General features: G+C 42.6%; 33 protein-coding genes and 4 pseudogenes (2 of these 37 only partly in view). 23 read left to right on the forward strand and 14 right to left on the reverse strand.

Going from position 1 to position 57,671, the window contains the following annotated elements:
* A protein-coding gene (locus DX009_RS12410; protein WP_021826135.1) for a hypothetical protein crosses the window boundary here: on the reverse strand, positions 1-250 show its start. Its footprint begins 932 nt before the window's first position; only the first 250 of its 1,182 coding nucleotides appear in the window; its start codon is at positions 248-250; its stop codon lies off the left edge, out of view.
* 18 nt (positions 251-268) lie between these two features.
* Positions 269-2,644, reverse strand: coding sequence for a TonB-dependent receptor (locus DX009_RS12415; RefSeq protein ID WP_115084316.1), 2,376 nt, complete (start codon positions 2,642-2,644; stop codon positions 269-271).
* A 199-nt stretch (positions 2,645-2,843) separates the two neighbouring features.
* On the opposite strand from DX009_RS12415, the gene DX009_RS12420 reads away from it, so the two are divergent.
* From DX009_RS12420 to DX009_RS13795, 3 genes and pseudogenes are all read left to right on the forward strand, one after another.
* Positions 2,844-4,589: an ABC transporter ATP-binding protein gene (locus tag DX009_RS12420; protein ID WP_115084317.1), complete on the forward strand. Its 1,746-nt coding sequence runs from the start codon at positions 2,844-2,846 to the stop codon at positions 4,587-4,589.
* A 2-nt stretch (positions 4,590-4,591) separates the two neighbouring features.
* The gene (locus DX009_RS12425) at positions 4,592-6,289 is read left to right on the forward strand and encodes an ABC transporter ATP-binding protein (protein ID WP_115084399.1); all 1,698 of its coding nucleotides are present in this window, start codon (positions 4,592-4,594) and stop codon (positions 6,287-6,289) included.
* Between the two features lie 173 nt (positions 6,290-6,462).
* Positions 6,463-6,768 (forward strand): annotated as a pseudogene (locus tag DX009_RS13795) (hypothetical protein); the annotation flags it as partial.
* Between the two features lie 50 nt (positions 6,769-6,818).
* Here the strand turns inward: DX009_RS13795 and DX009_RS13845 are convergent.
* Positions 6,819-6,953, reverse strand: a pseudogene (locus tag DX009_RS13845) (DUF4372 domain-containing protein); the annotation flags it as partial.
* 274 nt (positions 6,954-7,227) lie between these two features.
* On the opposite strand from DX009_RS13845, the gene DX009_RS12440 reads away from it, so the two are divergent.
* From DX009_RS12440 to DX009_RS12480, 9 genes are all read left to right on the forward strand, one after another.
* A complete protein-coding gene (locus DX009_RS12440; RefSeq protein ID WP_115084318.1) occupies positions 7,228-8,631 on the forward strand; it encodes a DUF4099 domain-containing protein in 1,404 nt (467 codons plus the stop codon).
* Positions 8,632-8,651: 20 nt separating this feature from the next.
* Positions 8,652-10,739 (forward strand): type IA DNA topoisomerase, encoded by a 2,088-nt coding sequence (locus DX009_RS12445; protein ID WP_115084319.1) that lies wholly within the window; start codon positions 8,652-8,654, stop codon positions 10,737-10,739.
* Between the two features lie 93 nt (positions 10,740-10,832).
* On the forward strand, positions 10,833-15,413 hold the full coding sequence (locus tag DX009_RS12450; RefSeq protein WP_115084320.1) for a DUF2958 domain-containing protein: 4,581 nt from the start codon (positions 10,833-10,835) through the stop codon (positions 15,411-15,413).
* 222 nt (positions 15,414-15,635) lie between these two features.
* A complete protein-coding gene (locus DX009_RS12455) occupies positions 15,636-16,889 on the forward strand; it encodes a site-specific integrase (protein WP_115084400.1) in 1,254 nt (417 codons plus the stop codon).
* Between the two features lie 13 nt (positions 16,890-16,902).
* Positions 16,903-18,165, forward strand: coding sequence for a site-specific integrase (locus tag DX009_RS12460; protein WP_115084321.1), 1,263 nt, complete (start codon positions 16,903-16,905; stop codon positions 18,163-18,165).
* Positions 18,166-18,228: 63 nt separating this feature from the next.
* Positions 18,229-18,696, forward strand: coding sequence for a DUF1896 domain-containing protein (locus DX009_RS12465; protein WP_115084322.1), 468 nt, complete (start codon positions 18,229-18,231; stop codon positions 18,694-18,696).
* Between the two features lie 695 nt (positions 18,697-19,391).
* Positions 19,392-19,661, forward strand: a complete 270-nt coding sequence (locus DX009_RS12470; RefSeq protein ID WP_115084323.1) for a helix-turn-helix domain-containing protein — start codon at positions 19,392-19,394, stop codon at positions 19,659-19,661.
* Between the two features lie 20 nt (positions 19,662-19,681).
* Positions 19,682-19,993, forward strand: coding sequence for a helix-turn-helix domain-containing protein (locus DX009_RS12475; RefSeq protein ID WP_115084324.1), 312 nt, complete (start codon positions 19,682-19,684; stop codon positions 19,991-19,993).
* Positions 19,994-20,338: 345 nt separating this feature from the next.
* Positions 20,339-20,758: a plasmid mobilization protein gene (locus DX009_RS12480; RefSeq protein WP_115084325.1), complete on the forward strand. Its 420-nt coding sequence runs from the start codon at positions 20,339-20,341 to the stop codon at positions 20,756-20,758.
* 1,023 nt (positions 20,759-21,781) lie between these two features.
* Here DX009_RS12480 and DX009_RS12490 read toward each other — a convergent pair.
* Both DX009_RS12490 and DX009_RS12495 read right to left on the reverse strand, forming a co-directional pair.
* Complete coding sequence (locus DX009_RS12490) at positions 21,782-31,690, reverse strand: toxin TcdB middle/N-terminal domain-containing protein (RefSeq protein ID WP_245944666.1); 9,909 nt, start codon at positions 31,688-31,690, stop codon at positions 21,782-21,784.
* Positions 31,691-31,698: 8 nt separating this feature from the next.
* A complete protein-coding gene (locus DX009_RS12495; protein WP_115084327.1) occupies positions 31,699-34,686 on the reverse strand; it encodes a T9SS type A sorting domain-containing protein in 2,988 nt (995 codons plus the stop codon).
* 523 nt (positions 34,687-35,209) lie between these two features.
* Here DX009_RS12495 and DX009_RS13210 point away from each other — a divergent pair.
* Positions 35,210-35,407, forward strand: a complete 198-nt coding sequence (locus tag DX009_RS13210; RefSeq protein WP_147278696.1) for a hypothetical protein — start codon at positions 35,210-35,212, stop codon at positions 35,405-35,407.
* A pseudogene (locus tag DX009_RS12500) lies at positions 35,311-35,796 on the forward strand (transposase); the annotation flags it as partial. The gene DX009_RS13210 and the pseudogene DX009_RS12500, both read left to right, overlap by 97 nt.
* A gap of 7 nt (positions 35,797-35,803) precedes the next feature.
* Here the strand turns inward: DX009_RS12500 and DX009_RS12505 are convergent.
* From DX009_RS12505 to DX009_RS12515, 3 genes are read right to left on the reverse strand one after another with little or no spacing between them, the layout of a single operon-like run.
* Positions 35,804-36,232 (reverse strand): hypothetical protein, encoded by a 429-nt coding sequence (locus tag DX009_RS12505; RefSeq protein WP_115084328.1) that lies wholly within the window; start codon positions 36,230-36,232, stop codon positions 35,804-35,806.
* Between the two features lie 2 nt (positions 36,233-36,234).
* Positions 36,235-42,297: an RHS repeat-associated core domain-containing protein gene (locus tag DX009_RS12510; RefSeq protein WP_115084329.1), complete on the reverse strand. Its 6,063-nt coding sequence runs from the start codon at positions 42,295-42,297 to the stop codon at positions 36,235-36,237.
* Between the two features lie 2 nt (positions 42,298-42,299).
* Complete coding sequence (locus DX009_RS12515) at positions 42,300-42,920, reverse strand: T9SS type A sorting domain-containing protein (protein WP_115084330.1); 621 nt, start codon at positions 42,918-42,920, stop codon at positions 42,300-42,302.
* Positions 42,921-43,561: 641 nt separating this feature from the next.
* Between DX009_RS12515 and DX009_RS13850 the strand changes: the two are divergent.
* From DX009_RS13850 to DX009_RS12555, 8 genes and pseudogenes are all read left to right on the forward strand, one after another.
* Positions 43,562-43,819, forward strand: a pseudogene (locus DX009_RS13850) (helicase); the annotation flags it as partial.
* 253 nt (positions 43,820-44,072) lie between these two features.
* Positions 44,073-44,282, forward strand: coding sequence for a helix-turn-helix transcriptional regulator (locus DX009_RS12525; protein WP_036877587.1), 210 nt, complete (start codon positions 44,073-44,075; stop codon positions 44,280-44,282).
* Positions 44,283-44,296: 14 nt separating this feature from the next.
* Positions 44,297-45,508: a DNA cytosine methyltransferase gene (locus DX009_RS12530; RefSeq protein WP_115084331.1), complete on the forward strand. Its 1,212-nt coding sequence runs from the start codon at positions 44,297-44,299 to the stop codon at positions 45,506-45,508.
* On the forward strand, positions 45,492-47,585 hold the full coding sequence (locus DX009_RS12535; protein WP_245944667.1) for an McrB family protein: 2,094 nt from the start codon (positions 45,492-45,494) through the stop codon (positions 47,583-47,585). Before DX009_RS12530 ends, DX009_RS12535 begins: the two co-directional genes overlap by 17 nt.
* A 13-nt stretch (positions 47,586-47,598) precedes the next feature.
* Complete coding sequence (locus tag DX009_RS12540; RefSeq protein WP_115084332.1) at positions 47,599-49,827, forward strand: LlaJI family restriction endonuclease; 2,229 nt, start codon at positions 47,599-47,601, stop codon at positions 49,825-49,827.
* Positions 49,828-49,899: 72 nt separating this feature from the next.
* Positions 49,900-52,065, forward strand: coding sequence for a PDDEXK family nuclease (locus tag DX009_RS12545; RefSeq protein WP_115084333.1), 2,166 nt, complete (start codon positions 49,900-49,902; stop codon positions 52,063-52,065).
* A 46-nt stretch (positions 52,066-52,111) separates the two neighbouring features.
* Entirely contained in the window at positions 52,112-53,107 is a 996-nt protein-coding gene (locus DX009_RS12550; RefSeq protein ID WP_115084334.1) for a virulence RhuM family protein, read from the forward strand.
* Positions 53,108-53,237: 130 nt separating this feature from the next.
* Positions 53,238-53,657, forward strand: a complete 420-nt coding sequence (locus DX009_RS12555) for a hypothetical protein (RefSeq protein WP_115084335.1) — start codon at positions 53,238-53,240, stop codon at positions 53,655-53,657.
* A gap of 119 nt (positions 53,658-53,776) precedes the next feature.
* On the opposite strand, the gene DX009_RS12560 is transcribed toward DX009_RS12555, so the two are convergent.
* The 4 genes from DX009_RS12560 to DX009_RS12580 all read right to left on the reverse strand — a co-directional run bounded on the left by DX009_RS12560 (position 53,777) and on the right by DX009_RS12580 (position 55,494).
* Positions 53,777-54,202, reverse strand: a complete 426-nt coding sequence (locus DX009_RS12560; RefSeq protein WP_115084336.1) for a plasmid mobilization protein — start codon at positions 54,200-54,202, stop codon at positions 53,777-53,779.
* Positions 54,203-54,412: 210 nt separating this feature from the next.
* Positions 54,413-54,919 carry a DUF3408 domain-containing protein gene (locus tag DX009_RS12570; protein ID WP_115084337.1) on the reverse strand — a complete coding sequence of 169 codons (507 nt, stop codon included), beginning with the start codon at positions 54,917-54,919 and terminating at the stop codon, positions 54,413-54,415.
* Positions 54,907-55,221 (reverse strand): helix-turn-helix domain-containing protein, encoded by a 315-nt coding sequence (locus DX009_RS12575; RefSeq protein WP_115084338.1) that lies wholly within the window; start codon positions 55,219-55,221, stop codon positions 54,907-54,909. Before DX009_RS12575 ends, DX009_RS12570 begins: the two co-directional genes overlap by 13 nt.
* 3 nt (positions 55,222-55,224) lie before the next feature.
* Positions 55,225-55,494: a helix-turn-helix domain-containing protein gene (locus DX009_RS12580; protein ID WP_083835280.1), complete on the reverse strand. Its 270-nt coding sequence runs from the start codon at positions 55,492-55,494 to the stop codon at positions 55,225-55,227.
* Here DX009_RS12580 and DX009_RS13665 point away from each other — a divergent pair.
* Positions 55,384-55,719, forward strand: a complete 336-nt coding sequence (locus DX009_RS13665; RefSeq protein ID WP_245944668.1) for a protoheme IX farnesyltransferase — start codon at positions 55,384-55,386, stop codon at positions 55,717-55,719. The two genes, DX009_RS12580 and DX009_RS13665, sit on opposite strands and share 111 nt — an antisense overlap.
* A 660-nt stretch (positions 55,720-56,379) precedes the next feature.
* On the opposite strand, the gene DX009_RS12590 is transcribed toward DX009_RS13665, so the two are convergent.
* A complete protein-coding gene (locus DX009_RS12590) occupies positions 56,380-56,865 on the reverse strand; it encodes a DUF1896 domain-containing protein (protein WP_115084340.1) in 486 nt (161 codons plus the stop codon).
* Between the two features lie 58 nt (positions 56,866-56,923).
* Positions 56,924-57,671: the 3' portion of a site-specific integrase gene (locus DX009_RS12595; protein WP_115084341.1), read on the reverse strand. Its footprint extends 515 nt past the window's final position; 748 of the gene's 1,263 nt are visible here — the last part of the coding sequence; the start codon falls outside the window, past its right edge — the gene reads right to left on this strand; its stop codon occupies positions 56,924-56,926.

Raw genomic sequence — 57,671 nt, forward strand, 5'->3', positions numbered from 1 at the left:
TATTACCCTTAGCAAAGAGGTAGCAACCGAACCCGAATTCAAATGCTTTCTTATTGTCGGTCGCTTGAGGAGTCAAATCACTGAATGTCCCTACATAAGCACTTTTGTCCACATAATGCACAAAGGTGAAATGTTGCTGCACCTCTTGAGGAGTAGGCGTAGGTTCATCATTTTTGTTACAAGATGTCAGCCCTATGAAGCCGACCAGCATAGCAGAAAAAGCTATACGATTGAAAATTGTTGTATTCATCTTTTTATATTTATTAAATTAGAAAATTCCTTTTGAGAAGACATATCTGAATTTGAGGTGAAGTGTCCGTCCTGCCAATGGTTGGCGGAATTGGTCCCAAACTTCTTTGTTCATTATATTATGGCATTCCAAGGCTACGGAATATTTGCTTTTGTAGGTCAACAATAGCCCTATGTCATTGACGAAACTGCGGGGAATACGTCGTTTCTGTAATTCGGTAAGTTCCCAGAAGTAGAAGAACTCCTCAGTAAATTTGCCGTCCCAGAAAGCCTTGACATACCAATTCTTGAATAATCGGTTGCTGTGATACTCCGCCCCGAAGTTGGCGAACAAATAGGGAATGTTCGGTAGTCGCAATCCTTTTGTCGGATTGGGGGCTTGGGTACCGGGTAAATAGTTCAAGACATCACGCACATCCTGATAAGTTAGATTTCCGTAGGCATAGACCGTTGGCGATATGTCCAATTTTATTTCGGTTTCTATACCTTTAATATGTACCTTTTCTGCGTTTACATATCCGGCTGCCATGTGTTGTTTCATCAGTTTTATCATATCGCTTACCTGCATATAAAAGCTGTTCACTTCAAATTGCAATCGCGATAAGCCGAAGACATCATTTTTGTCTATTAAGAACCCCAGATTGAAGTTGTGGCTTTTCTCTGGTCTCAATCCGGCTGCAGGAAAGGTGATGATACCATCACCGAATAGTTCTTGTGAATTGGGAAGGCGTATTGCCCGCTGGTAAGATGCTTTCAAGTGAAAACCTCTGAAGGGCTCGTATTTTATAGCCTCTATCCAGCCTATTTGTGAGGTCGTATTGTTCTTTTTCTTCGGAGCCTCAATCATCTCGTATGAAGTCAAATCTTCTATCTCGGAATGGAGGTGGAAATACTTTGCGGAGAGCATATTCGTCAGTTTCTTATCAAAGAGTTTTGACTCCCAAGTCAACCCCGAAATGAAACTGGTCTTTTTACTGGGAAATCCTCCGATAACAAAACCTGCATGCTGACTTGCAATGTTGTCGCTCGGTTGTCTTCTGGCGTAGTTAATAAGTGTGTTCAGATTCAAACTGTGATTGGCGGACAACTTGTAATCAAAATTGATACGTTCATTGATTTCCAATCCTTTGTCATTCGAGTTGTGAGGAACATCCCCTGTTTCTCCCTGTCCATTCGGACTCGGATATATGTTTCCTTCGAAATCGTGATTAACTCGTGCCGTATCCACAAAATTGTTTGTTGTATGTGAAAGGGAGAAATGGGACTCAAAGTTAAGGCGGTCGTTCAGCATTCCGCTTTTTATCAATTTGTTTTCCAACATAAACATTCCTGATTTGTTTTCGGCATGTTGTATGTTTTTTAAGATACCTTGGATTTCATTGAAACGATTGTAATACCCGAACTCGGTACTAATCTCATCGAGCCAAAGTTTCGTGAAAGCAATTTTTCCCTTCAACATATACGAACGAAAACGGTCGTGGTCACGTCTTACTAACAGATTTTCTCTCTCGGGAACTCTGAAAGAGTAGTCATTCTTTGCAGATGTATAATAACCTCCCGCACCGAGTAGAATGCCACTCTTTGGAAAATTCTTGCGAGAGAAGACACTTCCTTTGTGTGTTTGGTAAGATCCGAATTCATACGAGGCATCTAAATAATCCGTACTAAACTCTTTAGTAACGATATTGACGGCTCCCCCCAATCCATCACATCCGAAACGGGCGGGTATGATACTCTTATAGACTTCTATTCTTTCTATAATGTCTATCGGAATTTCATCAAGAGAAAAAGCCCCGTCAGAAGTACTCATTGGTATTCCGTCCCATAAGATTTGAATGCGGTTTCCTTCCAATCCATGAACAATAATTCTCGAACTGCTTCCCAAACCGCCAGTCTGCCCAACTTTCAAACCTATGGTTTTATTCAAAACGGTTTCTAACGAAATAGATCTGCCTTGAAGTTCTTTTGCATTTATTACAGAAACTGCTTCAGGTGACTCTCTGAGTATTTGTGCTCTTGTTTTTCCTACTACGACTACATCTGCCAGCTCTGTTGATTCCGGGAGTAGTCTTATGGTATAACGCATCCCATTTGCAGTAATCGTATCGGTAATGGTCTGATAACCGACATAACTTACCATAAGCATAAGTTTTTGATTACTTGATGCATTTAATTTTGCAATACCTTTCCTGTTTGTAGTCGTACCATTCGTGTACGTTGGAGCATTCAAACCTTTCCATTGTACGGCGGCAAATTCTATACTGTTCCCATTTTCTGAATCAATAACTTTTATTTCTGTTGGTTGCAGTTGTGCAAACATAGGAAAAGACCACAACGAAAGAAAGCCGACAATAAGCATTCTTTTGTATAAATGGACTATTGAGCTGATTGACATATCATATTTGTTTGTGAGATTCTGTGCAAAGGTACTTACCTTCCGAGCAAATAAATAACCCTATTATACACGCTTATACCCCTGTTGTGTTTATATGCGAGCAAATTGTTGTTTTGGGGCAGTGTAATGCTTATCGGGGTTATTTTATCCCTGTTTGTTGCCGTACTTTTGCAACAGAAAAAATCAAAACGACACATATATGGATAAACAAAAAGTCAGACCCCTTGATGAGGAACGGGAGAGCCGTAGCCTGCTCTCCAATGTTGTGGTTATATTGCACCTTATTTTAGGCACACTCCCTATACTGCTTGTAGTGTGGGCGGTTGACAAGTTGATGAATAGTACACTCTCTCCCATAATAGTTTGGGGTATTGGAGGAATAATGATACTGTTGGCAATGCTTAGAGGCGTATTCTATGGAACCTCGATTTGGCGTGCACACCAGTCGGCTTACAATGCCCTTACACGATTGAGGTTGCGTATCATAAGTCATCTGCAACGCTTGCCGCTCGGTTTCTTTCAAGAACGGAAAGTTGGCGACTTGGTGAATATTATTAACCACGATGTGGAACAAATTGAAATTTATTTAGCACATGGATTACCCGAAATCCTTTCGGCTACGCTTTTTCCAGCCTTACTCTGGGTAATCATTATGGTGTTAGACTGGCGTTTGGGGCTGTCGCTCATTTCTCTTTTACCTGTGGCATTTCTTCTGCAAATGGCTGTCAAAACACTTTGGGGAAAGAGCTTTCAACACTTTATGGAAAGTACGCAAAAAATGTCGGAAGACCTTTTGGAATATGTGGCTACCATATCGGTAATCAAAGCCTTCAGTAACGAGGAAAACAGAACGGAACGGGTACTTGGTGGTATGCGCGACTACATCTGTTGGGTAAAGCGGAGCATGTTTAGCGTTACCGTTCCCATGACATTGATAACGATGTTCTTGGAAGGTGGTATCGTGGTAATGACCCTTATTGGACTATGGATGATGAGTTTGGGCGAATTAACTGTAGCCCGTTTTATTCTTGCCCTGATATTGGGTGGATTGTTCTCGTCCTCTTTTGCTAAGTTGGCAACATTCCAACATTTCCGAATCATCTATGCTCAGTCGTTGGCAAAAGTACAGTCCATTACAGAGGTACAGACAAAGGAAACTGCTGACAAGAAAACGGATACGACACAAACGGATGTTTGTTTCGAGCATGTTACATTTTCCTATCCAAACAAGGAAGACAATGCGCTGAAAGATGTATGTCTTCAATTTCCGAAAGGAAGTCATACAGCTATCGTCGGCGAATCCGGATCGGGAAAAACCACGTTGGCAAGTCTGATGATGGAGTTCTGGCAACCTCAAACAGGTACTATCCGACTAGGAGGAGAGAATATTATGGAATTCTCCGAACGTAATATCGCTGATTATTTTTCGATGGTACAGCAGGAGGTTTTTCTCTTTAACACAACTATTCGGGACAATATCCGTATTGGAAGACCTACCGCCACACAAAAGGAAGTGGAAATGGCAGCAGAGCGTGCTCGTATTCATGATTTTATCATGGGCTTGCCGAATGGTTATGATACGCTGGCAGGCGAAGCCGGCATAAAATTCTCTGGCGGAGAAAAACAGCGTATTTCCATTGCTCGAATGTTGCTCAAAGACTCTCCAATAGTTATTCTTGATGAAGCCACTGCTGCATTGGACGGAGAGAATGAGAAACTAATCCAAGAAGCTCTTGATGAATTGCAGCGCAACAAGACTGTCATTACCATTGCTCACCGTCTCAATACTATTCAGGATATGGAGCGTATTGTTGTAATGGACAAAGGGCAGGTCGTGTCGAAGGGAACACACCGTGAACTGATGAAAGACTGTTCTCTATACCGCAATATGACGGAAATGCAAGAACAAGTAAGTAAATGGCAATTAAAAGAAGAGGAGCAATAAGAATGGTACGCAATATACTGAATGAATTGACCGCTCGCGGAGTGCGGCATCTAATTATCTCCGCACTGTTTTTCGTGGTTTATGCCCTTTGTGGCACGGCGATAATGCTCACAGTCTTGTTTCTCATCGACCGTCATATACATGGAGAAAGCATCTCTTTCATTTCGGCAGCATGGGTACTCGGTAGTCTGCTGGTCTTGAAAACCATATCCAATGCCATTGCCGATATGAGTAAGCATTTTGCCGGATTTGATCTTGTGGAACGTATCCGCGAGAAAATCATACTGAAACTGAAAATGTTCTCACTCGGCTTCTATACTAATGAGCGTCTGGGAGAGATAAGTACAATCATTCACAAAGACGTTGATAATATGGAAATGGTAGTAGGACATCTATGGACACGGATGTCCGCCGACTTCATTGTAGCTCTAATACTCGGTATTGGACTATTTTGTGTGGACTGGCGCATGGGATTGACAATGGTAGCCATTCTTCCTATTGCCCTGTTTTCTCTGTATCGGGGCATTCGCTCGGGAATGAAAGCACAGGAAGAGTCTCAGGACAATCTGGCGGATATGGTCAGCCTCTTTGTAGAATACGTCAAGGGCATTCCGGTTTTGAAAGTGTTTGGAGGAAAAGGAATGTTCCGTGACAGACTTGACCACTCTGTCAGTGAATTTGGAGAAAGCAGTAAGAATACTTCTCGTTTGGCAGCTGTGAGTGTGGGCAGATACACTTTCCTGATAGAATTGGCTTTCGCTCTGATGGCTACAATCGGTCTTTGGTGGACACAGCAGGGGGAACTTTCTCTTTTCGCTTATTTAATGTTTATCATCGTCTCAAAAGAATTCTACAAACCTTTTGTCAATATGGAGAGTCATTGGCTGAATTACATCAAGGTAAAAGATAGTTACGGACGCATTTCCCATTTATTGAATGCTCCTGTTATCACCAATCCTGAACAGCCGAAAACAGCAACCCATTTCAATCTTTCCTTTGACAAAGTGGATTTCCATTATGAGAAGGAAGGTTTTGAGATGAAAAATCTCACGTTCCATGTTCCCGAAGGAACGGTTACGGCACTTGTCGGATCGTCAGGTTCTGGTAAAACAACCATTACCAGCCTGTTACTCCGTTTCTGGGAACCGCAGACCGGCAGTATCCGTATCGGTGGTATAGACATTCGAGAAATGGACTATGATTATCTGCTCGGTAAAATCAGTGTAGTGATGCAAAATGTTATTCTCTTTTCAGATACCATTGCCAATAATATCAAAGTGGGCAATCAACATGCTACGCAGGAAGAAATCGAAGAAGCAGCACGTAGAGCGATGATACACGACTTTATCATCAGCCTGCCGGAAGGTTATGAAACAAAAATCGGAGAAAACGGTTTGGGACTCTCCGGAGGGCAGAAACAAAGGCTTTCAATCGCCCGTGCTTTCTTGAAAGACGCTCCCATCATTCTTTTGGACGAGATAACGAGCAATGTTGACCCTGTCAATGAATATAAGATACAACAGGCAATGTCTGCCCTTATCCGAAATCGCACAGTCTTGGTCATTGCCCATCATTTGCAAACCATCCGTAATGCTAATCAGATTATTGTGATGGACAAAGGACGACTTGTAGAGAATGGGACGCATGCAGAACTTGCAGCAAAAAACGGAATGTACTGCAAATTGCTGTCTATGCAATAACCTAATCAATGAAAAATATGGAGGTATGGAGTTTGATCCATACCTCTCTTTTTGCCACTTTCATCCATATTAACGCCACAAGTACGCAGTTATTTCCAACTGCTAACATGCACAGTTTCTTTGATTTACCTTTGCCCATACACCGCTATTGGTGTCATTAAATACATTGTAAGATGGACGAAAAAATCAAAGATCAAGAAGCCCTTTTGATGAAAGACTCCAAGTACGAGAATCTCAAAGCCCTCTCAGGGACAGATGAGAAAGGCGGACTGAAGACAGTATCGCCCACCGCCGAACATGAACAGAGTTTCCTGAAGATCGACAAGCACAGCAATGCTTTGGAGAACCTTCTCTCCAACTTCATACGGTAGTTCAAGCCCCCCACACAATTCCACTTCTTCAAAGTCCTCTTCGAGGGTGTTGTTGCCAGTGCACGAGTGCTCACCGAGATGCTCAAAGCACCGGATGCTCCCTCCAATACAATTGGAACTATTCTAAGCAAACCCTTATCCCGAACTAGCGTAAATATGAGGGTAAGCAACTGATTCCAGCAACTAAAGAACTTCACATACTTATCAGCTCCGTATTTACGTACAAGATAATTGAAGCAGTTTCTGTCAAGAAATGAGACTAACTGAGCGAAAACGTATTTGTCTTTATACATATGCAGAATCTGATGATCCCCTGCAAAGGTACAAATTCAAATCCGTTGATTCAGAAAAATTTTGCAACTAGCTAAATTCAACTATTTCAAAGAACAATTACTGAGTTTAAGTGGACAGCAGTGATAATGCTTAAATTCTTATAAGATGACACCTTGTTTTTATATTTTCTGTCTTTATCTTAGTATGTCCTGATTTTTCCTTCATGACTCGTTTGGAAGATTTTTCACTATAATTTTGTTGTTCGAAACTCTATACATATAATAGTAACAAATTATGGAATCAAACAGCAATGACAACTATGTGCTGGTCTTGGAAGACCGCACGGAAGTAAAGAACGAAAAGGAAGCAGGAAAACTCTCCGTAGTTTCAGGTATCGACGACAAGGGTAACCTCAAGACCACTGAAGCAACAGCTGCCAATCAGGCAGCGTTCTTGAAGTTCAACAACAAGGACGGACTTCTGAAGAACTTCATGACCAACTTCCTCAAACAGTTCAATAACCCGACTCATTTCGGGTTGTACAAGGTATTGGCAGACAATGTGGAGCAGGGCGTGGACAATCTGCGTACCATGCTGCAAAACCGCGAGAAGCTCGAAAGCAAGCAGCAGCTGGCTGAGATGGACATTCCCTTTGAGGACTATCTGCCTCGGCAGAAAAATGCCACCGCTATCGACCCTGAAATGGTGGATTGGAAGCAACTCGATAATCTCGGACTTACCCGTGAGCGATTGGAGCAGAGTGGAGAATTGGAAAAGATGCTCAATTGGCAAAAGACCAACCTCGTAACGATTGCTGTTCCTATCGGCGACACCATCATCTACACTGAAGCACGTCTTGCGCTCCGTACGGACGATAACGGCAATGTCGGTTTGGCAATTCATCCTTTGAGAAAAGAACCACAGCTTGACTTTCCCTATATGGGTTACAAGTTCTCTCCTGAAGAAAAGGAGCAACTCCTCACTACGGGCAATCTGGGTAAGACCATCGAAGTGACTCCCAAGAACGGAGAACCTTTCTCTGCATACATTTCCATTGACCCACAAACCAATGAAATCATTGCTTTGCGTGCCGACCGAGTGAACATCCCCAAGGAAATCAAGGGCTTGACACTTTCTGATGCCCAGTATAAAGACCTAGTGGAGGGCAAAGCCGTGAAAGTGGAAGGCATGACCGCCAAGAGCGGCAAGTCCTTCGATGCAACCTTGCAAGTCAATGCAGAGAAGAAAGGCATTGAATTTATCTTTGACAACAACCGTGGATTTAAGGAACGGCAGCAGCAGACACAGCAGCAAGGCGTTCCGCATAAGCTCTGTGGCTTGGAGCTGTCAGATAAACAGCGTGAAGCACTCGACAGTGGCCACACGCTCTATTTGAAGAACATGGTGGACAAGGCTGGTAACAAATTCAATGCTTATGTTCGAATGGACAAGGAACAGAACCGCCCACGGTTTTACAGATGGAACCCCGATAAGAAGCAGGAAACCGGTAAGGAAAAGGTGGTTGCCGTAGCAGAGGAACACAAGACGCAGGTAGCCGTGAACAACCACGGCAAGACCAACGAAGCCACCAAGAACGTGAAAGAACCGCTGAAAACGGGACAGACACAGCCTACTGCTGAGCAGAAGCAAAAGCAGGACGAGAACAAGCAGAAAAAGTCCCGTGGACGTAGAATGTAACCTTAAAACCATTTATCACTATGACAACTTGTATTATTGCCGAGAAACCCTCGGTAGCCAGAGATATTGCCCGTATCGTTGGGGCAAAGAGTAAGCAGGACGGATATATGGAGGGCAACAGTTACCTCGTTACATGGGCAATGGGACACCTCATCGCCCTTGCCATGCCTGAAGCCTACGGTTTTTCTGCCTACAAAGCCGAAGACTTACCCATCCGTCCCAATCCTTTTCAGTTAGTGGTACGACAGGTACGTAAGGATAAGGAGTATGTATCAGACCCAGCTGCACTCAAACAGCTCAAGGTGATACGTTCCTGCTTTGATAAGGCAGATCGTATCATTGTCGCCACCGATGCAGGGCGTGAAGGTGAGCTCATCTTTCGCTACATCTATTCCTATCTCAATTGTCACAAGCTTTACGACCGCTTGTGGATTTCCTCCCTCACGGACAAAGCTATCCGTGAGGGACTTGCCAATCTCAAGCCAGGAAGCCATTACGACAATCTCTATTATTCCGCCAAGGCAAGAAGCGAAGCCGACTGGCTCGTGGGTATCAATGCAAGCCGTGCATTGTCTATCGCCCGCAGGGGAGGCTATTCTTTGGGACGGGTACAGACCCCAACACTTGCTATGGTCTGCCGTCGGTACATAGAGAACCGTGATTTTTCTTCCGTACCCTATTGGAAATTATCCGTTCTTACAGAAAAAGAGGGCTTATCGCTGAAAACCGTTGGCTGTAATGACTATGAGAGTGAAGCATTGGCACAGACTGCCCTCGCTACGCTCCGCAGTCAGAGCCAGCTTAAAGTTGAATCGGTCGCAAGAAAGGTAACGCATACATCGCCACCACTCTTGTACGACCTCACTGCCTTGCAGAAGGAAGCTAACAGACGCCAAGGCTTTTCTGCAGACAAGACCCTCTCGATAGCCCAAAGTCTCTATGAGAAGAAAATCACAACCTACCCCCGAACAGGCAGCCGATACATCAGCGAGGATGTCTTCGAGGAAGTACCCGTCCTGCTGCGCAATATAGGCAAGACACTATCAAATCCACTTAACCGCCACTCGGTGGACAATGCCAAAGTTACCGACCACCACGCCATTATCCCGACAGGTGAAACACCATCAGGATTGTCGACAGATGAAACAACTATCTATCAAATGGTAGTTAATCGCTTCATAGAAGCCTTTTCTCCCGATTCAGAGGAAGAGCGTATGCTAGTGCGATTCACTGACGGTACCAACATCTTTACTTGGAAAGCGTGTAGGCAGATTTCCTTGGGATGGAAAGCCGTGCAGAAAGAGCTGGTTACTGATGCAGAGAAAAAGGAAACGGAAAACGACGATGAACTAGTTTTACCTTCATTGCCTGATTTGACGGAGGGAGAGGTTTTGTCACTTGTTTCTGCCGAGATCACCGAGCATAAGACCAAACCTAAACCTCTCTATACAGAGGCGACACTGCTTTCTGCGATGGAAAACGCAGGCAAGGAAGTGAAGGAAGACGATAAGCGCAAGGTAATGGCAGAGTGTGGTATTGGAACACCAGCCACCCGTGCCAACATCATCGAAACGTTGATTCTCCGTGATTATATCCGAAGGGACAAGAAATCCATCATACCTACCGAGAAAGGCTTAGCTGTCTATGAGATTGTCAAGGATAAGAAGATTGCCAATGCGGAAATGACAGGCAGTTGGGAACTTGCACTTGCCGCTATTGAAGCAGGAAAGATGCCATCTGATAAGTTTGCACAGGGCATTAATTCATACGTGGGGACTATTTGCGAGGAACTCCTCTCACTTTCTTCAGAGCAGAAGTCCTATCCTGTCTACCGCTGCCCAAAATGCGGACAGCAGAGTGTCGGCATCTATGCCAAGGTAGCCAAGTGCAGACATGAAACCTGTGGATTCCACGTGTTTCGTGAAGTCTGTGGCATACATCTCTCTGAAGATAATATCCGTGAATTGATAAGCTCCAGACGTACGCCTATCCTTAAAGGACTGACCAGCAAGGCTGGAAAGAAATTCAACGCCCGACTTGTTCTGGGTGAAGACTACACTACTTCCTTTGAATTTGAGAATAAAAAAGGAAAACAAAGAGGGAGATAATCCTGGCAGAAACAACGAGGAACAGATATAGGTCGGGAGATACAAGTATTGCCTCCCGACCTTTTTACCTCTACCTTATTAAAAGAAAACACTATGGCATACAATAAGAAAGAAGTCCTGCAAGCCAACACGGAGGCTATCCGTGTGGTCTTGCGCCTGGAAAAAGAACGCCGTGAAGCCACCGAAGCTGAGAAAGGCATATTGCGCGGCTATCAGGGCTTCGGTGGCTTGAAATGTGTACTCAACCGCACGGACAACCCCGATGACATACGCTATTGGAGCAAGTCAGAGCAGAATCTCTTTGAACCTACCCAGCAGCTCAAGCAGATGATTTATCGTGAAGCCGTAGATGCCAACACCGCCAAGCGGTATTGGGAGAGCATCAAGGCAAGCGTGCTAACCTCCTTCTATACTGATACCCGTATCGTTACCGCCATTGCCGATGCTCTCACTTCTGTAAATGTACCCATACGCCGATGTTTGGATCCTTCGGCTGGCATGGGTGCCTTTGCCGAAACCTTTGCAAGGCAGGCTGGAATTGTGGACGCAATAGAGAAGGACTTACTCACGGCACGAATCAGTCAAGCCCTGCACCCCTATGGCAAAGGTAACATATTCGTTAGAAACGAGCCTTTTGAAGCTATTGGAGAGCTGGAAGACAAGGACAAGTATGACCTTGTAACAAGTAACATTCCTTTTGGCGATTTCATGGTCTATGACCGAGAGTACAGTAGAGGTAAGGATACACTAAAGCGCGAGTCCACACGTGCCATTCACAATTACTTCTTCGTGAAAGGTCTGGACTGCATCAAGGAAGGTGGTTTATTGGCATTTATCACTTCACAGGGTGTTTTGGACAGTCCCCGCAATGAAGCCATACGCCGTTACCTCATGCAGAACAGCCGCCTTATCTCCGCTCTCCGACTAACATCAGGTCTATTTTCAGACAATGCAGGTACGGACGTAGGCAGTGATCTCATCGTCCTGCAGAAGCAGACTAGTAAAGAAATCAGCAAGGGAATTGAACAGCAGTTCGTAGAAACTGTTTCCGTTCCCAAGGAAGAAGGCTCTACTGTCGTCTTCAAGCATAACTCTCTTTTTGTAGGAGATTGGAAAGACATATCTCATCGCACCATTGCCACAGAGCGCATAATGGGTACAGACCCTTATGGAAGACCTGCATGGGAGTATCGGTTCACGGGAGGGGTTGAGGAAATGGCAGAAAGTCTCCGAACACGGCTCTCCCTTGAAATGGGACAACGTATCGACCGTAAACTATATGAGACTGGTATACCGATGACAGAGGTAGAGCGAGAGGCAGAAACAGAGAAACAGCTTCGCAAGTTGGGTATTACCATAAGTCGGGAAGAAGAAACAGAGAAGACAAAGACTGAAGACAAGGGCATAAACGATGCCTATAACCTAATGCCCGACAGTATCAGGAAACAGTTACCAAAACTTTACAGCACGGAAAAGGAACTCATAGGCGATAAGGTTGCCTACGCACGCTATTTCTTCCCTATGGGAGCATACACAGCCTACCTTCTGGAATATGACCCTAAGAGCCGCATTGGTTTCGGTGCTGTCACGATGGGTTACGGCTGGGAGCTTGGCAATATGTCCCTCGATGAGATGGAAGGCGTAAAAGTAAGAGGACTGGGCATTGAACGTGACCTGTACTTCTCTCCTAAGAAATTGCACGAGATAGCCGAGTTGGAAGAAATCGTCAGGGGACAATATACCATAGAAGAAGTGATAGCAGAGGAAATCAAGGAAGAAGTGATAACAAAGACAGAAACAGAGAATAAGGTTAAGGAGACTGTGGCCATTCCTTCTGAGAACGATACGCAGGTAATGGAAGATACCGTTCCTAGCGGAGAGACAATTCCATTACAGTCGTCATCATCAGAGTCCGCTCCACAACAATTAGTATCAGAACAGCCTTCCACAACTGTTGAACCTGCTCCTGAAGGCGTACCCGCCTTGACACTTCACCATCAATACGATCAGGAACCACAAGAAATCCGTACGGATATTGAAGCTCCGAGAGAAATGAACGGGCAGACAATATTCTTTGACGACGATCATCATCCAGTGGTGGACAATAACATGGAAGACATCGGACAACCGGAGCAGCTGTCATTGTTTGCCCCAGAGGAATACAGCCTTTGGGCAAGAGAAGTTACCCGTGTGAACAATGAAATCAAGGATAATTCAGGAACTTCACAGGTACGCCGTCCTATAACTCAAACTGCTCCCCAGAAATCATCGGACAGCAAGGTACAAAAGGCAGCAATCATTCCTCAACGCCGTACCCGTAGTAGTAGGAAAAAGGCTTCTTCCTCTTCACGTGAGCCGTCACTTTTCGACTTCATGAACGAAGCCGAGGAGCGCAAGCCAAAACCTATAGCGGAAGTCAGAAAGGAGTTTGACGCTTCACCGCGCCCTTTTCTCTCTTCGCCGGACTCTCACCTAAGAGACGGCTCCATCGTCGTGCAGAAGGGACAGATAGGCTTTCTTTCTGACTTAAAGCGACATCCAACCTTTAACCCGATGGACTTGCCGTATGCGCAGCTTTCACGTCTCAAAGCCTATATTGAGATACGGGAGTGCTATCATCGTCTCTATGACTACGAGGCGGAGAACCGGACAGAGGACAGGGAAGACCGCAGCAGGCTCAACCACCTGTATGATGACTATGTTGCACGCTGGGGCTACTTTAACCAGAAAGCGAACACCGACATCATCAAGATGGATGCCACGGGCGTGGAAATGCTGTTCTTGGAACGCTCCGAAAACGGCAGGTACGTCAAGGCGGACATCTTTGACCATCCTACAGCATTTTCCACCACGGAACTGACCGTTGCCACAGACCCGATGGAGGCACTGGGTGCATCGCTCAACAAGTACGGCACGGTGGAACTTGACTACATGAGTTCGCTTTTACCTAATATGGAGGAAAGCGATATTATTTCTTCCTTGGAAGGTCGTATATACTTCAACCCCAAAGAGAATGCTTACGAGGTAGCGGACAAGTTCATTTCGGGCAATATAATAGAAAAGGCGGAGCGTATCGAGTCGTGGCTATTGGACCATCCCGACCACGAAGAGGCAAAACAGAGCCTTGCTGCCCTGCGTGCAGCCACGCCAACACCCATTCCATTTGCAGACCTTGACTTCAACCTCGGTGAACGCTGGATACCCTCAAAGGTCTATGGCAGGTTCGCATCGGAGTTTTTCGGGACGGATATTGGCGTATCCTACCATTCCAATATGGACGAATACAGCATTATCTGTGACCGAAAGAATGCCCATATCTGGCACAAGTATGCCGTACAGGGAGAGTTCCGCCGTTATGACGGTATCAATCTCTTAAAGCATGCCCTACACAATACCATTCCCGACATCAACAAGAGCAAGGAGGTGACGGACAAGGTTACGGGAGAGACCAAGACCATCAAAGTAAGGGACGGACATGCCATCCAGATGGCAAATGCCAAGATTGAGGAAATCAGACAGGGCTTTGTCGATTGGCTCGGACGGACACCTGACACGTTCAAGCAGCAGTTATCCGACCGTTACAACCGCCTTTTCAACTGTTTTGTGCGACCCAACTTTGACGGTACGCACCAGACGTTTCCCGACCTTGACCTCAAACGATTAGGTATTTATGACCTTTACAAAAGCCAGAAGGATGCCGTGTGGATGCTCAAAACCAACGGTGGCGGCATCTGCGACCATGAGGTGGGAGCGGGAAAGACACTCATCATGTGTACGGCTGCCTACGAGATGAAGCGCTTGGGACTGGCAAACAAGCCGATGATTATTGGTCTGAAGGCAAACGTATTCGACATTGCTGATACCTTTAGGAAAGCTTATCCCAATGCTAAGGTACTCTATCCAGGTAAGAACGATTTTAATAAACAGAACCGCCAGCGTATTTTCAACGACATCAAGAACAATGATTGGGACTGCATCATCCTCACGCACGAGCAGTTCGGAATGATACCGCAGGCCTTGGAGATACAGGAAGCGATTATGCAAAAGGAACTAGACTCCGTGGAAGAGAATCTCGAAGTGTTGCGGCAACAAGGAAGAGACATCTCCCGTGGTATGCTCAAAGGACTGGAGAAGCGCAAGCAGACGCTGGAAGCGAAGCTGCAGAACATACAGGACAGCATTGCCGAACGCAAGGACGATGCTGTAGACTTCAAGATGATGGGTATTGACCATTTGTTCGTGGATGAGAGCCACCAATTCAAGAACCTGATGTTCAACACACGTCACGACAGGGTTTCGGGCTTGGGCAATCCGGACGGCTCACAGCGTGCCTTAAACATGCTCTTTGCCATTCGCACCATACAGGAGCGGTCCGGTAAGGACTTGGGAGCCACTTTCCTTTCGGGAACAACTATCAGTAACAGTCTTACAGAGCTATATCTACTCTTTAAGTATCTCCGCCCGCAGGCTTTGGAAAAGCAAGGTATCAACAGTTTTGATGCTTGGGCAGCCGTCTTTGCCAAGAAGTCGACCGACTACGAGTTCTCCATTACGAATGACATCATACAGAAGGAACGCTTCAGAACATTTATCAAGGTGCCGGAGCTGGCGGCGTTCTATGCGGAAGTATGGGAGTTGGAAGCAAGAAAAGGAGAAAAATGCGTATCTGATTGAAATACAAGATATATTGCCTGCTTACTCATTGAGTTGCATCAAAGGAAATAGGCTAAGAAAGGAGTGAAAAAGCAAGAGTTCAGTTACCAAATCGTTCGAGAAACGATGAAAGGAAAAGAACAGCTAAAAGTGGTAACTAAAACGGTGATTTCTCTTTCATTATCAATGTTTTGCATCACTCAAAGTTCCTCTAAGAAATGTAATTTTGCAAGCAAAAAAACAATGGAAAAAGAAAAAATCAAGCTGCTTTTCTATCTCAAGAGAGGTACGCAGGACAAAAATGGGAAAAGTCCCATCATGGGACGCATCAGTATCGGTCGCTCAATGGTTCAGTTCAGTTGCAAATGCGCCTGTACATCCAATCTATGGGACAGTCGCAAACAAAGACTGGTAGGCAAGAGTGCAGAAGCCGTATCAGTAAACAACGAACTTGACCGACTGCAAGTAAGCGTCCATCAAGTTTACGAATCGCTTTTGGGCAAGTTGAACAACACTGTTACGGCAGAGCAGATAAGAGAACTTGTTTTCGGGTTGAATAGTGGATCGCAGGGACTGCTTCATCATACAGACGAGTATATCGACCGCTTCCGTGAGCGGGTGGGTATAGACCGCAGTGAAAGAAGACTGAAATGTCTGCTGCTCTTCCGTAAGCATCTGGCAAAATTTCTCAGACATCGCTACCATGTGGACGATATTCCCGTGCAAAAAGCCGATACTGCCCTTATCAAAGACTTGGAGGAGTATTTTGCCAAAGAAAAGGGTTTTAAACTCAACACTTCGGCTGGTTATCTTACTATACTGGCATCCCTACTCAAGGACCTGCACAAACGGCACATCATAGACATCTATCCTTTCATCGCTCACTCTATCCGCTGGGACGTGGGTACACCCCGATACATCACAAGGGAGGAAGTAAACAGAATAGCAGCATTAAGCGATAACGAACTGCAAGGCTACGAGCAGGTATCGAGGGATATGTTTCTCTTTTCGTGCTATACCGGTCTTTCCTATACGGATGTGTACCACCTCACGGCAGAGCATATCATCCACGAGTCCGATATGGATTGGATACGCAAGCCGAGAGTGAAGACGGGCAACCTATGCCACATTCCGTTATTGCCCGAAGCGTCCGCCATCATCGAGCGGTACAGGGGCATCCATACGAGGGCGTTCCGTAACGAACCGCCCAAAGGGTATCTGCTGCCCATACCGGGCTGCGATACGGTGAACATACACCTCAAAAAGATAGCACGCCTTTGCGGTATTCAGAAAACGCTGACTTTTCACATGGCAAGGCATACCTTCGCATCGCAGATGACGCTTTCAGAAGGCGTGTCCATCGAAAGCGTATCGAAAATGCTCGGACACAGCCAAATAAAGACCACACAGGTGTATGCAGAGACTTCTCCAGAGCGTGTCTTTCGGGATGTGGAGAAGATTCTCCCTCTCATCGCACAATATCGTTTAATCAACTAAAAGTCCAAGAACAATGAAAAGTACATTTTCTATTCTATTCTATATAGACAGAAGCAAGACAAGCGAAAGGAATGAATGCATTATCCGCTGCCGTATCACCTGCAATGGTGCGTCTGCTTCATTCTCAACAGGATTGCACACCTCTCCTGTTGATTGGCAATCAAAGATAGGACGTATAAAAGTGGCGGCTAACAGAGCGAATGCTGTCAATCATCAACTGGACTCAATAGATAAACGACTTCACGCACTCTATGAACTCACGTTAAGAGAAGAGAACTACATCACGGCAGAATATCTTAAGGAGCAGTTCCTACATCAAGGAAAATCTACTCCATCACTCATAGAGCTTTACCAAGCTGTCTGCGAAAGTAAGGAGGAATTGCAGGGCAAGACTATAGGAAAGGCTACCGTCAGGGCTTTTAGGGACAGTAGGAAGAGCTTTGTTCAATTTCTGAAAACAAGGGGGAATGAGGACTGTCTTCCTAAAGAAGCCGACAAGGACCTAATAGAAAGCTACCGTCTGTTCATGCTTAGGGACTTAGGAAACAAGGAAAGCACCGTCTCCAACCGTCTGCGCCACCTGCATCAGGTCATTAGAAAGGCACAGCAGGAGCGGTATATCTATGCAGACCCTTTTGAACTGATAGATATAGAAACGCCCACCTACGAGCGCAATGCCCTCACTTCTGACGATTTACACAAACTTCTCTCATATCGTCCTCACCGCTCGGTGGACAACCATTGCAGGCTCATCTTCCTATTGGGCTGTTTTACGGGGTTAGCTTTTTCTGATTTAAAGAAACTCCGAATGGACGATGTTTACACACTTGACGATGGGCGCAGGTACATATCGCTCTGTCGCACAAAAACTCAGAACAGAAGCATTGTTCCTTTATTACCCATTGCCGAAGAGATACTCACCATTGTCAGCAACGGACAAAAGGAGGGTTTGCTCTTTCGTGAGTTCCCCACGAATAGCCATTTCAACCGCAAGATAAGGGACATCATCATCAAGGCAGGACTCCCATCTCATACCGAAGCCACCTCGCACACGGCACGACATACCTTTGCCACGACCATCTGTTTGGAGAACGGCTTGCCGATAGAAACCGTCAGTAAGATGCTCGGACACCGCTTCATTTCCACCACTGAACTCTATGCAAAGGTCAGCAAGAGCAAGATTGCACGGGAAATGCAGCCACTCATGGGTAGCAACACCACAAGGGAACTGCGAAAGGCCCTGCGTGTTTGTCCGCCAAGAAAGCCAAGAATATGATAAAATGATTTTCTTAGACCGTTAAACAACCATCATTAAGTATCAACACTGAATAAGGACAAAATGAAAAAGAACAACAAACAGGAACTTTCCTACTTTCGGTTGAAATTAAGAAGTTATATGAGTGAGCATCACCCCGAGAGATTGCAAGATACGGAGTTTATCACCGCACGGGCAGATATGGCTCTCACCGTCTACTGCGATGCTGTAGTGCAGGGTTTCACGCACCCCGAAGCGGAGAGCATGGCAAGCGAGGTCTTGTATCAAGGCTTGCACTTTTCCAAGTACGACACGCTTGTATCTGTGTTGGAAAACGAGTTTGAGAGGGAATTGCCTGTACCACTCCCAGAGAAGCTCGCACCCATATTGTTGTCGAACAAGGCTGTTCAAGCCACATTCGACAAGTTCGGTTTGACGGACACATTTGCTTCTGACGAGCAATACGACCGTCTTTACACCGAACTCACAGGCACGATAGTGCTGCTTACCAAGAGCAATCATTTACCAATAATCGGTCAGACGGAGGGGTAAGCCCAAAGGCGTTGTAAGCAAAGGCACACGCAAAGTCCCTGATGCCGTTTCTTATCGTGCAAAGGTACAACGGCAGCCCTGCCCTGACAAGGTCAAGTCCTGCGGATGGAGAGAAGAATCTCCACCGCAGGATTTTTCTGTTTCAAGGCGGTATTGCCATTTTCTGTATCCGTGCGGTCGTATTCATCTCTCCCAACCTTGCAGGGCAGGGCTGCCGTAGAGAGCATAGGCACGACAAGAATACGGCATACTCAGGCTCTTTGGACGCAAGGCGTAACAACCAACAACAGATAGGACTGACGATAATACGGACAATCTGTTGTTTGTACAATTTGTTGTCATGACTATCTGTTGTCAAAACTATCTGTTGTCAAAACTATATATCGTCAAAATAATCTATCGATAAAACTATCTATCGATAGTTCTACATATCGATTTGTCGAACTATCGAACTGTTGAAAGAATAATTGCTATGTGATAAAAGGAACGAGCCGGCACCTCATCTCATTACCGCAATAACACAGATGGTTCTCCTTTGGTCTTTTCTCTTGTTTTCTCTCTATTTCCCTGCTTTTCCTCATTTCTTGCAGCGGTGCTTCCGAGGGTTTACTTTTGCACTCGATAAGTACGGCAATGGACTGCATAACAGTTTGTTTGCCGAGTAACAATAAAGTAATCAAAACAAAAAGAAAGCAATGAAACTCATTATCATCGACCGCAAAGCGTGGGAGCGGCACTGCTCCGAATTTGCAGACTTTATCCACAGTATCGAACAACTCATCGGCAATCCGCCCGAAAAGGACGAATGGCTTGACAACGAAGCCGTGTGCAAGCGTTTGGGCATCAGCAAACGTACCCTGCAATCCTATCGCGACACGGGTAAAATACCCTTCTCCATCATTGGACATAAATGCTATTATAAGGAGAGCGACATCGCAGAGTTACTGAATGCAAACAATGAATGAAATCAAACACAGAATGAACTATGGAAGAGAAAGAAATCATTACACAGCAAGACCCTCAAATGCAGATGTTTGCACAGTTGATGGAGGGTACTTTGAAGAAACTGGAGCGTTATTGCTCCACAGCCCGTCCGATGTTGGGTGGAGAGGTTTACCTGACAGGCGAGGAAGTGTGCAAACTTTTACGGTTGAGTCCTCGCACACTTCAGGACTATCGGGACAATGGCACGATTGCCTATTTCAAAATCGGTGGCAAGATACTCTACAGGCAGAGCGACATACAAGCCATGCTTGAAAGACATTATAATCCAATACCGCAAACAGGTAAGTTATGAGTTAAGTTAAGAACTCAGTCGCGACTTAAGTCAAATGGTCAGTTATGACTTTGGTCAAGAAATTAGTTTCGACCTAAGTCAAAATTAACTTTAGTCAAAAATATGTCAGCTCATAAAGTCAGTAAGTCAAGAAATTAGTCTAAACTTATCTCTTGATTTACTTCTTGAACTTTGAACTCTCGTCTATCAAAAGCACCCCAGAAAGGTTACTTTATGGAACATAACAAACTATCTCTTTCTCTATACTGGCAAGGTGTGTCTTTGTACCACAAACTATCGTTTGTACCACAAAGACCCTTGCCCCAAAGGGGGATTAAATCACTCCAAAGTCGTAATTAGAAAGCAATGAAAAAGCAGAAACAAAAGAAGCCAGACGGCAGATGTGCCACCTGCCCAAGATGGGACAGATGGCACATCAGGATACCTAATTCTGAAGACCAGCAGAAACTTATCAGACTCTATCGCAAGTCGGGAGCAAAGACAAAAAGCGATTTTGTCCGAGCAAGGCTTTTGGGTGAAGCCTTTAAGGTCATCACGGAAGACCCTTCAAAGAAGCCTTACTTGGAGAAACTCTCAGAAATCGTCGTCATGACTCATAAGATAGGCGTACTATACAACGAAGCCGTGAAAGTCCTCAATGCTTATCATTCTGTCGCCACTGCTCAACGAATGCTCGGCAGACTCGAAACCTATTCCCAACTTCTTATTAGACTGCAACAACAAGCAGTACAACTGACAAAATTTCTTGAGAGTAGACATGAATAAATACTGATAAATCTAATACCCAGCATTCGTTCCGTACTGCGGAAGCCCAATCCCTCTTTGGGTAGTTGAGTGATTTTAGAATCAGTGTTAGGAAGATATGCTTTGTATGTGTAGTCAGTAATAAAATGCTTCTGGCAAAGTTTGCATCGGTAGCGTTGTTTACCTGTACTTTACCTCTTTTGAGAATATTGTTTGAGTGGCGATGCGGCATTGAAACTTAACTCCCAATCTGGAGCATAAAGTTTCGAAGCGTTCTCGTAAGGTCATTTTCTCTTTGTTTGGGGTTACAAAAAAAGCAAAAGGCAGAGAATTTATCCCTGCCTTTATACCTAATAGTTGATAATCTTTTGAAAATTAGGCAATTGATTTGGAGGATTTAACAACTCCCTTTGATAGTATGGTAGTTGCAACTTATCAACGTTTATTGTCATGGTTTAATATCTGTAAATATGAAACTTATAGAATGATTATCTCTCCATATAAACAACCCTAAAAGACAAAGTGTTGGAATGAAATTCCTTTAGAGAATTAACATAGGTCATTGGAAAAGCAATAAATGTTGAAGTGACAATAAATGGTCGGGGAGTATCATAAGAGAATGAGTAGGAAACCTGATTTATAGAATCTGTTAGGATCTGTTCGTGTTGCCAAGGTCCTATAGTTGTACTTCTATAATGAAATTTATTTGTGAAATCTATTAAATCAGGGTAACATCCATATTCATCTACAGGTAGTTTCCTCAATGTATCTTGCACAAAGTTCGGTAGTTCTCGAAGAGATAACACTGCCATCTTTCTATTATTAATATTATTACAACCTGTACACAGCAAAATAATGATTATTGTAGCCGAAAAAAAAATTCTATTCATTTGTGCTGACTTTTATTTCAAAATGGTTATTCTAGGGGGGAATTAATCGGGAATAAGCCTTTTATAAATTGACCTTTCAAAAGACCAGTTGGTTTATATACTAAAGAAGATGAAGTTCTCACCCAATGCAAGAACCTCATCTACCTACGTATAATTACTTATTTTCCCAATCTTTTACTCTATTATGGGAATTATGGAAATCGCCAAATACAGGGTACATAACATTTCTTGCACCTTCCCAGTGATCAATAAATCCTTGTGGATTATTTACTCTTATATTTTTTGCGTTTTTGAACATTCTTCCTGCCTGCCCATATTCACCTGTTCCTTTTGTAGTAGATGGGTTATCAGGTAAAACTCTGAAACTGTTTCCACCTTTAATTTGTACAGGATCTGAAGGATCGTAAACATTAATATGAGTAACTCTTTGTTGAGCCTCTTTAGATAGTTGATAATCATTACGTACCGGAGTATTTATCGTTAATAAATTTATTTTTACATCTTTGAATTCTGGCATAGTTACCATCAAATTGATAGCTTCTATACCAACATTTCCCCCGTGACTATGTCCAACAATAGTTAAAGGTTCGCTCCTCGGTAGACTCCTCCGTAACTCAAGAGCTTTTTTAACAAGATTTTTAGCTGCGGTTGTTCTCATACTGGTATAATTTCCACCAGACCAATTAAAACTATAATTAAAAGATTTATTGCCAAACGTTTTTCTGGTATATCTATTAATGCCAGATTGATTTTGCCATGTTTTATTACTAGACCAAGTTCCATGGACAGCTATAACTTGTTTGCCATTTGGATCTTTCAATTTTACAGGACTCTGGTAGCAATAAATATATGGATTCAAATTCAAATAATTTAAAACTCCACCATTATGCTCCCCGTCAAGATAATTTTCGCTATTTCTTGGATCATAATTAGAGATGGGGTCTATGCTCATCCACAGACTCAACCTCGGTTCATAGTATCTCGCACCATAGTAGTACATACCCGTCTCCTCATCAAATTCTTTGGCGTTAAAGAGATAAGGCGTGTTCCAAGTGTTGTTACGTTCTTCTATGAACACCTCTCCAAATGGTACATATTCGATATGCTGTGATACTTCGCCGTCCAAGTTGGTGATGTAATTACTGCTGCCTAAGTGGTCAGGGTGGTAGTAGAACTGCATCTTTTCGTAGTCGTCGTTAGGCTTGAAGTTGCCATTTGCAGCCCTTGTACGTACCATAGCCTGTGCCGCCTCTGGCGTGCCATCGTTGCAACAGAACCCCTGACCGTTTACGTAGTCGTCATTGTCCTTACCGTTATAAGGTTGGTCAAACGCCTTGTAGTTGTCTTTAATGGATTGCAGTTGCTTTGCATACTTGTCCTTGTAATTGATAGTCAAGCCATCAGCCTCATTGCCTGCATAAGGTATTCGTCTTGGGTCTGCACCATAACTTGCAAGGTCGCCAAGCTTGCTGACAATACGCTGCGAGCCGATGTAGATGTGCTTCGTATATTTGCCACCTTGCCCTGCCACGAGGTATGGGCTGACATAGAGTGAGAACCTTGCCGTACCTGTGTTGCCACCCGAGAACTCGGAGTTTACGTATATGGCTTCATTCTCGCCACTGGTCTTCACCGTGCGCTCACCATCGGCATCGTACCAATAGTTGCTTACAAAACCATTCTCATCGGCTGCCAACAAGCGGTTCTCCTCGTCCCAACGGTACTTCTGCTCACTTGCCTTTTCATCTTCCTTGCCGTCACGCTTTACACGAGAGGTGTTGATATAGACAAGGTTTCCGTTGAGGTCGTAAGTGTACTTGTGTCCGTTGTTGATGTTCGTGCTCTCCGTAGGAGTTTCTTCCGTTCGGTAGTTGATATCACGAACATTGTCGAGTTGGAACTTCTTACCATCTGCCTTTTGATAAGTATAGGCGAGTTCATAGCCTGCGTTGAGCGTGCCGTCAAACTGTACACCTGTCTGCGAGAGATGTTGCTTCTTACTCGTGATACGATGCATGTTGTCGTAGCCCATAGATAACGTATAAGAAGCGGCTTTATTGTCCGTTCCCTTATAAGTTCCCGTTGCGCTTGCCAAACGATACAATGGGTCGTAGGTGTAACTATGGCTCATCTGTCCGCCTGCCTTGCCACTCTGTGGGAGTGGAGCATTGTTCTTAATACCAAGCACGTTGCTCACAGCGTCGTAGCTGTAGGCATTGTCCATAATAGTACCTGCCTTAGCATTGACCACGAGGTTCTGCAACCGTCTGCGTGCAGGGTCGTAACTGTAGAACGTCTCCGCTCCATTGCAATACTTCAGATAGGTGCGCTGCTCAAACTTGTCATAACCTATCTTGTTCACATAGTCATAACCGTAGGACTTGTAGCCACGCACGTGGTCTACCTGTCCACCGAGGTTATAGCCGTAGGTTACTTTCTCCTCATCGGGATAAATCATTTCCAATAGGCGGTCATGGCTGTCATACTTCCACTGTGTTACGTAGGTTGCCACTGCCTGGTTAGGCACAATCAGCGTGCGCACGGTCTTCAAGACCTCACCCATCTTACCGTAGTAATACTCGATAGCACCACTACCGTCCTCACGAAGCATCAATCTGCCGATACGGTTGTGAGAAGAGTTGATACCACCGTAATGGTACTTCACGTTGTTCTCCGGATGGTCGGGATAGTTGATGGCTGTCAGACGTCCGTAGTCGTACTCGTAATTGATGGTCTTGTCCTCCTTCTTAAGGTTGGCGGTCTGCTTGGTTAGTACATTGCCTAAAGCATCGTAGGTAAAGGTGGTGATACCGCTTGCAGGGTGGTTTACCTCTGTGCGACGGTCGCCCATATCATAGACGGATGTCGTTACGTTGCCCTCCGTGTCTGTTACCTTGACCAATCGGTCGATACCATCATACTCGAAAGAAGTGGTAATGATACCGTCAGGTCCGCTGAGTTGCTCGGTCTTCACGGTCTTGCCACTACCGTCGGTATAGGTTGCTTGACGATTACCCAACGCATCAGTGACAGTCGTTACGAGTGCATTGCTACCTGCGTCCGTAGAGTATTCCGTCTTGGTCTCAGCATTGTCCGGAAGCGTTACTTTCATGGCACGGTCAAGCACGTCATAAACCGTTACGGTTGGCGACACGTTGTCAAATGCCTTGTTGAAAGTTGTCTTGCTGCCCACTGCTTCGGTTACAGGGTAGTAAGCCTTAGCCACACGACCGAAAGCGTCATAGACATTGCGTCCGCTGACAATCATCACGGTCTCGTCTTTCGGAGCACTACCCTTGGCAGCTGTGGTTACCACACCGTCTTTCTTCACCTGAACGGGACGCCCGAAGCCGTCCACGAAGGTTACGGTCTCCATATCATCGCTTGGGTGCTGTATGTCGTAATGCTTCGTCACTGCGTAAGCAGGCACTGTAATGCCGTTGGTGCCGAAAGTAGCCTTAGGTTGATAGTCAAAGGCAATGATGTAAGGCACACCTGTTGCCAACTCATTAGGCCCGCGCACAGCTTTCACACGTCCGAGGTTGTCTATATCCGTTTCATAATAGAAGTGGTTGAGATCCATACGGCGGAGTGCCATGCCATAGCGGTAGTCGAAGTTGGCAGCCTCGCTACGGTAGCCAAATGCATCGTCTATGCGCTCCACATACATATTCATCACCGGCTCATAGCGGTAGGTATACCACATGCGCTGTCCTTTGCTGTTAGCAGGAAGCGTGGTCTTGATGATGTTGCCGTAAGCATCATAAGTATAGTCTGAGACAGCTTCGCCGCTTCCGAGTTGTTGTTTAATCTGCGTGATATGGTCGGCATAGTTCAAATCGTAAGTCGCAGAAACTTGATGATAAATCTTACCATCACCGCCCGTTACGGTTACGTTGGTAGGTAGTCCGAAGATATGTTTGTTATCATTGTGAGCATATTGTATTGCGGTTTGGTAGTCGAACTTACCCGAACCGTCAGCACCCAACTTACCCTTATCACTGAACTTGTAGGACTTCAGTTCTCCGTGATAGCCAGTGAGGTAATACTCGTTCCAAGCCTCTGAGGTAGTGATGCCGGTTGCCTGTCCCTCATACTGTTTATTGGCGGTATAGCGGAGCGGTACGAAAGCGGAAGCGCGGTCGCTACAGAGCTTGGTCTGCTTGGTAAAAGTGTACTTGTCACCGTTGGCAGTGAGGTAGTAGCCGTCATATTCATTGCGTGTCTCGGTGTATTTGTTGCCTTTGGCATCCTCTACAGACGCTCCAAGCTCATTGCCCTGTGCGTAGTAGGTAGACACGTCATAGAGTTGCACAGCCTGACGATAGACTGCGGATTCACCCTGTTCGGTGTCGATATTCTTGGTTACGACCTTTCCAAAACCGAGGAACTCACGTTCGTGGCGATCCTTCTGTCCATCTGAATAGGCAAACATCGTCTTCATCATCGGTCCATCATCACGGATACCATCGTCAATGGTTACGGACGACATTACCCATTTACCACCGGGAAGTCCGTAAGTAGGCATGCTGTGTTCGTAGTCCAGTGTAAAGGTTCCGCCAAGGGAGTTGGTCACGCTCTTGAGCATGTTCGTTCTGCCGATGGCGGAGCGGGTTACTTTCAGTTCACTTTCCTTATCGGATTCTACGATGTCGAGGTAGCCGTCGCCGTCTACATCTTGCAAAGCATAGTTGTTACGATTTATACTGTGACTGACAGAAACAACTGGATTTATGGAAATTTTGACAGGGATTAACTTTGGAGTAAAATTGACAGTAAATGCAACCTCAGCACCCTCTGAGGTTGAGGCAGATTCGCTAAGAGAAGAAAGCCCTTTCCACTGAATGGCATCCATAAAGCCATTACCGATATTAAGCGCCACCATAATAGTCTTGCCATTGCGCCATACCTTATCTGGTAATCCGTCAGAATTTACATCAGAGAGATTATACTCTTCTCCATTCTTAGAGGTTACAACATTGTATCCCCCGGCGAAGCTTGATGACCCCTTATTGAAGCTACCACCTATATTGGCGTTATAAGTAATTCCCTTACCTCCTTGTATTCGATCAATTCCCCAATCAATTGGTTCTGTGAAGTTGTACCCTAAATTAAGTCGAACTTTATTTCCCTTAATAATTTTATCAGGTAGACCGTCTCCATTCACATCCATGAATGTTTCTGTGCTCCAATCCTTGTTAGAGGGAGGAATACTGACAGATCCAGACATACGAGCTTTTGCCTTGTTGCTGGAGCCTTGGTTGCTGGAATGATCCTTTCCTTTTGCAATATGAGCAATCGTAGAACTTATCGAAATAATAGGGTCACTTCCCAATGCCCATCCTTCAGACTTATTTTCACTGCCAATGGTTCCGATTCCACTATACTTTTCGCCACTGATACCTCCTTGCGAATTTGTATATTGTATGATTCCTTTTTGAAAAATATCCGGGAAACCATCCCCATTGAAATCCATCATAGTGGAGCGAGTTACACTCTTACCACTTGCATCATTGTATGTAAAAGCAATGCCTGCCTGATTGACATCACTTGTTGCAACCATTTCCTGTGTTATAGCTACAGCACCGGTTCCTTGTAGACACGTACCGGAAACTCCTGTTATATCATCAATATGTTCGAATGGGTTAGTTAATATTACATTTTGTTCAGTTAGTCTTGAAGCCCCAGCTTCTTCAGCTGTAAGGTACAATTCTGCTCGTTGTCCTATCCATCTATCAAATGAACTTTGGTCTGTTCCTATTGGTACAAATGCCATTGTCAAAGGATCCATCTTGGCATCCTTGCTATCGGGGAGCTTCAGCAGTGATTCATCAATAGGTTTGCTATACCTACCTTCGGAAGCATTATAAACAAAACCACCCCAACCACGATACATTGTGCCGAAGCCTTTGTTCTCTGTCTGGGCATAGAAGCCTGCCTGTGCTGTTCCTATGCCACTGACAGTAGCTGCAGAAGTTACTATCTGACCTGAGATGTTACCTGAATAGAAGTAATCTATCCATATCTTGCCTGCACTGATACCGGTGATTATCAGAGGATCCCCTAAAAGACTGCCACCACTGAAAGTGTAAGTCTTTTTACCCAGCAGTTTGTCTACAGTCTTGACTGTCATCGTCACCATTCCGTTTACCGTTGGTGGTAGCATCGTGATACTCGGAGTAACTGTCAGGGTTGAAACATTGGAAGCAAGTACTACAGGCTTACCTTCACTAACCATGTCAGCAAAGAGAACATAATGGGTTGCCCCTGCCGTACGCTGCCTGCTACCATCCTTGCCTATGGTCTCTATTTGTGGGGTCCACTTTATTTTCGACCAATCCACATTAGAAGAAGAACTGATTTCAAAGTTTAGATTTGTCAAGCCATCCGGATTAGGAATCGTCTGTTTAATTTCTCCGTCAAACGCTTCATTCCATGCTAAGGTACGGGTATAGATTTCTCTTTTTTTATAATTCGGATTATTATTACCCAAGCTGTCTTTTAACTCATTAGATGCGACAATTCTGAGCGTAACGTCATCTGTTGTGACGGGTTTGGCGAACTTGCCTGACAGGTTCAAAGAAGCGCTCTCTGCCACATTGGTCAGTGTATTGGCATCATAAACGGCACCCTCCTGAGGTTGATAAACAGTGGTAGATAATCCGCCGGGGAGTGTTTCTGCCGCACCTGTATAGGTAATGACAGGCGCCCATTTCACGTTGTCAAAGGCACCGTTGCTTGTTTCCTCCGTACCAGACTGGACACGGAAATAAATGCGGTCGCCTTTCTTGACAGTGATATTCTGTGCCGTAGCATTATAAGCCGTTGCATCTCCCTTGGCAATTTTCTTACTCCAGAGTTCTGTACTGCCTTTCTGAATGGCTACGCGCACACCGTCAGCATGAGCATACTCATCGGTATCGTATTCGCCTGTTGGAGTAATCAAACTAACTGTACCCGAGATGCTGATGATTCCATCTTTAGGTGCCTGCCATACACGTACCATATCTTCCATCGGAGAGGATTTAATCAGTTCTGCTTGCTCGGCAGGATCAATCTCCCCAATAGTTTTATCTATTTTCTTGGCATCATAGATGATAGGGCTTGGTGTATCGGCGCTGCTAAGCGTAAAATGAGGAATGGCATGACCTTGCGCATCAAATTCTATATGATTAAAATAAACCTTACCACTAGAAACTATATCTACAAGCCCATCACCATTAACATCGCTGAAATATACAGAGGTTTTAGTAGTTGTGCGGGAGGTACTTGTAGCAACAGTAGCCATAATATACTGCCACCCAGCCTTGATGGCAGGTCCTCCAGAGAAAGTATTACTGGATGAAGCAGAAAATTTAGAGATACCAATAACTTTGATAGGTTCTCCATAGGTTATTTTCTTTTCGTCTGTGCATATTTGCGGACGATAGTACACAGAACCTCCATCCTGATATATCTTGTCGGGTAATCCATCTCCGTTAAGGTCTGCAAAAGTCAATAATCCCTTAGAATTATCATGAGAGTAATTAAAAGAACCACCAATAGTGCCACTTGTTGAAGAACTTTGATCATCAACTCCTGCTCCAGCATAGAAAGAGCCACCATAAGAAAGGCTTGTTGTTCCTCCTAAGGCAGTAGGTTTGTCGCTGAATATGCCACCAACTTCTTTGAGAGGACTTATAAATCCTGCGTCAAGGCCGTCATCGTGCGTATTCCATATTTCCTGTTTTTCCTTAAAAGGCACATACCCCTTAGCAGCCTGCACATCATCGTAATAGTCAAAATTCTGATAAGACACTTCTGCACCTTTGTCGTCGAGTTGCTTTACACCCGTAAGCACATCTTTGTTGAACGCACCCTCGCTATAGGTAAAGGCATAACTGCGGAGCGTACTTCCTTGGAAGTGCACCGTTAGCTTCTCTAACAAACGATTCGATGAGGTTAGGAAGCCATATCTTGCATTGTTGTTTTTGAGTCGTTTCTGTTTACTGCCTTCTAAGACAACCACTGTGTGGGGTGATTGTCCGCTATTACCAGCACGTACTTCCTTAAGATAAATGGCTTTTGCCACAAGTCCACCACGAACAGGTTCGTCGGCTGTCTCATAGACGTATTCGATATAATCACCGTGTGTTTCTTCCACACGTTTGAGCTTCCATTCGGTAATCACCTCACGGCTTTGACCACTTGCATCGGTGATGGTACCTTTGAGAATGGCACCTTCTCCACCATAAATATATTTGATTCCTTGTTTGTCAGTTACTTCCCAAGTATAGTCGGCAGGAGAATTACCCTTTCGGATAATACGGCTGAAGTCTCCTCCCTGCCGAGTGTAGAACTGTCTGTCCGCTTTTCGGTTCATCTTCTCACCACGGTGAGCCACACCCATCTTGCCGTCGTCACCCATCGTGGAAAGCATAGAACCCGACATCAAATAAGTTTCGGTTTCTTTACTTGTATCGTATCTTGGAACACCCCAGCGAGTATCCAACGTAATAGAAGGAACAGAGAGATTCCAACCCTCTCCAAGCCATCCACTACCGCCTTCACTACTGTACTGTATGCCCAAAGAAGGAGCCATACCATTGCGTGCGGGAGGCATTTCAAAGCCATACTGAAGATTGGCAGAACCTCGGTTGTTAGCTGTAGGAGGTGTAATGAGATTGATTTTTGATGTCGGATCGGCTGCCTTGATGTCGTTCATCATTGTTGGTGTGAATCCGTCGGTCTGTGGTGATTCGGGGGCTTTGATGACACCGTTAATCATATCTGTAAAGTGAGTGGTCTTTGATACCACACAGGCAGAAGCCTTGTCCACTTTCACCCTTTCGAGAGCCACCCAATGTTTTGTCTCTTTATCGAAATAGTAGGTGTTGATATCGTCTTCTGTAAAACCGCTTGGTATCCTTGTGCGGTCATACTTGATTTTGACTGTTGCACCCTTCCCAGCAAAGTGTTCGCCGTGAGGCAAGAAGCGATACCCCTCGTCACGTGCCGTCACATTGGTCATACCATAGTCCAAGGCGGGGATATCCGTTTCACGAAGTGCCGTAATGGTGTATTTCCCCGTTTTAGAAATTTCACCCTTGGTAACAGAGAGCGTATTGCCGGCTATGACAAGGCTGTCGGATTGATGAGCAAGGAATTGTTTTCCAACCACTGTTCCGACAGAAACAAAGGCACGGCTGAAATCAGCTTTGCTATTCCGTGCAACGGAAAGCGTTTTGTTTACGCTCTTACCTGATACCGAAGCCGTGAGAGACAATCGACCTGTGCTAACAGGAACTACACCTTCGAACTCTCCATTTCTGACAGTTATCTTTTGTCCTGATATAGTAATCCCATCAGCTTTGCCACGAATAAATCCATGGACGTATGCCAAAGAACCGTATGCTGTCGGATGCTCCGAGAACACAATGGATTCTTGTGTCTTTTCGAGTGGGGAGGTCTCTATGCGGACATTCCTGACGCTATAACTGTAAGAGGCATCAGAAGGAAGCGTGAACAAGATGGTGTTCTTACCTGCCTTAACCCAAGAGGGGCTGATTTCCTCCCGAACGGTCTTCCATTCCTTGGATAGTGCCGTAAGATAACCGCCCACTCCCGGACGATCGTTGATACTCTTGCTTACTCCCGATGCAGAGGATACACCCTTTAGGTCATAAACAAGCCATACTCGTGAATTGGAAGGAACCTTGGCAAGAGTAATCTCGAAAAGATTGTCTTCGGGATTGTCTGACACTCGCCCGTCAGGTATGCCGACAATTCCGCTGTTTGGTGTAGCAAACGAGGTGGAGCTTCCAAGCCCCGCAGGAACATCGTTTCCATGTTTTTCGGAATGTTCCTCTCGGAGCAGTTCCCCTTTGGATATCTTGTTCCCTTTCTTTTTCTTTCCTAAAAGCTGTCCGGGCATAGCCTGAACTTTCCCAGAAGAGACCATATAAATGTTTTCTGTACCCTTCTCCTGTGTTGCAAGAGAATCGTCTTGTTGGTATTGCACAACGGCAATAGCGGACACTGTCACGATCGTAGCGACTAATGCCAAAGTGAGCGTCAGTTTCATAGTTGTCGCTATTTTATGATGATTTTTTGTGTATGCTCGGCGTTTTGTGTAATCGCCTTTACTATATAAACACCAGGAGCGGGAACAATTTCCCGAAGTATTCGTTCGGTTCCCTGTCCGTAGGCTTTTTCGGACAGAAGATGGCCTACAACGTCAAACACCATGAGGGTTGCTGCCTCAGAGGTCTCCGTCAGTAGCCTTGTATAGAGAGTGAGGTCACCATCCTGTGAAACGAAGAAACGACCGTCATAGGCTTCTGTTCTCAGTTCTGCCGGTTTAGGCTTTGCTTCACTCCGTGTTTCAAGTGGGGAAAGGACCTCGGATGGAAGACCACACTCGCTACCGACACGTACCTGCCGGGTGATACTGCATACTCCGACATTTTCAACTGCTGTGGGGACGTTTGAGTTAAACTCGGGGACATGTGCACCTGAAACCTTGAATGCCACAACGTGGGATTTCCCAGCACCGTAATTGACCACGGCACTCCATTCGGCAATTTTTTCTTTCAGGGTCTTTATATCTTTTCCGTTAATATAATAGGATACCCCGTTACCGTCTAGGCGGATACCCAGAGAATCCCCCGTGGAGATGGTGTAAGCCGGAGGAACGATTCTGCCATTCTGGATGATTCGCACCTTGTCGCTTCGTACCTCAAAACCATATCTTACTGATTTAGAAGAACTGCCAGCTTGCAATATTCCGATGCGCACATTAGAGGACAGGTCAGGGTGTACCCATGACATACTTCCTGTGCGGAAACTCCTCGGGTCTTCAGAATAGCTGTGAAACAACAGGGTACCGGCAGAAGAGATACTATTGCTTCCTCCCTGTGCCAAGGTAAGCTCATAAAGGCCCGTGAAAAGATGCCCAATAGTGAAAATATCATCACCGAACGTCCCTTCACGGACAATGCTTTTCGGCGGAATGCCAGGAACTTCAGCAGCTTTTAGACGATAGGTATAGGAAGGTGTTCCCAGTTCTATTGCTATATTGATACTGCCGTCCGGCAAAGACGTGCCGTTCTTACAGTGTGTGTCATGTGGAAGGATGGACGCCTTTAGTCCGTCGTAGTAGCCGAAAGAGAAAATGTCACTTCCGCTGCCGTCGGTATCAAGGAAGACATTGCGGAAAATAATTTTCTCACGAGTATGGTCTGTGGATGAGCTTCTGACGAAACGTATATTGTCAGAAGTGAAGTCTCCGCTTCCCGTGGGATCAATAATCAATAGGGGTATCCTGCCTGTGAAGAACTCCCGTCCTTTGTCCTTGAGCAGTGCGTAACTCAACTCCGCCATATTGCCCGTTACCGATGTACCCGTAACACGGACATCGGAAAGTGAAAGGGCACCAGAGGCTACAGCTTTGATGACAGCCCTGCAGGAAGCGGATTCGGAAATATTGGGATTTTCCTGGATATTCACACATAGATGGTCATTTCCCACACCATCTACGGATAAGAAGACCAAATTCCCACATTTCCTGACAAGAAGGCGCTTTCCTGATATCGAACTGACAGGAATGGTTTTCCTGAGCGTCCCGTCTTCAATGACTTGAATTCTTGTTGGAGTAACTATGCGGAAACCGTATTTGCAGGAATTCTCAGAGACTGTGGTATATCCGATGTCAAATGAAGGAAAGGAGGCAGGGCAGACCAATTCAACAGAACCTTCCGTCCCGAAGAGAAGGGCGGAAACTGCCGTTGCTTCTGTCCCATCACCACTGCGTATGAGGGCATCGGTGAACCCGCTGCGGACAATCTTGAAATCTTGGGAGAACCATCTGGCAGCGGATGTATCAACCTTCTCCGTAATATTTGTCCGTGCAAGCCAGGTCCTGTCAAGCAGGTGCAGCAGGCTGTCCGGACCAACTGTATGGAAAATCATCCTATTTCCGTCATCACCCCAGATGAGATAGCTCCCAGAAAGAAATGGACTTCCGTACTCCCGTCCTACTACAAGTGTCTGTTTGGAAGAGGGCAGACCATAAGGACTGTTCTGGTAATAGCTCCCTGTATTCTTCTCCGTTGTATAATTTGGAGATTCTTCGTAGGAAGTCGAAGAAAGTGTCTGCAACAGGCTGCTTTCATCGTCACGGATAATGCCGGTTACCCTGTGATGGTAAGTCTTGTTGGTGGCAAAGTCCCAAAGAAGGTTTCCTCGGCTGTCAAGATAGGAACTATAGAGGGTTAGACCGTAGCGTAGGGCTAGACCGCTTTCAACACGGAGCCGCTCTGCAGGTGTCAGCATACGGTTGAACACAATGAACTCTGGGATATACCCATCAAAGGATGCCACGTCTCTTGTCATATCAAGATAGGACTGGCTGAACCGAGTATCCCTATGTCCGGGAGTACTTCCGATAGTGACTAACGAGTGTTTCGGCTCACCCCACACGGAATGTACAGGCCGGTTAGCCCACATATAGGAAACAACCCTGGGGAAACGTTCCAGAAATTCTGGTTTGGTTTCTTTCTCGGCAGAGCCATAAAGCAGGTCCTCTCCCTGTGCTTTGCCGTAGTCAAGGTATGCCCCACTGCCGGCATAATGTACCTTATCCTTTCCAACCAGAGTTTCTTCTCCATTTCGTCCCTTTAAGCCAAAAAGTGCCGCATCGGAGGAGGAGGTGGTTGCTATGGGGGCAAAGATTCCGATGACAGTTCCTTGGGCAAGGGAACTGTAGGATAGTGCCAGCTCCTTTTGGAAGATAGAGCCTGAAAACCTGAGTGCAGGATGAAAATTGATACTGTGCGTGTCTGGGAAAGGAAGGGCATTGGTATTTACCAATGTGGGATTGTTTCTGTTTCGAGAAACTGTTGTTATAGAATCGCCCGAAAGGTCTATCCAATGATAAGTTCCTAACAATGAGGAAGAAGTAGGGACAGTCCGGAACCATGCTTCGGGGGCAATTCTTGCCCTTGGAACTTGGGCGGATACGGAAGTAGCCATACCAGCAAAAACAACAAGGGCGGACAATGGGAGTAAATATCGTCTCATGGGCCTGTAAAATTAATAAGCATTAAAAAGTGGATAACTCAGAGTGTGCAATAAAACTATATGGCTGAAATTATCTTGCCCTAATTTCAGCCAACACTCAAACGCCACGAATAAGAAGGATATATTTCGTAGACGGAGAGTGAAATCCATTCAAAGAATGAGTTACGACCATAAGCCTGTTATTAGTTATATCCTTGTTGGCAAAAGTATATAACATTTTTGAGAAATCCAAAGAAATCGGAAATTATTTTTGAGATTTTTTTTGTTTTATTGCACCATATTGCATCTCATGGCTATTTGAGAAGGCTTCATTTTCATAGTTACAACATTCAATTAGAACTGACTTATTAAAAAAATATTCTGATTATCAACACCTTATCGATATTAATATCTCATCGAAAAAGGGCTTTGAAGATATTTTAACTAAGATGTAAGAAATTCAAAGTTTATAGTCCAATTTCTTCCCGTCCATATTATTTTCTACGAGAAAATTGCTATCTTTGCAGCATTAACAGAAGGTTCTTTGAGACATTGCAGAATAAAGAAAGGAAAAGAAGCTCGCTCGTTTCTTATTCGTTCCTCCTTTGACACATATCCTTCTCAGACTTCTAATAATCAGGATTTTATGAGTTTGGCAACAAGGCTTCCTTTATCCGCTCGCTGTCAGGAATTATTCTTGCAGCCGTCTCTTTTAGGAATGAGTATGATGGACATACCATAGAAGCGACCTTACAACAGACGGAAAGAATGACAGGTAGGCGCATTGAGAACCTTGCAGGGGACAGGGGATATAGAGGGACGAAGCAGGTAGGGACGACAAAGATACTCATACCGCAAGCCCCTAAAGACAAAGACAGTTATTACCAAAAGAGAAAGAAACACAAACTGTTTTGCAAGCGAGCAGGAATAGAACCTACTATAGGACATCTTAAAAGTGATTACAGGTTATCTCGCAACTTTTATAAAGGTGTGAGAGGGGATGCCATAAATATAATGCTGGCAGCCGCCGCGTATAACTTCAAAAGAGCAATGAACGCTCTTTTGTGCCTTATAAAAAATGTCACCGAGAAGTTAAGTTGGGATAACTTCTCGGTGAAATGGGCTTTTTAAGGGTCGACTATTTACGAGGATAAGATAATATCCAATTCAATTTCCTTAAATCCTCAATATTCACATCTATCCTTTGCAACACAGCATTATAATCATATATTTTGTTCGTTTCCAATATGTTAGCATCAAAAACAAATAACATCAGAGTGTCCATCTTTCCATTTTCATGGATTCTCAGTGTCTTTTCATAACAATCGCGAACTTCTAATGCAGTCTTATTGTAACCGTGCGGAGCTATTTTATAGATATCAGGTAAACCTAACACATGGTAATTTGGAACATTGACTGTATCAGGATAATCCAGAGAAGGGGATATATAAACCTCTTTATCGGAATTGTTATAGAATGTTATAGTATAATGGCAAAAATCGCCATCGTGCTTGCAGCTTGAAAATATACAGCAACACATAAGCACTATTGTAGTTAATGTTTTCATATTTATTGCTTTAGTTGAAAAATATCTATTATGCCTGGTATTAGAAATGATGGTCCGAACACATAGTCAGCCCATCCCAATGAAAGTCTTCCTGCACTTAGTGCTTTCTGATTTTTGTCACTATTAATACCGTAATGCCAGTCATATCCTAAAATAGGATTATATGTACTGTTCCATTCTGTACTTAATAATCTGCCTCTATCATCACAAACATTAAAATCACGAACATGTTTAGAAAAATACTTATATGCCCTTATATTGGCATCTTGTTCTGCTGCATGATATGAATGACTTTTATTTGTCCATGCATCAAACATACTTGGTAAAGCAACTCTTTGTAGATAGAACAGACCCATACTCTGACTTTGTAGATAATGACCATATTCATGTTGGAACAAACGATTGCTTGGATCCGCATGCAATCCTCTTTGTCCATTAATATAGCTCCCTAAAGTAAAAGCTCCCCATTGGTCAGAATAAAATTCAACAGCAGTCGCTCCACCATAATTTGATACACTACTAACACCGTAAAAGGTATTCTGCACATTTCCTATAAGCTCTCCTAAAAATGTCTGAGGGGCTTCCCAGGTAAGTCGTGAAGCAATTTGCTTAAAATTGCCCTTGAATATTCCTGACTCAATTTTAAAAGCCATAGTAGTAGAATGCCAATTGCTACTATTTGTCCATGCTTTAAATCCTTGACTCCAAACTTTTACAAAAGAATTTACGATAAAATCTTTTGCAGCATTTAGTATTGTAAAAAGGAAAAATTTTCCACTTTTATCAGTATAACGTAATGGATTATTTATACAGTAACTATACCGGTTAAAATTCTGAGATATATCTGGCATTTGCAAATATGGGTCTGGGCTTAAAAATCTTCCCAATTCTGAATCATATAAACGAGCGTTCATATTTATCAAACTGAACTGTATTAAGTGTTCATGCCCAGTAAAGCCTCTCCCTAGGAACAAGGATGGCTCTTTACCTTTTTCGTATAAAGCATATATGTTCGGTTTACGCAGTCGTCCCCATGCGTCATAACTAAGTTCTTGAATAACTTCTCCATTAATCGTTGTTATATGAGTTATACTGCCCAAATGGTCTCTTATTATATTATACAATACACCTGCCTGCCCATTGTTTTTGATATATACAACAGGAGAACTATAATAATCACCATTCAAATACATGCGCTCGACTGTACCAGAGGTTGTTTCCTCTAGTTCATAATTACCAGCTATATAATATTTTGTTGATTGAAGCAGACCGTTCTTGGATAGGCTCATCTTCGTTCTGTCATATTCTGATTTGTAGAAAAACTTGGCAAGGTATCCGTCTTCTGAAATGCTACTTGGGCGGAAGAAAGAGTTGTAAGTGACATCTTGACTTGAAGTTGAAACTGTAGAATTTACAGAAAGACCAGTTACAGCATAGGGCTTGCTGGCTAAACTGTAATTATATGTTCCAATATCGCTCTTCTTCGTAATATTTCCTTTGTTGTCATACTCGACAATTTCTTCACCATACCCGTTAAGTCTGTTAAGATTATCATATGAGAAAGTTTCCTCAAGATTTCTGGTCGCATCCTTACGACTTAGAAGATTTCTTGTGTCCTTGTCAAAGGATAAAGAAATGTTCTGTATTGAACCTGTCGCATTACTTGCTTGGAAATATGTTGGCATTCCAAAATTATCGTAGCCGTATTTTCGAGTGACACCACCAGTTATAACCTCTGTCGGTTTGCCAAAAGAATTCTCTTTTGTAAGTTTGTAAACCAATGTGCCATCATCCAGTTTTACATTAACAAGATACGAGTTCGCATACTCAAAATTCTCTTTAACCAGAACACCGGTTTGTGAGGTGTACTTTATGCTGGAAGGTTTGCCAGCTGAATACACCAGGTCTTTTTGAAGCCACTTGCCATCTTGTACATTTTCTCGACTTGACACAATCCGCCCATAATTATCATATGTATACGAACTTGATGTGCCATTGTCAGAAACTACGTTTATAAGCTCATTTCTTGAGTTGTAAGTGTAGGATGTTGTAAACTCAGGGGTATTTTTCTTGACAAGTCTATTGTATGGATCATACTCGTTGATGGTTGATTGGCCATTGGCGTTAGTATCCTTTATAAGATTTCCTCTTGTGTCATACTCGTATTCAGACGTGCCGAGGCTTGGATCCGTGAGAGAGATGCGTCTACGATAATCATCATAGGCGAATGTTGTGACCACATTTCCTGGTGCCACGATTTCCATAGGCTGACCATCAGCATGTAAGCTGTAGCTGATAGTTCCAGCTGGATCTGTAGCTGTGACCAGTTGCCCCAGACTGTTGTACGTTTTAGTTCTAGCAATATTGTCCTCCTCTGTTGTCACAGAGTTTTGTGAATATTGATAGGATGTCATCCGTCCAGAAGCTTCTGTGACAGATACAAGTCTGTCGTAATTATCGTAAGAATAATTATTCCATAATGAAGGTGTATTGCCTGTATATGGGAGAGACTGTTTAGTCAAATTGCCATATTTGTCATACACTTTTCTTGTAGAAACAGTTGTGTTGTTGAACTGCTTGACTTGATTCCATACATCACGACCAAATGCGTCACATATCGTTACTGTTGTTGGGAGTGTAGTTCCAGAAACAGTAATCGCATATTTTGAATTACCATCAATATACCATGAATACGAGGTCGTCTTAGTGGTATTGTCAGGATACACGACACCTATCTCACGACCAAACTCGTCGTAAGTAAATTTTGTTATACCCCCTCGAAAATCTGTAGTGCTAAGGACTCTACCAAGTGCATCATATGAGTGTTTTGTGACAAGACCGAGAGGACTGGTCGTCTGAATTATTCGCCCGTATGTATCATATGTATAAAGAGTCTTCTGCACATTGTTATCTGAGTACAGTCTGGTTGATACAGATGTTATATTTCCACAATTGTCGTACGAAAAGTTGTCTTGTTTTGCCTGTTTATTGTTAATTGAATGTACTTTAACTATAGGGCGATTGTTTCCCCATACAGGAACAAAGGTTCTGTCTACAAGTGAAGTGCCATTGGATGTTGTTGTTGTGGTTTTGTCTTTCAATACGCCAAGCATGTAAAGTTCTGTCAGATCGGTACTTGCATTATAGACACACTCTGTCTTCACGGTTATATTGTCAGAATACTTTACAGTCTCTGACAATGGATAACCATATTCATCATATGTATAATCTGTGGAACAGTTTATTCCAGTCAGTTTGTTATTCTCTTCCTTATGCATCAGACGGATTTTTGTCGTCTTGTTTGGCAACATGGATGTAGAATAACCATATATATTCTTGGAAGTAGGAGTCTCTTCACCTACAAGAACACAATAGTTGTATGGCGCATAGGTCTGGGTGAATGACTGATGTCTACTGTTTACTGTACGAATCTGCTCAAATCCACGGAACCCGAGTCCTTGTTTGTGAACGACGGCATTGACGTATGAGTATGCATTGTAATCCAGAAGTTCATTATTCAGATATGTCTCGGAAGAAGCGGCAACTAACAAAGGCTCTTTTATATTAACATAAGGGAAAATAGCTCCATACCCATGCTGGAATACCCTTGTTCCAGTTCTGTAATAAACAGCTTTATCATCAAGAGAATGATAATATGTTTTTTCTATCTGGCCAAGGCTATTAATTACTCCTGTGAGTTTGCTTGATTTGTTGTCATCTCTTGAGAAATGGTGTTTTACCGCTTTGCCCTCTTTAAGACTTATTAATTGTGTAAATGAGTTGTTGCTGTTCAAATTTGTGGGTACAATCACAGATGAGGGATTGGAGAAACTTGTGTATATTGTATTTCCTCCAAACACCTTATCATTAGATAAATAAGTATAGAAACCATTTGTGTTGTATTTTATTACATCTGTAATTCCATCATTATTAATGTCCTGTGTAAGGAATTTGGAGTTGCCTTTGGTGTTATACGTGCCTGCAACGCTTACCTTATCAAAAGAACCATTTCCCATGGAATAGTATACATCCCAGGTAGAGCCTCCATTGGTCGAATTATCTGGTGATACCAGCAAATCCATTAGACCATCACCATTGAATTCTCCAGTAAGCAACTCTCTGTTGGCAAGGTTTGCTTTTGTCAAAGAGGAATAAGTTGCGATTTTTCTAACGGACCATGTTGGACCATTGACATCAAAAGTATATATGGTCGTACCTTTCTCATTAATATGACACAAATCAGTTTTTCCATCTCCGTCATAATCGAGCATGACAAGTTTGTCCGTATTGTTTGCAGCAGCTGTTGCATCCGACTGTTGTATTCCGACAAAATCAACGTTGAAATCTAATACATGGCTTTGGAACAACACTTCGTTGTTTTGCAAATCAAAAACATAACATTTGGAAGGCTTTGTAGTATCCCCAAATGGGCGATGTACAGACATGGCAATAACTTCAATCTTGCCATCTCCGTTGAAATCTCCGGTGTAATAGTATTTTGGCTGTATGCTACGAGCTCCATCAGCATCCTTATAGACTGTTGGAAAATCATACGTTCTTGTGTATAGTTTTCCCATTCCTGCGAAATGGGTCCGATATACGGAGAATGTCACTTTATCATTGTTGTTTTCAACTATGTTATTAATCTTTATAACATCTTCTTGCTGTTTTCCTTCAATATCTGCACAAAGAATATCGATGAACCCCTTTTCTGTCAATAGATTAGGCATAGGCAATGACCATCCTTCATCCAAGGTGGTGTACAAGAATATCTTTTCATCACCCTTATAATAGTTATCAAAACGATTTTGTGAATGTCGAAACATAGTCGAATGACGATAATGCTTCCAGTATGGATTTTTATTAGGAAGAGCAATAAGACCATCTTGACCATTGAAATAGTCAAATTTTCCTTTGATGACCTTAATCATGTTTGGGTCTGAAGAATTATACCATTCCATGAGCTGCGTCGTATCCTTTTCAAATGTTGTAGACACAGGTCCCTGACCATAGTAGAACTCCAGCGGATTATAAGACGAATTCCCTGACGAATAGTTGATTTTAGTAAGGAATGAATGTGAATTTACTACAGAATAGCTGAAACTGTAAGTGCATATCGTATTGCCACCTAATCTAATTGTAATTTCATCCAATAGGCTGTTTTCATATATTTTAATTCCTCCACAATACATAGTAATGGGGTCTTGACGTGAAGTTTTGTATTTAAACTCCACAGACGAATTGTTATATGAAATCTTACTGATTACATAGTGATTATTGGAAAGATTGTAGGAGTAAGATATAACATTTCCATTATAATCAGTCAATGAAGTCAAAGGATAGCTTACGACTTTTTGGCTATTGGATTGAAAGCCATATACACCTTTAGCTCCATTCGGATAGAATACCTCGAAATATTTGACGTCATTATCTGTCCAGTATCCTTTAGCTTTTATATTTCCTTGTTCAGATTCGTACAATTGATAGTTAGAAATAGTATTCGTCTTAATGAGACGGATACCATCCAACACAAATGCATCTTGCATGTTCATTGAAGGACCTTGCGTTTTACCATCATAGTGGATTGAGTGGGCAGTACGGACAATCTTAGATAAGCCTCCTATATTCCATCCCATGCCCATAACAGAATTACCTTGCTGGCTATTATATGACAACGAAAGGGTAGGCTGATGGCCATTCATTCCCTTGCAGACACTGATAGGTACTTCATATGTACGTGCGCCAGTCTGACTGATGCCTGATTTTATGGGAATTTCTCCGACCCCTTTCGATGTATCTATGGACTTGGTGTTTGGCACGTTCGAGAGTCCCACAATATTTACAGGCATCTTACTCCTGCTCTTCCTTAAAGACTTGTTGACGGTTAATGCAGGAGTCTCTTCTTTGTATGCGATGACAGGAGCATACAAAGCTTTGTATATGGAGTCCTCATACATAGAATACTGTTCGTCATTCCAGTTGACAAATCGTTCCTGTTCGTTTTGCGCATGTATACAAACTTTTTGTATGCACAAAAAAGCAAATACCAAATAAATTTTTCTCATATTCAGTTCGTTTTAATTATTTTCCATGTACTTTCTTTCCCGCTCATAGATATAACCAACACGTACAGTCCATTAGGCTGATTGGTTATATCTACGTCAACATAACCGTTGTTGGATTTATATGTTCCAACAACATGTCCAGCCGAGGAAAAAACTTGAACTGTGAACGGTAAGTCAGCATGTGACACTCCAACCTTAAGATTTCCTTTGGTTGGATTGGGGTACACCTTAACCTCTACATCGTCAAGCATATCGGAATATACCTTTTTTCCGTCTGAAGTAGAAGCTTGGGCTCCAGCTTTCTGTTTGCTAATAACAATTTCTCGCTTAACCCGATTACCAGCCTCATCGTAAGCGAAACGAACACTTTGGCTGAATCCTCTACATGAGAGAATGCAAAAGCCCAATAATATGAGTATTTTTTTCATGAATAAAAAATTATATAAAAAACAGTTTAGAAAATTCTCGCCGTCATTGCTGCCGTAGTAATACTCGATAGCACCACTACCGTCCTCACGAAGCATCAATCTGCCGTTACGGTTGTAAGAAGAGTTGATACCACAGTAATGGTACTTCACGTTATTTTCCGGATGGTCGGGCGATGGGAGTAAATATCGTCTCATGGGCCTGTAAAATTAATAAGCATTAAAAAGTGGATAACTCAGAATGTGCAATAAACCTATATGGCTGAAATTATCTTGCCCTAATTTCAGCCAACACTCAAACGCCACGAATAAGAAGGATATATTTCGTAGACGGAGAGTGAAATCCATTCAAAGAATGAGCTACGACCATAAGCCTGTTTATTAGTTATATCCTCATTGGCAAATGTATATAACTTTCTTGAGAAATCCAAAGAAATCAGAATTTATTTTTGAGGATTTTTTTGTTTTATTGCACCATATTGCATCTTATGGCTATTTGAGAAGGCTTCGTTTTCATAGTTACGACACTCAATTAGAACTGACTTATTAAAAAATATTCTGATTATCAATATCTTATCGATATTAACATCTCATCGAAAAAGGACTATGAAGAGAATTTAACTAAGATGTAAGAAATTCAAAGTTTATAGTCCAATTTCTTCCCGTCCACTTTGTTTTCTACGAGAAAATTGCTATCTTTGCAGCATTAACAGAAGGTTCTTTGAGACATTGCAGAATAAAGAATTGGAAAGAAACTTGCTCGTTTCTTATTCGTTCCCCCTTTAACACATATCCTTCTCAGACGTCTAATAATCAGGATTTTACTATTCGTGAAATGATTTTATGCGGAGATTTGCGATTTCCGCACTGCCAAGGACATCGGTATCGACCGTCCGGAGAAGAACGAGATACTGCATAACATACCACCGACACCCGAGCAGGAAGTTTTTATCGGCAAACTGATGGAGTTTGCTAAGAGTGGTGATGCCACGCTTTTGGGACGAGCACCTCTGAGTGAGAGCGAGGAAAGGGCAAAGATGCTGATTGCAACAGACTATGCCCGCAAAAGATTCAAGAATATTGTATCTTTCAGATAATCAATAAAATAAGAATGAATAAAGGGTAAATGGGTTACGAGATGGAAACGAGCGAGTTTCTTACTCCTTCTTTATTCTGCAACACCTCAAAGAACACACGAAGTAATATGTGCAAAGGTAATAAATTAAACTATAAAAAACCTCATAAACTATATTAAATGTTTTTGTTCAGAGATAATTCTGACAATCAAGTAGATAATTAAAGATAAATGTTTATCTTTGCACAAATTAAGTATAATATGATGTGCTAAATATGAGCATGAACAATTATCCAAATCGACTACGCGTTGTCATGGCAGAGAAAAACATCACCAATCGGTGGTTGGCTGCACAATTAGGCGTTACGGAAATGACTGTGTCAAGATGGTCTACAAACAAGATGCAACCCTCTGTTGCACAGTTTATCAATATCGCCAAGATTTTAGACGTTACACTTGAAGATTTGGTAGAACCTTATAAATAATAGGCTCGTTAAAGATGAAAAATAAAATAAAGATAGCGTCATTGTTCTCTGGTTGTGGAGGATTAGATTTGGGATTTATAGGAGGATTCGATTTTATGGGGAAATCTTATCCGGAATTACCTACTGAAATTGTATTTGCAAATGATTTTGATACAGATGCAGCAACCTGCTATAATTCTAATTCTTTATTGGCCAAAAATAATCACGCAAAATGCCTTTTAAGGGATATTCGTTCGGTTAATGTTGAAGAAATTCCCGATTACGATATTCTTTTGGCAGGCTTCCCTTGCCAACCATTCTCAAATGCTGGAAATAGAAAAGGAATCCATGATGACAATGGTCGAGGTACATTATTTGAAGAATGTGAACGAATATTGAAGTCAAAAATTCAGATAGGGAAACGACCTAAAGCTTTTGTATTTGAGAATGTGCGCGGCATCTTATCTTCAAAAATGCCTTCGGGTGTAACCGTTCCACAAGAAATTAAAAACAGAATGGAAAATATGGGATATAATGTTGCAATTCATTTGGTCTGTGCAAAAGATTATGGCGTTCCCCAATCACGTTACAGAGTTCTAATAATCGGAACAGAGCGTAATTTACCCACATTTGATTTTGCCGAAATGGCTAATATTGTTGTAGACCATAATATTCCATCTTTCTGCCACGGCAATTATGAAAATCTTTTAGTTGGAAGTGTACTCCAGAATCTCAATGGCGTAAGCGGGTCAGAGTATTGGGAGTATACTGCTGCAACACAGTATATGGTTGATATGATTGGTCCTTGCAAAACTGGTAAAGAATATCTGTCTTTCTTTGCAAAACCATTCCATATAACAGAGATACCCCAAATTTCTACAGAGGGGAAATCGTGGAAGGACATTCCTTACGAAAAATTACCTCCAAGGTTTAAACGAATTTATGACAACCCCCAAAAATATCATGCTCCAAAGTTCTATAGGCGTTTTGCATTGGGCGAAATAAATGGGACGATAACAGCATCAGCTCAGCCAGAGAATTGTGGAATTACTCATCCAATAGAAAATCGGAGGTACACTGTGCGCGAAATTGCAAGAATTCAATCTTTCCCTGATAATTATCATTTTGATTCTATTCCATTACAATCTCGCTACAAGGTAATTGGAAATGCAGTACCACCTGTTTTAGGATGGGTTATAGCATCGGCTTTAATAAAAACTATAAGCAATTATGGATTACATAAATAAGCAGGATATACTCAATGCGTATAGAGTATTATCATCAATTTCTCCAGATCCCAATTTACAAGGGGCTACACAAAAAGTTAGTGCAATAAGATACTTTATTGCATTAGATATGTTCTGCAATAAAAAAGGAATTAGCGAGTGCAGTTCAAGAGAAAAAAACGATAAAGAACTTTTTGAGAGCTTTGTTGGACAGATTTGTTCTGTCCGGGAAAAATTCTATACTCCTAATTTTTATTATCCACTCAAATATCACAATGGCGATTATAATGTAGGGAGTAATTTTTATTCAGCAGGGCAGGTAAAAGCCTCTTTAATTAATCCAACAAATCGTTTTGATTATCCAAAACGGGGTAATTCTCCTTTGTTTCGCATTCGTGATGGAATTTTGATAAAAGATTCAGGGCTCTATCAGAACATAAATTCTTATTTAGAAACGGATAAGGTTAAAGCTGCTTTAGTTATTTGGATAAATAGAGATGTTGCTATTCTTCAAGAAAGTTCTGTTTTTGCTCGCTTACAAAACACGCTAAAACAAATAGTTTCTTCTGAAATGATAAACTTATTAATGCCTGACACAGAGAATTATCATCAAGAAATAGAAAAGCTGATTAAGAGTCCTTTTTCAACATCACCATCTCTACTAACAGATGAAGATATAGCAGGACTATTCCCTTCTAGTATAATGAAGGTATCATATCACAGCAATAACCTTCCCCACCAGGTAATCTACTATGGTGCACCAGGTACAGGTAAGTCGTATAAAATAAAAGAGTATTTGGAAAGCAATGATGTGCCAAAAGAAAACATCTTCCGCACTACTTTCCACCCTGATAGCGATTACGCTACTTTTGTGGGGGCTTACAAGCCTGCTATAGAGAAACAATACCGCTACACAGATGCAGGGGTAAAGACCAAATACTACGAGGACGATGATCTGGCACAAGCAAAGAAGAATGAACCTATCGTTGATAAGACAATAGGCTATCATTTTGTGCCACAGGTTTTCCTCAATGCTTATGTGCGTGCTTACCAAACGGATGAGGATGTTTTTTTGATAATAGAGGAAATAAACCGTGGTAATTGCGCACAGATATTCGGTGATTTGTTTCAACTACTGGACAGAAATGCTGAAGGCGAGTCGAGCTACACTATCAAGGCAGACACCGATCTCAAGGCTTATTTGAAAGAGACATTGGGGACAGAGAACGACGGAATTAAAGATGGTGAACTGCACCTACCTGCAAACCTCTTCATCCTAGCAACGATGAACACCAGCGACCAGAGTTTATTCCCCATTGATAGTGCCTTCAAGCGCAGATGGGATTGGGAGTATGAACCCATCAAATATAAGAATAAAAAATGGAAAATCGTAGTTGGTAGCAAGGAGTATTCTTGGGTATCGTTCCAAGAAGAAATCAATAAGAGGATTTTTGACACAACGCACAGCGAAGACAAGATGCTGGGCGACTATTTTGTGAATCCTCACGATAGCATTATTACAGAAAAAATGCTGCTAAACAAAGTGCTTTTCTATCTTTGGAACGATGTATGTAAAGATGGTGAGGGCGATATTTTCATGACAAGCGAAACGGGAGAGGTGTCTTTTTCGGAATTATATGGTGCAGAGGGGCAAACAAAGCTTATACAAATGCTGGAAACGCTTGGCATAGAACTTTTTTCTGATACAACAAATGAAACAGGCATTGAGGATAATCAAGATGGTGATTCCAATCCATCAAAGGATTATACAAAATATTCCATAAATGGAGGTATACCGGTGGCTAAGAGAATGGCAGCTGCAACATTAGTGAAGCAGTACATAGCGAGTCACCCTGCATTGACCGCAACTGAAGTTGTTAATAATTGGAAAGCCCTTGGAACATTTGTGTCTCACTTTATCGAAACTCAAGCTGAATACGAACTAAGGAGGGATATAGAACCGAGAGTGGAAATAATAGATTGCAATGGAGAAAAAATTTATGTATCTACGAACGGATGGGGCGGAAAAGTTATTATAAACAATTTGATTTCTGCTATTCCTGCTGAATGGAATTTAAAGGTTGAAAAAGTAAACTAAACACGCTCCCTCAATGCTATTATTTATAGAAGGATACCCATACGCACTCAATTACAATGTTAGAGGTGGCTTGACTGTGAAGGACATTCTTGAAGGCATTGTGTCGTTTCCCAAAATAGAAAAGACACAATTGTTCACCTATGTGGGGTACTGCTATTCAAAGACTGCCAAGGATGTAGTGTTCTTCTTGCCCAAAGTGGTGCTGACTGGTGAAACGGAAAGCAACGATCAAACCGACACCATTTTCGGAGCTTCGCCATTGGAGATTATAGACTTTGAGAATGAGCGGATAAAGGAGAAGTTTACGGAAGAAGGGTGCAAAGAGTACAAGGCATTTCTGTCCAACCTTTCCATTTGGATTTATCGCACCATCAGCGTGTATCGGAAAACGAACAATGACAACATTCTTGAAAGCAGGGAGCATCAAAAAGAAAGCAGTGGTAGAAAGCAAAAACACAACACGCTGCTCGATGTTATTATAGCCTTGAGAGATTTCAATAAGGACAATCAAGATTATTTCACCTTTATTGCAAAGAATCTGCATTCGGGGAATAATAAAATTCAGTGGACGAAAACCATTGCGAATTCGCCTGCCATCATTCAAAGAGGAAAGCCTATTTATGTTTCGCCCATCAACAAGAAAAAAGTTATGAACTTCGATGAAGAGCTGCTTGTTATCTATTTCTCCATTCTCAACTATATCAAGCAGACGCATGGTTTTAGTTTTGAAATCAATATACAATATCCTTTGATTGGTATTGAAAGGTTACGAAGGGCATATATAGAGCGGAATATTGGGTGTAAAAGACTGAAACAGATAAAATATAAATATTTCAGCGACAAGGCGTTGCGGATTTGGGATTTGTGCTATGCCTTCTTTGACAGAGAGTACAAGATTGCCATGAACCAAATTGAAACAGACTATCTGCTGACCAAGGACTTTGCTCACATTTTTGAGGTGATGATTGATGCTCTTATTGGTGGAAACGACAAAAAAGACTTACCAAAGGAACTGTTGGAACAAAAAGATGGCAAGTTGGTTGACCATATGTTTATTGGGCAAGGGCTCATAGAACAATCCGACATTCCTGCCGAACTGACCTATTATATAGGCGACAGCAAGTATTACAAGCGCACGAAGAGCGATGCGGTGCATTTGGGTACAAATTCCATTTACAAGCAATACACCTACGCCAAGAATGTGATTCAGTGGAACCTGAACCTGTTTTTGGATGGTGCAGCAAACGAACAACCGCAACTGCGTGATGCACTCACAGAGGGCTACAATCCCATTCCTAATTTCTTTATTAGTGCCAGAATCCCCAACAGGGCGAACAGCGGTGATAAATTCCTATCATTCAACGAGGGAACATTGAACAGCCAAGATAGGAATGTGCAACTCAACAGGCAGTACGAGAACAGACTGTTTGACAGAGACACGCTGCTGCTGTGTCACTACGATGTTAATTTCCTTTTTATCGTGTCCCTATATGGACGTGATAACAAACGTCAGCAATCGAACTGGCGGGCCTATGTGCGGAAGGAATTCAGATTGAGGATTCAAGCCACGCTGAACAAGCTATATGACTTCCGCATCCTTCAGCCACGCGATGGAATGGATTGCCATGAATACGTTCAAAACAACTTCCATTTGCTGAATGGCAAACTGTATCGTCCGCATGCAAACAGCAACTACCTTATCTTGGCATTGCTAAAGAAGGGGGATAACGGATTGTGGGAGCAAATAAAAATACGCCCCGAGGTGATAGCGAACGAGGTGGCAAACAATGATGCGATGATAGAGAATGTGGAGCGTTTTTTTCATGTAAGTCCTTCTTTCACGCTTGATTCGGATTTGAACATTCCAGTATTGGGGCAAGTGGGAACTTTGGACCCCATCCCTAAGAAAGAGGTAAAGAATGTGCTTACAGGCTTTGTGCGCGAAACAGACAGAGAATCTGAAGCGTTTGCCAATCATCAAGCCACCACCTACGTCATGGAAAAGATTCCCACTATCAACCTGATGGATATCGAATATTTCTTGCCAATGGTGGCAGGGGCTATTGATGGATATTACAAGGTGGAGAAAGTATATTTCGGCTCATCGAAAGGAAGTCCTTGCTTGAAGCTCAAACTTTCAACTTACATACCTCTTGGCGAAATGCAAGTATTAATCTATCGCTTAAAGATGCAACCTGGAGAATTAATTTCAGAAAGCTATATGAAAAAATTATATGAATGAAGAGTTTTATAGGATGCACAGAAGGCAATAGATGGCAAAAACAAAATAAATGTAACCTAAATAACTTCAATTATGTTCGAAGATGCTAATAAATTTGTAGAATATAAAGATCTTAGATGGTCGGGTATTTTAAAGAGTATAAAAAAATCTGCTAATATTTTTCAACCCTTATTCGAGGGATTTACAAATAGTCTTGAAGCAATAAGGCTGCGACAGAGAAATAATGTTGAGTTTGCTCCTTATATCAATATCATATTAAATTTTAACGCTTCTTTGGGTGGTGACCGTGTGACACTCGCAGATATTACAATTGAAGATAATGGTATTGGTTTCGATAATAAGAACTTTGATAGACTTTCTATTTATAAGGATGATACAAAGGGCTTTAACAATCGTGGTTCTGGTCGTATCCAGATGATTCACTCTTTCCAATATGTAAACTTTGATAGTATATATTGGGATGGTACACGTACAATGAAAAGAAAGTTTGCACTTTCAAAAACAAACCCTTTTTTAAGGAACAACACGATTCTGTATAAGACAGAAGAGCCTTCTCCTGTAGATGGAGAAGAAGTGAAAACCACTGTCAAAATGGCACATCCTATAGAAGCCAAGGATGCTAAAATATATGCGGAACTAGGTTGTGAAGACATTAAAAAAGCCTTGTTTAATCATTATTTGCTTGCCTTTTGTAATATAAAGTCGTCTTTCCCATCTATCAATATCATATATTTTGTTGGGGGGATAGAAAAAGACCGCGAAAGAATCGCTGCAGATGAAATTCCTGAACCAACACAAAAAGACATAACTATCTCGGTACCAGTGTGCAAGATGTCGGAAGATATGAAACGTATAGAAAACGTGGAGAACACCTCGGTATCTATTAACGTTTTACCATATAAAATCAGCTCAAGTATTCTTCCTGCGAGTGCGATTAAAATTACCAGTAAGAATGAAATTTCTGAAACAACCAAAATCAAATTAACTTGCATAGATCCCAATGCATCCTTAGATGGCTATAGATACTTGTTTTTACTTAAAAGTGATTACTTTGATGCACTTGACAGTGATGAGCGAGGTAACATTGAAATTATCGATAAAACTGATTTTAAAAAAATAGCCAAGGCACAAGGCTATATTGATGAACAAATTGTATTGAATGACATACAAGACGGCGTTAACAATAAAGCTCGTGAAATTTACCAAGAAATATCAATTCAAAATGAACATTTTCATGAAAAGATCGAGCAATTAAAAAGAGACTACTTACTTTCCGAAGAAGCTTTAGCGGATGTTTCGTTATGCGATAGCGTGGATGAGGTGTTTAAGAAGGCTTATGCGTATGATGCCAAGATAATGGCAAAAGAAAGTGCGTCATATGAAAACAGCATTCAAAATCTAAATAAGTTAGATCCTTCTTCAGATGACTATCAAGGCAAACTCTCAAATATTGTTGATCAATTAGTCGAGTCTTTGCCTATTCAGAATCGTGCTACACTTTCTAAATACGTTGCACGCAGAAAAATGGTGATAGAACTGATGGATAAAATTCTAAAGCGTATGTTAGTCTGTCAAGATGCTACTGAAAGAAATGTGGATGAAAAACTTCTTCATAACCTAATCTTTAAGCAACATAGCGACAATCCACTTACTAGTGACCTATGGGTGATTAATGAAGAATATATGTATTTCAAAGGTTCTTCTGAAAGTATGTTATCAAAGGTGAAATTAAATAACGAACGAATTTTCAGAGATGATTTTGATGAAGAGGAACAACGTTATCTTACATCTTTAGGCGAAAATCGTGAGAGAATGCGGACGGATGTGCTTTTGTTTCCATCGGAAGGAAAATGCGTTATTATAGAGTTTAAAAATCCGAATGTAAATTTGGCAGATTGCCTACTTCAGATATCTAAGTATGCCTATTTCCTTAGGAATTTCACTAAACCAGAATATAAATTTCTTACCTTTTATGGTTACCTTATTGGTGAAAGTTTAGAGAAGAGGGATGTTAGAGCTGCGGATGGTGATTTTAAGACTGCACCTAATTTAGATTATCTCTTTCGTCCAATGAAAACCGTACCAGATGATAGTGGTTCAAATATTGATGGTTCTCTATATATGGAGGTAATCCAGTTCTCTGTCTTAAAAGAACGTGCAGAACTGAGAAATAAAGCTTTCATTGATCGTCTAATGGACAATGCTACGGAAAGCGATAATATTGGTGAAAGAGTATAATAAAAGAAAATGCAACTTTACATTCTAAAAATCAGACAATTCAATTATGGAGAGCAGTATTATATTATATACTAATGACAATGGCGATGTAAACATACAAGTGCATTATGAGGATGGTACTTTTTGGCTTACACAAAAGCGCATGGCTGAGCTATTCAATGTAAATGTTAGTACCATTAATGAACACTTAAAAAATATCTTCAGCACTGGGGAGTTATCAGAAGAGGGAACTATTCGGAAATTCCGAATAGTTCAAAATGAGGGTACTCGTCAAGTGACACGGGAAGTCACATTCTACCCTTTAGATGCCATTATTGCAATAGGGTATAGAGTAAATTCAGAGCAAGCGACACGCTTTAGAAAATGGGCTACGAAAGTGCTTAATTCGTTCATAACCAAAGGTTATGTACTTGATAAAAAACGATTGAAGCAAGGAGAACAGTTTGGACACGATTATTTTAAGGAATTACTGGAAGATATTCGGGAGATACGTGCCAGCGAGCGACGCTTCTATCAGAAAATTACAGATATTTATGCGCTGTCGATAGACTACGACAAACAAGCGCCAGAGACAAAGTGTTTCTTTGCTTCAGTGCAGAATAAGTTGCATTGGGCTATTTCCGGACAAACGGCAGCCGAAATTATCTACGGAAAGGCTGATGCTAACCAGCCTCATATGGGACTGACTACATGGAGACATGCCCCAGACGGAAAGGTGATGAAATCTGATGTACTGATTGCCAAGAATTACCTTGACCAAAAACATATGACAGCCATTAATCGCCTTGTATCTGCCTATCTTGATTTGGCAGAAGATCGCGCTGAGCAGGAAATACCCATGACCATGCACGAATGGAGTACATTGCTTGATGGATTTCTTACGATTGCAGGACGTCCTTTGCTTGAAGGACCAGGGAGTGTCTCTGCTTTAGAGGCCAAGTTGAAAGCAGAACAAGAATATGAAGTATTCCGTCACAAACAAGATGCTGAATATATATCAGATTTTGATAGAGAAATAAAGCGGTTAAAAGGAGAGGAATAGTGTTTATAAAGCACCTAAGTATGATTCAATATCTCATAGTCCTATTCTCCTTCTGAATACTTCCAGGAAAGAAAACTAATTGCAAAGAAATAAAAATTACTACAAATATTTATAATATAACAGGAATTGTATGAAAAAATCATTTCTTATTTTTCTAATGATAATATCATCCATCACCATGTTAGCTCAAACCAAGAAATACTATTGCGAAGTCAAAGGGATTGAGAAAGAACTATCATCGGGCCTAAAAATTGTTTTTGATTTTGGAAACAATCCCGTGTATTCTGCATGGGGTGGACTTAAAAGTAAACAACAATTGGTTGATGAAGAAGGAGAAGAAATCCCATTTAACAGTATGGTTGATGCAGGTAATTACATGTCTGACAAAGGTTGGACTTTCGTTCAGGCATATACCTCAGTTTATGGTTCTCAGGCTATCGTTCATTGGATATTCTATAAGGAAGCAACAAACCCAAATGAAGCAGTCAAGGGGATAATGACTAAAGATGAATACAACAAAACAAAGAAGAATGATAGAAATTCTAGATAAGATAAACATTCTTAATCGTTAAAATGTTGCTTCGTAGAACCAAATTCTTTTAGATAGTCTTCTCATCGGATAATCTACTGCAAAAATGCTTGGAGACATATAATTCCATCGCACATTCCTTATCTCTCTCGATAGTCAATGGTTAAACTCACTGTTTTCTCTTGTAAGGCAGTGAGTTCTTTTGTCAAACCAATAAGCTCCCGCAACAATGCCTGTATGTTTTTCTCTGCCGTATAAAGGTGCATCAGACGTACTACTTGATTATAGTTTGTCCCAATCCTATGTACTTGAGTTGTGAGTTCGGAGAGCTTGCGGTAATACTCCACGGCGGACTTATCCACCGTTATAACTTTGAAACTCTCCCCAAGAATGCGTGCGCGAACAAAATCAGATTTGCTTACTGCCCCGGATTTGTTGTATAGGTCGATGGCACGCAGTTGGTCTTTCATATTGGGCATACGGGTGTCCCATCTGTCCCAGCGTGGCACTTCTACGGTATTTCGGTGTCCGTAACGGTTGCTGTTGGCTATTTCTAATTTAGGCATAATCTTAGTTGTTTTGTTTGTTGTCTAATCACGACTTTGGAGTGATTTAATCCCCTTTCGGGGCAAGGGTCTTTGTGGGACAAACGGCAGTTTGTCGGACAAAGACACACCTTGCTGATGTAGAAAATGGGATTATAAACCCATGCCGTGTTACTGCATTCTCTGAATACAGTAACTCAGCGTAGGCTTGCATTCGAGGAATGCAGTACTTCAGAGTTTCCGCCATCTTTCCACATCATCTTTGTATTGGTCGAGATGTTCTTGAAGCACCTGCTCCACATATCCTGAAACGCTTGCTCCCTGCTCACCGATTTTCCTCACCACGAAGTCCAACTTTCGTTGAGTTTCCTCTGATACATACACGGCTTTGCGGTGGCTGTTGCGAAAGGGCTGGAGATATTTCCCCTGAAACTCGGATAATTGCTTCCTGTCCCTTATTTTTCCCATTCGTTGATGATTCTCTTCGGTAGAAGTAGCCCTTTCCGTTGGTGACAACTCTGTTTCTTGATAGGACGGTTGAGAATAGTCCTTATGACTCTCCTTGTCATTTTGTTCCTCAACTTTAACAGGCTCAAATCTTTTCTTTTCCTCTTCATAATCTACGGGCTGATCAAAATCGGGCAACTCTTCGGGCTTGCGGAGCTTAACGCCATAATTGCCCATATCTCGAAGGGCTTGTTCCAGACGTTGTTTCCTTCGTTCATCTATTCTTGCCATAATTTCTTGGGTATTGCGTTATAATGCCTTTCAAGCATTGTTTGTATGTCGCTCTGTTTGTAAAGTATCTTCCCTCCGATTTTGTAGAAAGGAAGTATTCCTGCATTTCTGTACTCTTGGAGCGTGCGTGTGCTGAGCCGTAATTGGCTGCAAACCTCCTCGCCAGTAAGGTAAACCTCTCCGCCCAGCATCGGACGGGCGGTAGCGCAATAACGCTCCAATTTCTTCAATATCCCTTCCATCAGTTGTGAAAACAACTGCATCTGAGGGTCTTCCTGCGTAATGATTTCATTCTCCGACATAATTCATTCATTGTTTGCGTTCAGTAAATTTGTGATGTCACTCTCCTTGTAATAACATTTATGCCCAATGATGGAAAAGGGTATTCTGCCTGTATCCCGATAAGATTGCAGGGTACGCTTGCTGATGCCCAAACGCTTGCATACGGCTTCGTTGTCGAGCCATTGCTCGGTCTTGGGCGGATTGCCGATGAGTTGTTCGATACGATGAATAAAGTCTGCAAAGTCGGAGCAGTGCCGCTCCCATGCTTTGCGGTCGATAATAATGAGTTTCATTGCATTCTTTTTGTTTTGATTACGTTATTGTTACTCGGCAAACAAACTCATATACAGTCTGTTGCCACTATTGTTGTGTGCAAAGGTAAGCGTAGAACTACATTGAACAAAGCAACGCAGAAAAGCAAGGAAATAGAAGGAAGAGAAGAGAAGTTAGTCTGTCAGTCTGAAAAACTCCTAAGCTTTCGCCAAAAAGCTCTTAAGCTTTTAGCAAAAAGCTTATAAGCTTTTTATAAATTACTTATAAGCTTTTGTCAGATTACTTATAAGCTTTTTGTAGATTGCTTATAAGCTTTTCATAGAAAGTTCATAAGCTTTAAGCGCAAAGGCTGGTAGTTTTCCCTATCAGATTTGGAGCTGTCGCTGAAAAACTCTTATGTTCTGTATAAGAATGGTATGATTGCGGTAATGAGAAGAGGTGCCGGTTCTTTCCTTTTATCACATAGCAATTATTCTCTCGACAGTTCGATAGTTCGACAAATCGATATGTAGAACTATCGATAGATAGTTTTATCGATAGATTATTTTGACGATATATAGTTTTGACAACAGATAGTCATGACAACAAATTGTACAAACAACAGATTGTCCGTATTATCGTCAGTCCTATCTGTTGTTGGTTGTTACGCCTTGCGTCCAAAGAGCCTGAGTATGCCGTATTCTTGTCGTGCCTATACTCTCTACGGCAGCCCAGCCCTGCAAGGTTGGGAGAGATGAATACGACCGCACGAATATTGAAAATGGCAATACCAACTTGAAAAGAAAAATCCTGCGGTGGAGATTCTTCTCTCCATCCGCAGGACTTGACCTTGTCAGGGCAGATTGGCTGCCGTTGTACCTTTGCACGATAAGAAACGGCATCAGGGACTTTGCGTGTGCCTTTGCTTACAACGCCTTTGGGCTTGCTTCCTCCGTCTGACCGATTATTGGCAAATGATTGCTCTCGATGAGCAGCACAATCGTGCCTGTGAGTTCGGTGTAAAGACGGTCGTATTGTCCGCTTGCGGCAAATGTGTCCGTCAAACCGAACTTGTCGAATGTGGCTTGAACAGCCTTGTTCGACAACAATATGGGTGCAAGCTTCTCAGGGAGTGGTGCAGGCAGTTCCCTCTCAAACTCGTTCTCCAAGACAGAAACAAGCGTGTCGTACTTGGAAAAGTGCAAACCTTGATACAATACCTCACTTGCTATGCTCTCTGCTTCGAGGTGCGAAAAACCTTGTGCCACTGCATCGCAGAAAGCAGTGAGAGCCATGTCTGCTCGTGTGGTGATAAACTCCGTGTCGTGCAATCTTTCGGGGTGATGCTCACTCATATAACTTCTTAATTTCAACCGAAAGTAGGAAAGTTCCTGTTTGTTGTTCTCTTTCATAATCGTTTGGTTTTCAATCGTGAATAATAAATGTTTGGTAATTACTTCCTTTTTATGCTTATTGCAATGGAACGTTCTGCCGTGCTATCGACTCACAATAACCCTCAAATACAGTATGCTCCCTGTCTGTGAGTGCAGTCATATCCTCTTGTATCTTATGGTCGGTTATCTTTCCATAAATCTGTGTCGTACCGATATTACTGTGTCCGAGCATCTTACTGAGCGTTTCCATTGATATGCCATTTGAAAGACATATCGTGGTCGAGAATGTGTGGCGTGCCATATGGAAGGTCAAGCCCTTATCTATTCGGCATATCTGACCGATGTTTACACACGCAAAAGATGCTTTCCTTATTGTGAGATTGGGGAATATCAAGTCGTCCGCTTTCTTATCCTTGATATAGAGCGAAAGGATTTGCTTGGCAATGGGCAGGAGTGGAATGATGGCTTCCACGTCTGTTTTCTGCCTTTTGATGCGGATTTCCTCTGTTCCGTCTGCATTATGGATAATGTGTTTTGGTTTGAGCCGTTGCATATCCACACGAGCCAAACCGGTGAAGGAACAGAAAAGAAAGAGTTGCCTTGCTCGCTCAAACTGTCTGTCAATGATGGGAGTTTGCAGTACCCGCTGCAGTTCCTCTGTTGTGAGATACCTGCGTGTGCGGTGTGGCAGTTCTGCCTTGTAATCCACAAATGGATCGATGCGGATGTATTTCTTCTGCTGACCGATGCCGATGAGTTTCCGTAGGAAAATGACTACAATCTGAATGGTGGCAAGGGAGAGGTTGCGCTCTGATTTAAGGTAG

Source organism: Prevotella pallens, from assembly GCF_900454935.1.
Taxonomy (GTDB): Bacteria; Bacteroidota; Bacteroidia; order Bacteroidales; family Bacteroidaceae; genus Prevotella; species Prevotella pallens.

What these genes read in the sequence shown, in the direction of transcription:
- DX009_RS12415 (WP_115084316.1), bottom strand. Translation starts at nt 2,644, where the DNA reads ATGTCAATCAGCTCAATAGTCCATTTATACAAAAGAATGCTTATTGTC.
- DX009_RS12420 (WP_115084317.1), top strand. Translation starts at nt 2,844, where the DNA reads ATGGATAAACAAAAAGTCAGACCCCTTGATGAGGAACGGGAGAGCCGT.
- DX009_RS12425 (WP_115084399.1), top strand. Translation starts at nt 4,592, where the DNA reads ATGGTACGCAATATACTGAATGAATTGACCGCTCGCGGAGTGCGGCAT.
- DX009_RS12440 (WP_115084318.1), top strand. Translation starts at nt 7,228, where the DNA reads ATGGAATCAAACAGCAATGACAACTATGTGCTGGTCTTGGAAGACCGC.
- DX009_RS12445 (WP_115084319.1), top strand. Translation starts at nt 8,652, where the DNA reads ATGACAACTTGTATTATTGCCGAGAAACCCTCGGTAGCCAGAGATATT.
- DX009_RS12450 (WP_115084320.1), top strand. Translation starts at nt 10,833, where the DNA reads ATGGCATACAATAAGAAAGAAGTCCTGCAAGCCAACACGGAGGCTATC.
- DX009_RS12455 (WP_115084400.1), top strand. Translation starts at nt 15,636, where the DNA reads ATGGAAAAAGAAAAAATCAAGCTGCTTTTCTATCTCAAGAGAGGTACG.
- DX009_RS12460 (WP_115084321.1), top strand. Translation starts at nt 16,903, where the DNA reads ATGAAAAGTACATTTTCTATTCTATTCTATATAGACAGAAGCAAGACA.
- DX009_RS12465 (WP_115084322.1), top strand. Translation starts at nt 18,229, where the DNA reads ATGAAAAAGAACAACAAACAGGAACTTTCCTACTTTCGGTTGAAATTA.
- DX009_RS12470 (WP_115084323.1), top strand. Translation starts at nt 19,392, where the DNA reads ATGAAACTCATTATCATCGACCGCAAAGCGTGGGAGCGGCACTGCTCC.
- DX009_RS12475 (WP_115084324.1), top strand. Translation starts at nt 19,682, where the DNA reads ATGGAAGAGAAAGAAATCATTACACAGCAAGACCCTCAAATGCAGATG.
- DX009_RS12480 (WP_115084325.1), top strand. Translation starts at nt 20,339, where the DNA reads ATGAAAAAGCAGAAACAAAAGAAGCCAGACGGCAGATGTGCCACCTGC.
- DX009_RS12490 (WP_245944666.1), bottom strand. Translation starts at nt 31,690, where the DNA reads ATGAAACTGACGCTCACTTTGGCATTAGTCGCTACGATCGTGACAGTG.
- DX009_RS12495 (WP_115084327.1), bottom strand. Translation starts at nt 34,686, where the DNA reads ATGAGACGATATTTACTCCCATTGTCCGCCCTTGTTGTTTTTGCTGGT.
- DX009_RS12505 (WP_115084328.1), bottom strand. Translation starts at nt 36,232, where the DNA reads ATGAAAACATTAACTACAATAGTGCTTATGTGTTGCTGTATATTTTCA.
- DX009_RS12510 (WP_115084329.1), bottom strand. Translation starts at nt 42,297, where the DNA reads ATGAGAAAAATTTATTTGGTATTTGCTTTTTTGTGCATACAAAAAGTT.
- DX009_RS12515 (WP_115084330.1), bottom strand. Translation starts at nt 42,920, where the DNA reads ATGAGACGATATTTACTCCCATCGCCCGACCATCCGGAAAATAACGTG.
- DX009_RS12525 (WP_036877587.1), top strand. Translation starts at nt 44,073, where the DNA reads ATGAGCATGAACAATTATCCAAATCGACTACGCGTTGTCATGGCAGAG.
- DX009_RS12530 (WP_115084331.1), top strand. Translation starts at nt 44,297, where the DNA reads ATGAAAAATAAAATAAAGATAGCGTCATTGTTCTCTGGTTGTGGAGGA.
- DX009_RS12535 (WP_245944667.1), top strand. Translation starts at nt 45,492, where the DNA reads ATGGATTACATAAATAAGCAGGATATACTCAATGCGTATAGAGTATTA.
- DX009_RS12540 (WP_115084332.1), top strand. Translation starts at nt 47,599, where the DNA reads ATGCTATTATTTATAGAAGGATACCCATACGCACTCAATTACAATGTT.
- DX009_RS12545 (WP_115084333.1), top strand. Translation starts at nt 49,900, where the DNA reads ATGTTCGAAGATGCTAATAAATTTGTAGAATATAAAGATCTTAGATGG.
- DX009_RS12550 (WP_115084334.1), top strand. Translation starts at nt 52,112, where the DNA reads ATGGAGAGCAGTATTATATTATATACTAATGACAATGGCGATGTAAAC.
- DX009_RS12555 (WP_115084335.1), top strand. Translation starts at nt 53,238, where the DNA reads ATGAAAAAATCATTTCTTATTTTTCTAATGATAATATCATCCATCACC.
- DX009_RS12560 (WP_115084336.1), bottom strand. Translation starts at nt 54,202, where the DNA reads ATGCCTAAATTAGAAATAGCCAACAGCAACCGTTACGGACACCGAAAT.
- DX009_RS12570 (WP_115084337.1), bottom strand. Translation starts at nt 54,919, where the DNA reads ATGGCAAGAATAGATGAACGAAGGAAACAACGTCTGGAACAAGCCCTT.
- DX009_RS12575 (WP_115084338.1), bottom strand. Translation starts at nt 55,221, where the DNA reads ATGTCGGAGAATGAAATCATTACGCAGGAAGACCCTCAGATGCAGTTG.
- DX009_RS12580 (WP_083835280.1), bottom strand. Translation starts at nt 55,494, where the DNA reads ATGAAACTCATTATTATCGACCGCAAAGCATGGGAGCGGCACTGCTCC.
- DX009_RS12590 (WP_115084340.1), bottom strand. Translation starts at nt 56,865, where the DNA reads ATGAAAGAGAACAACAAACAGGAACTTTCCTACTTTCGGTTGAAATTA.